A 57671-nucleotide genomic window follows, 5' to 3' on the forward strand; every position below is an offset into this window, starting at 1 on the left:
AAGTGTATGATACAACGTTTGGAAACTTTTCTGTTATAGCTAAAGAATGCCTTTTGGGTATTGGTATACACCCAACCAATCTTTTAACACCTCATTCCATTTTCTATAAGGATAATCCATGGGGATTTCATCCTGAATGGAAGAAGAAAATCGATTTTGATGATTGTAAACCCATTATTATAGGGAATGACGTATGGATTGGATCTAGGGTAATTGTTTTTGAGGGTGTTACAATTGGAGATGGAGCAATCGTCGCTTCAGGAGCTGTTGTAACAAAAGATGTACCTCCATTTGCAGTTGTTGGTGGAGTTCCTGCAAAAATAATCAAGTATCGTTTTTCGCAAGAGATAGTTGATAGAGTTAGAAAACTGAAATGGTGGGATTTATCAGATGATGAAATAACAAAAATAAAAGGACTATTCCATATTGAAAATCCGACTGTTTACGACATTGATAAATATGAAAAAATGTTATAATTAGGCTTGGTAAGAAGTTGTAAATCAATGAGCTATGATTATTTTTATTATGCTAACACTTCAAAATATAGGAGGGCAGCATAATGGGAATGATAAAATATTTAATTGGAAGTATAAAAAACTGTTTAATCCTTCAATATCGCTTTTGACACTCATAGATAATGAGTCTTATGTATCAAGAAAGGCAAAAGTGTATAGTCACGTTCAAGTATATAAGTTCTCCATAGGTGATTATTCTTATGTTGCTGGTAACGCTGAGGTTATATGTACAACTATAGGTCGTTTCTGTTCAATTGCTGATGATGTCATTATTGGATCTGGTATACATACGCTAAACAACGTATCAACATCTCCAATATTTACAGAATCACGCAATGCTTTAGGGGAAGAATGTACTTCTTTAACTAACGCCAATCCATTTAAGCACGTTTCCATAGGAAATGACGTGTGGGTTGGAAGTCGTGCTATCATCATGGGAGGTGTGAATGTTGGTAATGGTGCAGTAATAGGTGCAGGTGCTATTGTAACCAAGGATGTCCCTCCATACGCTATAGTTGGTGGTGTACCTGCAAAGATAATCCGTTATCGCTTCTCTGATGATGTTATCGCTAAGCTTGAAGAAATCAAGTGGTGGAATTTGTCGGAGGACGTACATTAAGGAGAATATTGCATTGTTCCAGAAAAAAGGTTTGACATTGAAGGAACTTGAAGTACTTAAGAGGTGAGTGTATTGAGTAAGAAACACATATTTTTATTTGTTTTCGCTTCAGGTATTATTATAAACTACAAATACCAGGTTCTCGCTGTAAACTTCAATTCTATTGATGAGCAGGCAAATCTTCGTGTCATGACCTTTAATGTCGATTTCTTGAAGGAAGTAGATAAATCTAATGAAAAAAAATCATCTTTTACTGAAGGAAATAAGAGATATTAATCCAGATGTACTTTGCCTGCAGGAATTTTCAAGAGAAAGCTTTAATCTCTTTGCAGATTGTTTAGACTCAATATTTGGATATAACGATATTGGGGGTAATGAAAAGACGTGGAATAGATATGTTTTGTATTCAAAGAAACCACTAAGAAGCTTTAAACATTACTATTGTGTAGGCGATATTGATACCATTGGTTTTGATAGAATAAACAGCAAAGAAGTATGTGATATCACTCGTCAGATGCCTTTGTTTTCTGCCGAGATAGAAGTAGAACCAGAACTATGGGTAACAGTATTCTCATGTCATCTTCGATCAAGCGCCTATAGTACCGCTCGCAGGGAGATGGACGAGGATGCTAGCTGGTATGAGGGTATTCCACAATACTATCGCAACTATAAGATTGGCAAGCGCATTCGAGACTATGAGGCTGATAATGTAAGGAGGTATGTGGAAGCAGTCCAAGTAGAAGGCAAGCCGGTCATAGTAGCTGGAGACTTCAATGATTGGTGTGGCAGCTATTGTATGAATACCATTGAGGGCGAGACTCTCAAAGATACATGGTGGGAGGGTGGCAATTGTTTCGGCTTTACCTACAAGGGTTGGAATCTGCGATTACGATTGGACCACATGCTTTATAGTAACGAGTTTGAGCTTTGCAGTGTGCATGTACGTGATAGTGAGGTTTCCGACCATCGGGCTAGCTAATTTTAGGTTGAAGTGAAGGGGGATGCGCATTGCCAATATTTCGTGGTATAGAGCATTATCATCGCATGTTACATGATAAGTATGAATATGAATACTGAATTGCAAATTTTACAGCGAGGCATTGAAATGCTTTCTTCTCCAATTCGCAAACTCGCACCTTTGGCGTATGAGGCTGAGGATCATGGAGTGAAGATATATAGGCTGAATATTGGTCAGCCGGATATTAAGACACCACAGAAGGCTTTGGACGCATGGGAGAATGTGGACAGGAGCACTCTGGAATATAGCCCATCACAGGGTTATAAGTCATTGAGACAGGCACTTGTCAATTACTATGATAGATACCAAATAAAGCTTACGGCTGACGATATTATCATCACTTCGGGGGGCGGAGGCTGTACTGTTTGCCTTCATGAGTTGCCTGAATTCTGGTGACGAAATTATCGTGCCAGAGCCTGCGTATGCTAACTATATGTCGTTTGCTATATCGGCAGGTACGGTTATCCGTACCGTGACTACAACGATCGAGGAGGGCTTCTGTCTGCTAAAGGTGGAGAAATTTGAGGAGCTGATCAACGAACGCACGAAGGCCATCCTTATCTGTAATCCAAACAACCCGACTGGCTACCTCTACACGCAGAAGGAGATGAACCAGATTCGCGACCTCGTGAAGAAGTACAACCTGTACCTCTTCTCGGACGAGGTGTATCGTGAGTTCATCTACACCGGTTCGCCTTACATCTCGGCTATGCACCTGGAGGGCATTGAGCAGAATGTGGTGCTGATTGATAGTGTCAGCAAGAGGTATTTAGAGTGCGGCATCCGCATAGGTGTGCTCATCATGAAGAGCGAGACTGTTCGCAAGACGGTGATGAAGTTCTGTCAAGTTCGTCTGTCCCCCCCATTGATAGGTCAGATTGTGGCAGAGGCATCGATTGAGAGAACAGAGGCATATAGCCGTGAGGTGTATGAGGAATATACCGAACGCAGAAAGTGTCTGATTGATGGTGTGAACCGCATTGATGGCTGCTACACACCGATTCCGACGGGGCGTTCTATACGGTGGCAAAACTGCCGGTAGATGACACGGAGAAGTTCTGTGCATGGTGCCTGAGCGAGTTCGTGTATAAGGATGACCTGACACCTGCTAAGACCAAGTTTAGTGGTAAAGAGCTCGAGTGTATAGGAGAAACTATTATGATGGCTCCTGTAGTTGGTTTCTATACCAATCCGGAGTTGGGCAAAAATCAAGCTCGCCTTGCGTATGTGCTTTGCAAGAAGGATCTGCAGAGAGCATTGACTATTCTCGAAGCTGCTATTAAGGAATACAATTCATTGAATAAATAAGACTAAAACAATATGTACGTACATTTCTTTAAAAGAGTCATTGACTTTATGGTAGCACTTTGCTTGCTGCCTTTCTTCTGTGTTATTTATATCGTATTGGCTCCATTTTATTTCTTTATGGATAGAGGTCCGATGTTCTATAGTGGTAAGCGACTGGGCAGGTATGGAAATCCATTTCCTATGCATAAGTTCCGCTCAATGAAGGTGAATGCGCCAGATATCCGACTGAAGGATGGTTCGACATACAATGGTGATGACGATCCTCGTGTAACTTCACTCGGTAGGTTTATTCGTAAGATCAGCTTGGATGAGATTCCTCAGATTCTGAATGTACTGAAGGGAGACATGTCGTTGATTGGTCCTCGCCCTGACCCACTGGATTGGTTGGATAAGTACAAGGAGGAGGAGAAGGTGTTCCTGAATGTGCGCCCAGGTATTACGGGTTACAATCAGGCTTATTTCCGCAATAGTGCCGATGCACAGGAGAAGATTGACAACGACGTTTATTATGCAAAGAATATCTCGTTTGCATTGGACGTGAAGATCATCTTGAAGACTGTTAAGACAGTTCTCTTTAGAGAAAATGTTAATGTAACAAGGGAATAATGAGAGAATACGGTAGCGAACATCCTGCGATTATTTTGCCGGATGGATACTTTGAAGATTTGAGCGAATTGGGACGTGAGGTGTTGTACTTGCGTTCCGGTCGTGAGGCTCTTTTGTTGACCGCAATAGCCGCTTGTGATGCAAAGGATAAGACTATTCTCTTTCCTGTATACTGCTGTTGGTCGATGAGTGCACCATTTGAGAAGGCTGGTTGGAAGGTGGTATATTACCGTCTGAACGAAGACCTGACAGTAGATACCGACTATCTTAAATATCTATTACTAACATATAAACCACAGGCAGTACTGACCATGAACTTCTATGGAAGTGCATCGACAGAAGCAGCAGTAAAGGTGGTGAAGGAGTTTGACAAGAAGATAAAGGTGATTGAGGATTTCAGTCATTGCACGTTCTCTATTCGTCAGATCATGAATCCAGAGGTGGACATGTATGTGTCGAGTATCCGTAAGTCGGTGGGCGTATGTGATGGTTCGGTGATACTGAGTAAGGAGCCTATGCCAAAGCAGTATATCCAAGAAGAACAGAAGGACTTTGCCGACAAGCGTTTTGTGGCTCAGACTGAGAAAAAGCGCTACACATGGAGCAAGGATCAGGAAAAGAAGCTGGAATTTTTGAGTACCATTCGCGAGTGCGAGGGTATCATAGATGGGTTTACGGCTGTTCGTCCTATCTCGGAGCGTGCCAAGAAGATGCTGGCTATGGTGAATGGCGAGGAGATTGCGTTTGCACGAAGAGAAAATATGCGCCATCTTTGGACGAGACTGAATGAGTTCCAAGAGGCTTCAGGAGGTTCAAATGATTTCAAGTTGGTTCCTGGATTGGAGCGCTCGTTCGAGAAAGAAGGCAGTTCGCCTTTCTCGTTGCCTATCCTGGTTGAAAATCGAGATGAGATACAAGGAGCCTTAGCCAAGAGGGGCGTATATACCCAGTGGCTATGGCCATTGTGTGATGAGGCAGTGGCGATATGTCCTGTTTCGAAAGAAATGAACGAGAAGATGCTTTCGGTGCCTATCGACCAGCGTTTTTCCTGGGATGACATCGAAGAGATTGCGAATATTATTATTGACGTTGTAAAAAATAAAAATATGCAACAGAAAAGACTATTAGTTCTGGCAGCAGGTATTCTTCAGATTACTGTCATTAAGAAAGCGAAGGCCATGGGCTATTATGTGATTGCTGCTGATGGTGATCCGAATGCTTGTGGTTTCAACTATGCTGATAAGGCAATATGTGCGAACATCACAGATGAGGAAGTGATGCTTAAGATAGCTCGCGAGGAGCGGGTAGATGGCGTGATACATCCTTGCTCGGAAGTGAGTATGAACGTGATGGGCAGAATCAATGAAGTGTTGGGGCTGGCTGGTATCACAAAGGAACAAGCGATTCGTGCAACGAACAAGCACTTGATGCGTGAGGCTTTTGAGAAAGGTAATGCGCCTTCACCAAAGAGCATTCTAACAGAGAGTTCTGAGGATGCATGGAATCACCTGCAGAATGACTTTGAGGGTACTGATGCTATTCTGAAACCAAGCAGAAATAGCGGTAGCCGTGGTATTGCTAAAGTGACAAAAAACATTGATAAGTCGGAGTTTATTAAGGCATACGAGATTGCTTTGGAGGAAAGTCGCGATAAGTCGGTACTGATAGAGCAGTTTATAGAAGGTCCAGAGTTCTCCATCGAGATTATCGTGTGGAATGGTAAGGTGAATGTGCTGACCGTAACCGATAAAAAGACGACTGAGGCACCACATTTCGTGGAATTGGGTCACAACCAACCATCATGCCATTCGGCTGAGGAAGTTGAGACCTTGAAGGCTGCTGCTGTGGCTGGCGTGAAGGCATTGGGCGTAAACAACTGTGCATGTCATGCAGAGGCAAAACTGATGGATGGCAAGGCTTATCTGATGGAGATTGGTGCTCGTCTTGGTGGTGACTTCATTTCAACAGAGTTGACCCACTTGAGCACAGGTATTGATATGGTTGCTGCTGCCGTGAATGTGGCACTTGGCGTAGAACCTGATCTGAGTGTGAAGGAAGAGCCAAAGGGTGCTTGCATCCGATACATGACTCCTAAACCTGGAAAGTTGGTAAGCATCTCGAATACAGAGGTGCTGGATGATCCTCGTGTATATAAGAAGAAGATATATGTACAGATAGGTGACGAAATTCCTGAGGTGACGTCTTCGCTTTGTAGAAGCGGTCATGTGATTGTGACTGAAAAGACCTCACAGGCAGCTATTGAGTTGGCTGAAAGACTGATAAGTGAAGTTAAACTGGAAACTGAATAAATGAAACAGAAGAAAGCGATATTTCCATGCTCGTACTACTTGCCTGAGACAGCGGCAAGTCTGTACATCACAGACAACATAGTGCATGCGTGCGCTGAGAATGGGCTGGAGGTGGATCTGTACACCCCAACACCAACCCGCAGTGTGCCTGAGGGTGCAACGTGGGTGAGAGAGGAAGAGCAGGTAGATGGCAAGTTGCGCATCCACCGCTTCCATCTATATGGTGAGGGTAAGAACCCTGTGCTAAGAGCCCTTCGCTATCTGTTTGGCGAACTGGCATTGCTGCATAAGTGCATGTGGACAAGTTACGATGTGGCGTTTATCGACTCGACTCCTCCTATCCAGGGACTGAAAAATCCGCTGATAAAGTGGATAAAAAGGAAGCCTGTAGTGTATAATGCACAGGACATCTTTCCTGACTCGCTGGTGGGAACAGGATTGACCAAGGAAGGTTCGCTGATATGGAAGATTGGCAGAATTGTGGAGAAGATAACCTACAAGTATGCCGACAAGATCATCGTTATTAGCGAGGACTTCAAGAAGAACCTGCTGGCCAAGGGTGTGCCTGAGAAGAAGATTGAGGTTGTATATAACTGGGTTGATCAGAATGCCGTGGTGAATGTGGACCGTGCGGAGAACAAGCTGTTTGACAAGTATGGTCTTGATCGCTCGAAGTTCTATTTGGAATACTCGGGTAACATCGGACTGACACAGAACATGGACATGCTGCTGGAGTGTATGAAGGAGTTTCAGGAGGATTGTCCTGACCTGCATCTGGTGCTAGTGGGTGAAGGTGCTTACAAGAAGAACGTGGAGGAGATAGTGGAGCGTGATGGACTGAAGAACGTACACATGTTGCCGTTCCAGCCATACGAGGATATCTCGTACGTGTTCTCGCTGGGTGATGCCGGACTGGTGATCTCGAAGCCTGGAGTGGGTGCGAACTCAGTGCCTTCGAAGACATGGAGTATCATGTCGGCTTCACGACCTGTGCTGGCTAACTTCGATGAGAACGAATTGAAGACCATTGTTGCCGACAATGACTGCGGACTATTTACGGCTGCAGGCGATAAGGAGGTGTTCAAGACGGCTGTGCTGAAGCTGTTTAATGATCGTGAGGCTTGCAAGCGCATGGGTGTGAACGGCCGAAAGTTCGTAATGGATAATCTGACCAGAGAACATGGCACTTCGAGATATGTAGAGGTGCTGAAGAGTGTGATTAAGGAGAAATAAGTGAAGGAAAACGAAAAGATATTGTTGGAGTTGGTGAGGATGGGATGGCATAATGATGCGGTCTCGTCCTTGCCCTCTTCCATTTCTTGGCAGGATGTGATGGCGACGGCAGAACCTCAAGGAATGTTGGCTATTGCATTCGACGGCATTCAGAAGATACCAAGGGAGCAGATGCCTCCGATGGAGTTGCTGATGGATTGGCTGGGGCAGACTTCATACTATGAGCAGATATATGAGAATCACAGGCAGACCATTGCTAGTTTGGCAAAATTTTACAACGACAATGGATTGTGTATGATTCTGCTGAAGGGATATGGACTGAGTTTGAACTATCCTGTGCCTAATCATCGTCCAGTTGGAGACATAGACATCTTGATGTCAAACATTAAGCCTAACCATAACCACTCAGAACGATCTAAACGCTCGGAAATGCTGTACCAGTATGCTGATCAGATGATTCATGACAAACTGGGTATTGAGGTGGATAATGGTCATCATCATTCGGTGTTCCATTATCAGGGAGTGATGGTGGAGAATTATTACGACTTCATCAATGTGCATTCGCACAGGTCGAACGTTGAGAATGAGTTGTTGTTCAAGAAACTGGCTGAGGAAGGTGCTCGTGAGCATGAGGTGGATGGCGTGAAGATTCTGTTACCATCGGATATACTGAATATACTGTTCGTGTGTAGGCATAATGCTTGCCACTTTGCGAGTGAGAAAATCACTCTACGTATGCTCTTAGATTTTGCACTACTCGCAAAATCAGTTTCTAAAGCGGTTGGAGAGTTTACAAAACCATTCGACTGGAATCGCTTCTGGCAGTTGGTGGAATGGATGGGCATGAGGGATTTCGTTTTGGTTCAGAATGCTATCTGTGTGGAGTATTTCGGTTTCGACAAGGAGATTTTCCATACGCCATCTCGCTACTGCTTGTGGGCATCGGACAACAAGACTTTGGTGGAACGCATGATGCGCGACATCTTCGAACCGGAAGATACTGGCGAGGAGAAGAAGGGTATCAACTATTTGTACCATCGTCTTGCCTGTGGTGGACTAACCGTTGGAAACACAAGATGATGTATTCTGATAGTCTCTTTTCCACATTGGTTGATCAGGTAAAGAGCCATTTGATGAAACCATCGACAATTTTTTTGGTATAAATTTTGATGGAGGCAGCGGATCTTGCGGAAGAAAAGTTGCATTGCCAAAAGGCAAATAGAAAAGTTGCCAACAAGTGATGTTGTCTTCATCTTTTCTAAGAATATAAGTATAACATAAAAATATTACACATTATGTCAATGAAATTGCGTAACGTGCCTTTCAGTCCTCCTGATATGACTGAGGCAGAAGCAGAAGAGGTAAAACAGGCTATCTTGAGTGGTTGGATTACGACTGGCCCTCGTACTAAGAAGCTTGAGAAGCTTGTTGCCCATTATGTGGGCGTGAATGATAGTTTGGAAGTGCAGAATCCGAATTGTGTGTGCTTGAACTCACAGACGGCTTGTGCGGAGATGGCGCTTCGTCTTCTGGGCATCGGTAAGGGCGACGAGGTGATAGTGCCGGCATATACTTATACGGCAAGTGCATCGATTGTGGATCATGTGGGTGCGAAGATCGTGTTTGTGGATGTGCAGAAAGATTGCCTTGAGATGAACTATGAGGCGGTGGAGGCTGTAGTCACGGAGCGCACGAAGGCGATTATCCCTGTGGATTTAGGCGGTATCCCTTGCGACTATGACCGTCTGATGGCGATTGTGGAGCGCAAGAAGGGGTTGTTCGTGCCAAAGACTGACCTGCAGAGGATGATCGGTCGTGTGGCTATCTGTTCGGATTGTGCGCACTCGTTCGGTGGCTATAGGATGAAGGATGGTAAGAAGGTGATGTGTGGCGTGATGGCAGACTTCTCGTCTTTCAGCTTCCATGCCGTTAAGAACTTCACTACTGCTGAAGGTGGGGCTTTGACTTGGAACTTGCCTTTTGGCGAGGAACTGGTTCAGGTGGAACTCGATAGAAATCCAGAGAATACATTCAGCGCGTTGCCTGAGAAGGAGGGCGAAACATGGAATGCGAACCTCTACCGTAAGACGCAGTTACTTTCGCTTCATGGTCAGAACAAGGACGCGTTGGCGAAAACGAAGCTAGGTGCTTGGGAGTACGACATCGTGGGGCCATGGTTTAAGTGCAACATGACTGATGTGGTGGCTGCATTGGGTTTGATCCAGTTCGAGCGTTATCCTGAAATGCTTGCTAAGCGCAAGGAAATGATTGAGAAGATGAATACTGCATTTGCCGATCTCAATGTTGCAGTTCTGAACCACTATAGCGAGAACAACTGTTCGAGCGGTCACCTCTACATTGTTCGTCTTCTTGGTAAGACTCGTGAGCAGACAAACGAGGTGATCGAGAAGATGGCAAAGCGTGGCATTGCAACCAATGTTCACTATAAGCCTCTCCCAATGATGACTGCTTATAAGAAGATGGGCTTCGACATCAAGGATTTTCCGAATGCCTACCACATGTTCGAGAACGAAATCACCCTTCCTCTGAACACCAAGATGTCAACGGAGGATGTTGACTATGTCATTGAGAACTTTGTGGAGATTGTAGGATTATTGTAGGGATATTTCGGTGTTATGCCAATAATCAAGAAACTTGTAAGAGGTGTGTGCAAATTCTGTGTATACTCCTCTGACCACAAAAGATAGACTGCAGTTGCTTTAGTACAAAATAATTATGATTTGTAATAAATGTTTGCATATCTTTCTTTGCGAGTTCTGCAATAATCTTCATCAATGAGCGAATAGCATCCTAGATGCGGATTACCTTTAGGTTCATCGAGAATAAATGCAGGGGCTAAAGAGAATCCACGTTTACGTCAGAACTTCGATTTGCGTACCTCACCTGCTGATACCAGCCAGCGAATGCTTAACGCGTTACTTCCGGGTACAGTTGTGTCCATTCATCGGCATGAAGATACTGCCGAAACTGTAATCTGCCTGTGTGGCAGTTTGGACGAAGTAATTTATGAGGAAGTAGTTTCATATGAGAATGATATGGATGATTTTCAGAAAAGGATGAATGTGCAAGATGTAGTTCGTAAGGTGGAGTATCGAGAAGTACAACGCATTCACCTCAATTCCGTAGAAGCCAAATATGGTTGCCAAATCCCCAAAGGCGCATGGCATGCAGTAGAGGTGATTGAGCCTTCTGTGATATTTGAAGCTAAAGATGGAGCATATAAATCAGAGTAAGAAGGAGAGATAACTAGATGAGTGAAAATAACGATTGGGTATTGCTGGAAAATGGCTATAAAAAGGCGTGAGATCGAGTGGTATCACGCCTTATTTTTAATTTTATAGTGTCTTTGAAAACCGCTTTTGGAGCTACTTCTGATAAGAAATTATTTGGGAATACTCTTTCACCGCATCAAAACACGGACATCCTTTCATTGGATTCAAGTCCCGGTGTCCCACGACCAATGCTTTCGGAAACTGCCTTTTCAACTCCCTCAACAAAGCAAGCAAAGCTCCTTTTTGCTCCAATGTACGCGTATCTTTCGGTTTCCCGTTCGCATCCAGTCCTCCCTCATAACAAACACCTATCGAATGGGTGTTATGATTACGGCAGTGTGCTCCGACCTTTTCTAACGCACGTCCCCGGTGAATCTCCCCATCACGAGTGATGTAAAAATGATAGCCAATATCACGGAAACCACGGTGCAAGATATGATCCTGTCGGCAAGCCTCCGCCGAAAGGGACTTTCCTTCCGGCGTGGCACTGCAATGAATGATAATTAATGTAATAGTCCGCATGGGGTTATATGCAACTTTGTATTCCGAACACACCTCCGATGGCGGTGGCTACAGTGATAACGATTTTGAGGACTAAGCTCCATACAGAGCGGGAAGATGATGATTTACTCATACAATAACAGGTTTTAAATAAATTAATAATAGTTTTCTTTTACCACAGATTTACTGTAGGTTTGCCATAGGTTTACCACAGATCTACACAGACTCACACAGATAAATAATCGACTACTTTAGCAACTACCAATTCAATATAATCTGTGGAAATCTGTGTAGTCTGTGGTGAATCTTTTAGGCAGCCGGGTCAGGCGCCTCGCCACCTCCATCCGGTTTCGGATCAGGGTTGTCACCCGAATCAGAACCTCCTCCGGCAGTTGTCGGTTTCTGATATTCCGCCTGCTGCTTCAACTGACTGTCGAGTTTCAGATTATTGGTCGACAGATTACCGGTGGCACGGGCTTTCAGACGCATGCCGCTAATATTCTTTTCCAACGAGAACTCTTCCAGCGTATTGGCTGCCTTACTGCGAATACCCACACCAAAAATGGCAAGATCATCAATTTTCACACACTTGCCGTCTAGCAACAATTCCTTGATGCAATCTACCATATCCGAAAGCACACCTTTGATGACACCACCGGAATACGGTGAATTGTGCTTCGACATGTGTTCGGCAAGCTTTGCCAAATCAAACGTCTCGTCGCTTACTGCACGGGCGAACCACTTACCCGCATTCAAGCCTTTCTTCTGCTGGTTCTGATAAATTTTGTAACGAATCATAAAACAATAAATTAAAGGGTTAAACATATTGTCCGGGGATTCTTTTCCCTTTCGACGATACAAAAATACTACTCCGGATCTCCCGGAAATCAGCTGTGCACGGTTGTGTCTGGTAGCGGTCGGTTATTTGTCATTATAGTCGGTTATTCAATGGAAAAACGTTGGTTATATAGTCGTTTTTTGTTATTTTTGTAACAGTAAATCAGAAATATATCCATCATGAGTGAATTTAAAATACGTGCTTACGGGCGCATGGAACTGGCGCAACTCTATTCTCCACAACTAACTGACATCGCTGCCTATCGAAAAATGAAGAAATGGATCTCTTTGTGTCCCGGACTTCTACAACGCCTGTACGACTTAGGCTACGAATCAAAGCGACGCTCATTCACACCGTTGGAGGTGAGAGTCATTGTGGATGCTTTAGGAGAGCCTTAAATAAAGCGTCGCTTTATGGTGTATAAAGCACCGCTTTACGATGTCTAAAGCTTAGCTTTACACCTCCTAAAGCGATGCTTTATGCAGGACAAACGATTGTTTCAGTCAAAACGGATGTGGTAATTGAAATGACTACTGCATCCGTAAATAAAACGGGTACAGTAGGTACACTTTTTCCGGTTCACTCATACACACACGCACGCGCATACAACCCTTTACCGTCCATACTGATTAATTTTCCGTGTTTGGTGAGACGCTTCAGCCAAGTGAGGGCTGTGTTTTCCTTAATTCCCATGGCAACTGCTTCTTCCAGTAACTGTGTACGAGTAAATTCATCACCCAGTTTCTGGAAGAGATAATCACGATCGGCATTAGGACGGTGGCTGATTTCTGTATTGGGGAGGAACGATAGAATATGCGTGGCATGACAGTAGAGAGGTTCCGCAAGACTAAGCACAGCATGAAAGTCTTCCTGTGAAATGGATACATCCCAACGAGTGATGATGTCATCTTTGCGGTTGTCCGCAGGAATCTCCTTGTCCGGTGTGAAAGGAGAGGTGGGGGAGGTCTTGAAGTCGTAGGGCTGCGGGCTTTCGAGGGCACGCAATACGGCTACTTCCGACATGATTCTGCATAGATTGACGGCCAGACGTGCCACAAAACTATACATTTCCCTTCCATTAGCTACACTGGAGCGTTCAAACAAGTTGGAAAAGACGGTGTCGATTTCTTCTTTTTGTTCATCCGTGAGTTGCAGGGTATGAATGCCGTGCGCTTTTATCACGCTCAACTTTTCTTTCCATTCCAGTCCCATAGCGGTGAATATCTCCTCCCAATCTATCTCGTTGTCCATAAATTGGCTGATCCATTTACTGATTCCGCACATGTAATAATATAATTGGCGGGAGTATGATCCGTCTTCTGCCGTCGGAATGAAAGTTTGCACCTGCGACGGCGTACCCGAAATCAGGACGGAAAGATAGCTTTTCTTCACTTCCCGGTATTCCTGGTCGGTGCGGCGGTTGTAGGACAAGCGGTCGTGGTCGAACGCTTTGCGCAGGGTATCGCTCCAATGACCGTGATCCGATCCGATGGCGGTGGAAAGGGTGTCCGCTTCCGCTTCGCAGATAAGTCCGGTTCCGTCGGAGTCCATGATGTTTTGTAGGATACCCGTACCGGTGTTGTTGCCCGAAATGAGGAACATCCTGTTAGGGGGCATTTGTGGAGCCTCCTTTTTGGTTCGTTCTTTTCCCATTGCATCGTACTCGGCTTTCTCTTTTTTGTATGCTTTCATCTGTATGGTCACTTCTTTGCGGATCTCGTCGTGGATAGGTTCCACGAGTAAGCGGATGTAGGAAAGGATACCTTTGCCGGAAGCCGAAGGAGCCACTACGAAACATTGGAGGCTGGGGTGATGGTATTTGCCGCCATATAGGCATCGCACGTGGCGCGACATACAAGCACCCAGGGCAGTGAGCGCTCCCAATAACATGATGTCGTGTTGTATTGGGCTGCTCCCGGCTTTTATGATACGTTGCAAGAATTCCGGCCAGTTGTTTTTCGGAAAAGTGGGCAATTGATGTTGCGGTTCACTGCCCGGTAATAGTTCTTCTTCCCCTTCTCTTTCTTCGGAGATATTGTCATTCCCTACCTTATTACACGCGCCCGTGTGTGGGGGAAATTTGCGTGCTGTACCTGCTGTACCTTTTGTACCTGTGGGATGTTTGGGCATTTCTTCTATGCAGATGCTTACTCCCGTCGCTTCGGCCAGGTGGAAAGCGGTGCCCAAGTGCACTTCTCCACGTTGGGTGTGGAGTGCGTTGGAGAATACCCGTTCGGCATGTTCGCGCTGATACTTGGGAGACACCCGGCACAGGCGATGAAAAAAGTCACGTCCTGCTTCACCGCAATCCGTTGCGATGGCGAATGACAATTGTACGTATTCAAGATAGGTGGGAGCAATGTCCGCTCCTGCCGCTTCGACTGCTTCGGTGAGACGGCATAAAGATTCAATATCGGTCATGTTTTGATTTTTATAAAATAATGTTTAATTATTCTCGTTTACTTGGTTCTGAACAATGCTTCCGGGTCGTAACTAAGGAAACAGGATCTCACGAGGTCTTTGCCGGAGAAATCTACTTTGGATTTCGTTTCGGAAGAAACCGCTGTTACCGTATTGTATGCCGTCTCTACGTACCGCATCGCCCAACTCATGTTTTCTGTGATATTTTTTGTATCATTTGTCGTGGAGGAATAATGGCAAGGAACAAATGCCTTTACACCCAGTCCGCTGGGGCTGATAAAGGTGAGTACAGGTTGTAGGAGAGGATCGTCATAGAGCATACGTCGCATTTCTACTGCTTCCTGATAAGAGTGGAGACCGTCCACATCTACTATCACCAGATGAGACGGGGAGACGAAATCCTTACAGCTACGGCGGGTGAATGTGCCGCAAGGGGTCACATACGGAAGCAATGATGCTTTGGCGGCTCGTATATCTGTGGCATTCCGTACTTGTGCGGTCAGGGTTTTGAGATTCTCATTGCAAGTAATCATTTGGAAAACTTGTTCGATGGAGACTTCGCAGAAGGGGATAAGCGTGGGAGGAGTCATCAGTCGGCCTTGTTTGTCTTTGATGGGAGCGATAGGTGGCATAAAATAGGACATTCTGTAGTTGTTTGACATCATTTTCTTTTTGTTATAAGTTAAAATGTTTATTTTTGCAAAAAATATGAGTGTGTTTCAAAAACACGGCATGAAGGTAGTAATAACAAAATAGACTCTACCCTGATATGTGAGGATAAAAGTTAAAATATTTAATTATTAAAGTGTGTATTTAACAACAAAAAACAAAGATGAAAAAGAAAACGGTTTGTTGCAGTGATTTGGGAGCTTATATTAATGAGTTGCTTAAACGTGCGAAATTGAAAAATGGGTATGTATGCGAGACCCTGGGTATGGGACATGATGTTTTGAATGGCATAAAAAAGGGCTAAATCTCCCATTGAACGATTATATAAAAGTAATGAATCTCTGTTTGAATGCCTACAACGAAGAGGAGATTGAACTGATTTTGAATACGTTGGTGAGAATGTATCTGCGCTACTACAAGAAGAGGATAGTGGAGTAATCCGTGAAATAATTGATAGAAAATCCCGGCTGAATAAATAAAAACGGCCGGGATTTTTTTGTTTAGGATGTCTATTTGTCATTCTTGGGAAATATCAAATGGTAGCCATACCTTTTCCGTGTGCGATAACGAAAACACAAAAAATAACATTTTATTAGGTAGAAAAAGTTTGAGGAATGCTTCGTAGTTCACAAATAATGATTAAATTTGCCGCGATTTGTAATGCGGAGTTTGCAAAATGACGAATAATACTATAAAGCATCTAGGTATTGTGGAAAACATACAGGGTTCTCATCTGTCGGTGAGGATTGTCCAGACATCGGCTTGTGCGGCATGTAGCGCAAAGGGGCATTGTTCCTCGGCGGATAGTAAGGACAAAATCATAGATATCATAGATACCGCAGCTTCTTCCTATCAGGTGGGAGAGAAGGTGATGGTGGTCGGCGAAACGTCGATGGGCATGATGGCGGTATTGTTGGCTTTCGTATTTCCTTTCGTACTTCTTATATTTTCGTTGTTTCTTTTGATGGCATTGATAGAGAATGAACTGTATGCAGCTCTTCTTTCTCTGGCTGTACTTATACCTTATTATTTCGTTTTATGGCTTAACAAAACGCGACTCAAACAACAATTTTCATTTACTATAAAACCAATAAATAACTAAAAACATTATGAATTTGATTCTGATTGCAGTGATTTCATTGGGAGCTATAGCGCTCGTGTTGGCCGCTATTCTTTATGTGGCTTCCAAGAAATTTGCCGTGTATGAAGACCCGCGGATTGCCCAGGTGGGAGAAGTGCTTCCCCAGGCTAATTGTGGTGGATGTGGCTATCCCGGTTGTAGCGGCTTTGCCGACGCTTGCGTCAAAGCCGGTTCGCTGGATGGTAAATTCTGCCCCGTAGGCGGACAGCCTGTCATGGCACAAATTGCTGATATCCTAGGGCTTGCAGCCGGAGAAGCTGAACCGATGGTAGCAGTGGTAAGATGTAACGGAACGTGTATGAATCGTCCGCGTATTAATCAGTACGACGGTGCGAAGAGTTGCGCTATTGCCGCTTCGCTCTATGGTGGGGAAACGGGTTGTAGTTACGGATGTCTGGGGTGTGGTGACTGTGTGGCTGCCTGCCAGTTCGATGCCATCCACATGAATCCTGAAACAGGACTTCCGGAAGTGGATGAAGCGAAATGTACCGCTTGCGGTGCCTGTGTGAAGGCTTGTCCGAAGGCGATCATCGAAATCCGTCCGCAAGGAAAGAAATCACGCCGTGTGTATATCTCTTGTGTGAATAAAGACAAGGGAGCTGTGGCACGCAAGGCTTGTACAGTGAGTTGTATCGGCTGTGGCAAATGCGTGAAGACTTGTCCGTTCGAAGCTATCACGTTGGAGAACAACTTGGCTTACATCGATCCGCACAAGTGTAAATCTTGCCGGAAATGTGTGGAAGTCTGTCCGCAGAATACCATTATCGAATTGAATTTCCCGCCGAGGAAACCGAAAGAAGAAGCTCCGGCTGCTCCAAAACCGGCTGCTGTTTCTAAAGAAGCGGTGGAAACTCCTGCACCGGCGGCAAAAGTGGAAACTCCTGCTGAAAAGGCTACAGAAGCTCCGAAAGTAACAGAATAATAACAGAATAAAATACAGAACTGTATGTTAAAGACATTTTCAATTGGTGGAGTTCATCCACACGAAAATAAATTGTCGGCACATCAACCTATTATCACAGCGGAAGTTCCTGCAAAGGCTGTTATTTTGCTGGGGCAGCACATTGGTGCGCCTGCAAAACCGGTTGTAGCGAAAGGGGATGTAGTAAAGGTAGGCACTAAGATTGCTGAACCTGCCGGCTTTGTTTCGGCAGCAATTCACTCTTCAGTCAGCGGTAAAGTGGCGAAGATTGATACCATAGTAGATGCCAGCGGTTATGCGAAACCTGCTATCTTTATTGATGTGGAAGGCGACGAATGGGAAGAAACAATCGACCGTAGCGCCACACTGGTGAAGGAATGTGAACTTCCGGCGGAAGAGATCGTGAAGAAAATTGCCGATGCCGGAATCGTTGGTCTGGGCGGTGCTTGTTTCCCTACACAGGTGAAACTTTGTCCTCCTCCTTCTTTTAAAGCTGAATGTGTGATTATCAATGCCGTAGAGTGTGAACCTTACCTGACTGCCGACCATCAGCTGATGCTGGAACACGCGGAAGAAATCATGGTAGGTGTTTCTATCCTGATGAAAGCGGTGAAAGTGAACAAGGCATTTATCGGAATCGAAAATAATAAGCCGGATGCCATCGAACTGATGACGAAAGTGGCTTCCAGCTACGCAGGCATCGAAGTAGTGCCCTTGAAGGTGAAATATCCGCAAGGAGGTGAAAAGCAGCTGATTGATGCAATCACCAAGCGTCAGGTGGCCAGCGGTGCATTGCCTATCTCTACGGGAGCAGTAGTGCAGAACGTGGGAACAGCATTTGCCGTTTATGAAGCTGTGCAGAAGAATAAACCATTGTTCGAACGGGTGATTACCGTGACGGGAAAGTCGGTTGCGAAGCCGTCTAATTTCCTGGCTCGTATCGGTACACCGATGAAACAGTTGATTGACGCTTGCGGCGGTTTGCCCGAAGATACGGGTAAGGTGATCGGTGGCGGTCCGATGATGGGTAAGGCGTTGGTAAATATCGAGGTTCCTACTGCGAAGGGCAGTTCCGGTATCCTGATTATGAATCAAAAGGAAGCCAAACGTGGTGAAGCTCAAACCTGCATCCGTTGTGCGAAGTGCGTGAGTGCCTGTCCGATGGGACTGGAACCGTACTTGCTCGGAGCCTTGTCTGAAAACGGAGATTTTGAAACAATGGAAAAAGAAAGAATCATGGATTGTATCGAGTGCGGCTCTTGCCAGTTCACTTGTCCTGCCAACCGTCCGCTGCTCGACTACTGTCGTCTGGGCAAAGGCAAAGTAGGAGCTATGATTCGTGCACGTCAAGCTAAAAAATAACGAATATGGAAAATAAATTAATCGTATCACTATCGCCCCACGTTCATGGCGGAGACAGCGTACAGAAAAATATGTATGGCGTGCTGATTGCACTGATTCCGGCTTTTCTGGTGTCTCTCTATTTCTTCGGACTGGGTGCCCTGATTGTCACGGCTACTTCCGTTGCGGCTTGTTTGTTCTTCGAATGGGCGATCGGAAAATATTTAATGAAGAAACCGACCACCACCATCTGCGACGGCTCTGCCATCATCACAGGTGTGTTGCTGGCATTTAATTTACCGTCTAACCTGCCTATCTGGATTATCATCCTCGGTGCACTGTTTGCTATCGGTGTAGGCAAAATGTCTTTCGGTGGATTAGGCTGCAATCCTTTTAATCCGGCACTGGCAGGACGTGTGTTCCTGTTGCTTTCTTTCCCGGTGCAGATGACCAGCTGGCCGGTAGTCGGACAGTTGACCGCTTATACGGATGCTACCACCGGTGCCACTCCGCTGGCCTTGATGAAGCAAGCCATTTACGGTGACACTGCCGCTTTAAGCCAGATTCCGGACGCATTGACCTTGTTGATCGGACAGAATGGCGGATGCTTGGGTGAAGTGAGTGCACTGGCTCTGCTGATCGGACTCGTTTATATGCTCTGGAAGAAAATCATCACCTGGCATATTCCTGTGTCTATCCTGGCTACTGTGTTTGTCTTTGCAGGCATCATGCACCTGGCAGATCCGGAAAAATACGTTTCTCCGGTATTGCAGTTGCTTTCCGGTGGTCTGATGCTGGGTGCTGTCTTTATGGCAACCGACTATGTGACTTCTCCGATGAGTAAGAAAGGGATGCTGATCTATGGTGTATGTATCGGTCTGCTGACGGTAGTTATCCGTCTGTTCGGCGCCTATCCCGAAGGTATGTCGTTCGCCATCCTGATTATGAATGCGTTCACTCCGCTGATTAACACCTATTGTAAACCAAAACGCTTTGGGGAGGTAGCGAAGAAGAAATGAAAAAGTTAGAATCATCTTTAAAGAATATGTTGCTGGTACTTACGGGAGTGACTGCTATTTCCGTTGCGTTGCTGGCTTATGTAAATGAACTGACAAAAGGCCCCATTGCCGAAGCGAACGCGAAGACACTGAACGAGGCCTTGAAAAAGGTTCTTCCCGAATTTACCAATAATCCGGTAGCGGAAAGCGATACGATCTTCAGTGAGAAAGACGGAAAGAAGAATGTTGACTTTATCGTTTATCCGGCTAAGAACGGTGAAGAACTTGTAGGAACCGCTGTCGAAGCTAAATCAATGGGATTTGGCGGTGAACTGAAAGTGCTGGTAGGCTTTAATGCCGAAGGAAAAATCTATAACTACTCTCTGTTGGCTCACACGGAAACTCCGGGATTGGGCTCTAAAGCCGACAAATGGTTCGGAGCGTATGATCCTGCGAAAGGAGAAAAGGCAGTATCTCACGAAGAGAGTACGAAATCTATTTTGGGTATGAATCCGGGTGAAGCTCCGTTGACCGTCAGCAAAGATGGGGGAGCGGTGGATGCCATCACGGCTTCTACCATTACTTCACGTGCTTTCTTGAATGCCGTGAATGCTGCTTATCAAGCCTATAAGGCCGAAGGCGGGGAAGTGAACGGGGTAACTGGTGCTTCTCAAAAAGCGAAAGGCGCGGACGCAGATGCTGCTGACGCTGCTACGGGAGCTACGATCAAAGTTGAACTAACTGATTCAGTCAGTGCTAAATAAGAAAGGAGACAGATATGAATAACTTTAAAGTAATGATGAACGGGATTATTAAAGAGAATCCTACGTTTGTACTCCTGCTCGGTATGTGTCCTACATTGGGTACTACGTCGTCGGCTATCAATGGTATGGGTATGGGACTGGCTACCATGTTCGTATTGATCTGCTCGAATGTGGTGATTTCTTTAATAAAGAACCTGATTCCGGACATGGTGCGTATCCCATCGTTTATTGTGGTGATTGCGTCTTTCGTGACCTTGCTTCAAATGGTGATGCAGGCTTACGTGCCGGGACTGTATGCTACACTCGGTCTTTTCATTCCGTTGATTGTAGTGAACTGTATTGTACTGGGACGTGCCGAAGCCTTCGCTGCCAAGAATAACGCAGTTGCTTCTATGTTCGACGGTATCGGTATGGGGCTTGGCTTCACCATTGCCCTGACTTTGCTGGGCGCTGTCCGCGAGTTTCTGGGAACCGGTAAAATCTTCGATCTGACCATCATGCCGGAAGAATATGGAATGTTGGTATTCGTATTGGCTCCGGGCGCTTTCATCGCTTTGGGATACCTCATTGCGTTGATTAACAGTTTCAAGAAAGCCTAATTCAATTAAATAAGAAAAGAATATGGAATATATATTGATATTTATTTCGGCAATCTTTGTAAACAACATCGTGTTGTCGCAGTTCCTGGGTATCTGTCCGTTCTTGGGCGTATCCAAGAAGGTGGAAACTGCGATGGGTATGAGCGCTGCGGTTGCTTTCGTGTTGACCATCGCTACCATCGTCACCTTCCTGATTCAGAAGTTTGTATTGGATGTTTTCGGACTGGGATACTTACAGACGATTACATTCATCCTGGTGATTGCCGGATTGGTGCAGATGGTGGAAATCATCCTGAAAAAGGTATCTCCGGCCCTGTATCAGGCTTTGGGTGTGTTCTTGCCGCTGATTACAACGAACTGTTGTATTCTTGGTGTCGCTATCCTGGTGATTCAGAAAGACTATGACCTGCTGACAGGTGTTGTATACGCATTCTCTACGGCTATCGGCTTCGGTCTGGCACTGGTGCTTTTTGCCGGATTGCGTGAACAGATGAGCCTTGTGAAAATTCCGAAAGGAATGCAAGGAACTCCGATTGCTTTGATTACCGCCGGTTTGCTTGCTATGGCATTCATGGGATTCTCCGGCGTGGTGTAAGGATTTACAGTTGATAATTAAATAGGGGATTGGAAGCTCTGCTGTGTGGCGACATACAGGTTAGAGTTTCCAATTCTTTTTTATACCTAAATGCTACCAAATCGTACCTTAATTACTTTTCAGCAAATAAATTTGTGGCAGATTATTGCAATTCCATTTTATTTCCATACATTTGTAACTCAAACAATAATAAGCCGAGAAACTAACCATTTTTTATAAAGTATATGAAAGAAAGAATTTTAGTAACAGGCGGGACAGGATACATTGGGTCTCATACTGTTGTAGAACTACAAAACAGTGGATATGAAGTAATCATCATCGATAATTTATCAAATTCAAGTGCCGACGTTGTTGACAATATAGAGAAAGTTTCCGGTATTCGCCCAGTTTTTGAAAAGCTGGACTGTTTGGACTTTGCCGGTCTGGATGCAGTATTTGCAAAATATAAAGGAATTAAGGCAATCATTCACTTTGCAGCTAGCAAAGCAGTAGGAGAGTCGGTACAAAAACCGTTGCTTTACTACCGTAATAACCTGGTTTCTTTGATTAACCTTCTCGAACTGATGCCAAAACATGGAGTAGAAGGTATTGTGTTCTCTTCTTCTTGTACAGTATACGGTCAGCCGGACGAGCTGCCGGTAACGGAAAAGGCTCCGATCAAGAAAGCGGAATCACCTTATGGAAATACCAAACAGATCAATGAAGAGATTATTCGTGATACGGTAGCTTCAGGTGCTCCGATCAATGCGATCATGTTGCGCTATTTCAACCCGATTGGCGCGCATCCTACTGCATTGCTGGGTGAACTGCCTAACGGGGTTCCTCAAAACCTGATTCCATATCTGACCCAGACAGCCATCGGTATCCGTGAGAAACTTAGCGTGTTTGGTGACGATTATGATACACCGGACGGTTCTTGTATCCGTGACTTTATCAATGTCGTTGACTTGGCTAAAGCACACGTGATTGCTATCCGTCGTATCTTGGAAAAGACACAAAAAGAAAAAGTAGAAGTATTTAATATTGGTACAGGACGTGGTGTTTCTGTATTGGAATTAATAAATGGCTTTGAAAAAGCTACTGGCGTAAAATTGAATTATCAGATTGTCGGACGTCGTGCAGGTGACATTGAAAAAGTTTGGGCTAATCCGGATTTTGCTAATAAAGAGCTGGGTTGGAAAGCCGTAGAAACTTTAGAAGATACTTTACGCTCTGCATGGAACTGGCAGCTGAAACTCCGTGAAAGAGGGATTCAATAAAAGAGAAACTTGTTTTAAATAACATAAAAGTTTAAACAAATCGTGCATGCGATTTGTTTAATTAATGCTAATCGACCTGAAGCTGTTTATGAGTATGCGAATATACGTAGATAGTACTTATGCCTCCCCGGCATAGACAGGAAAGATTGCATAGTAGTTTTGTCGTGTTTTATTTTGTGTTTGTGTTGTGACGGTACTACGACGTGAGTCGTGGTACCGTTTTTTGGTACGCCCAGCATGGATGTTCTGTTTTATAAAATATTTAGCACTAATTCTTTTGTTATCCAAAATTATTTTGTAATTTTGTATCAAATGAATAAGATATGAGAGTAGTATCACATAAGAAATTGAAAGATTTCTACGAGACGAAAGGGTGTGAAGATTCACGTGTTGCTTTAGAACGTTGGTATGATATAGCGGAAAAAGCAGAATGGCGGAATTTGTCTGATATAAAAGCGGATTTTCTATCGACTGATTATGTGGGCAATCAACACTATGTTTTTAATATCAGAGGGAACAACTATCGGCTGGTAGTGGTTGTTAAATTTACGGTGGGATACATTTTTGTCCGTTGGGTGGGAACTCATAAAGAGTATGATAAAATAGATTGTTCAACTATATAATATAATAGATATGACTAAAATAACGAAAGAACAATACGAATTTGCATTGGCAAGAGTCGAAGAACTTCTGCCTTTGGTGGACGACAGCACTCCTGCAAATGACAAGAGCATGGTGGAGCTTTCTGTTATGTCTGATATAGTGATTGCGTATGAGAAGGAACATTTTCCTATAGAAAAACCAACCGTAGCAGAATTGATAGAATTGTCCCTTGAAGAAAAGGGGATGACACAAAAACAGCTTGCCAGTGAAATAGGGGTTAGCCCTTCACGCGTGAATGATTATATTTCGGGTCGCTCGGAACCTACTTTAAAAATAGCTCGCTTGCTTTGCCGGGTACTCAATATACACCCCGCTGCCATGTTGGGATTTTGAAAAAATAGTCAAAACATAATTGTTAGTGAGATTTATTTGTTTAATGTACCTTTGAAGCAGAATACGTCAGTTCCCCAATCAATTTCCGGTAAGACGAATCCGGGAGCAAACAGCCCGAATACGGATGAGCCGGAGCCGCTCATGGATGCGTAGATTGCTCCTTGATGATAGAGTTCTTCTTTGATTTCTCCAATGACGGGATGTTGCGGGAATACACTTGCTTCGAAATCATTGATTAACGTATCCTTCCATTCTTGTACAGGACGCTGGATTGCCTCCCTAACCGGATATTTCGGACGATGGGGATGAATGCTTGAAAAGGCTTCCCGGGTGGAAACAAAAACATTCGGTTTTATAATCATGATTTGGTAGCCGTTTAATGAAAGTTCGACCGGGGAAAAGATGTTTCCAATTCCCTCGGCAAATATCGGTCTGTTTTTGATAAAGAAAGCGCAGTCTGCTCCCAAAGTGGCAGCGTATACTTCCAATTGTTCTTCGGATACTCCCAGCTGATAATGATCGTTGAGCAACTTTAGCATGAAAGCGGCATCCGATGATCCTCCTCCCAGTCCGGCTCCTGAAGGGATGTGCTTGTATAAGTGGATTTCGACAGGAGGGAGATGAAATTCCTTATCCATCAATAAATAGGCTTTTACTACCAGATTGTCTTCAGGGTTACCGGCTATTTCCATTCCATGTTGGTGGAGAGTGAATTTTCGGTCAGCGTTAGGGAAGGTACGGATTTCCAGTGCGTCTTCCAGAGCCACCGGATAGAAAACTGTTTCCAGATTGTGGTATCCGTCCGGGCGTTTTTCCGTGATGGAAAGTCCCAGGTTTATTTTGATATTGGGAAAAGCAATCATATTTCTATTTACTATTTTACTATTTACTATTTACAGTGCTTCACATTACAATTAATCATAGCTGGATAATGTGAATCGGGAGCAAAGTTACTAAAATCTTCATTTTTCCTTATTCATTCTTCGTGATTATATTCTATCTTTGTCGTCTCGACTGGAAGAATTCCGTGATAAATGTGATAATAGAGTCTGTCCAGTCGTAAAATAATAAATAGTAAATCGTAAAATAGTAAATATCTCGATGGCCGAACAGAAAAGAAATACCCGCAATTCAAAGTCTACTAAAATACAACCGGTAAATGATTATGGTCGTATTCAGCCGCAGGCGCCTGAACTGGAAGAAGCAGTTTTGGGAGCTTTAATGATTGAAAAGGACGCTTATTCATTGGTGAGTGAAATTCTTCGTCCCGAATCATTTTACGAACGCCGGCATCAGTTGATTTATTCTGCTATCGTCGATCTTGCGGTGAACCAGAAACCGGTGGATATTCTGACTGTAAAGGAACAACTTAGTAAACGCGGAGACTTGGAAGAGGTGGGAGGTCCCTTCTATATTACTCAATTGAGTAGTAAGGTGGCTTCATCCGCACATATTGAATACCATGCCCGTATTATTGCACAGAAATCGCTGGCGCGTGAGTTGATAACGTTCACGAGCAATATTCAGAGTAAAGCGTTTGACGAGACGCTGGATGTGGACGACTTGATGCAGGAAGCGGAAGGCAAGCTTTTCGAGATCTCACAGCAGAATATGAAAAAAGATTATACGCAGATCAATCCGGTGATTGACGAAGCCTATAAGCTGATTCAGAAAGCTGCGGCTCGAACCGATGGTTTGAGTGGTCTGGAGAGTGGTTTCACGAAACTTGATAAGATGACTTCGGGTTGGCAGAATTCCGACCTTATTATTATAGCTGCCCGTCCTGCCATGGGTAAGACTGCTTTCGTTCTTTCAATGGCTAAGAATATTGCGGTGGATTACCGGAACCCGGTGGCGTTGTTCTCGCTTGAAATGAGTAACGTTCAGCTGGTGAACCGTTTGATTTCCAATGTCTGCGAAATTGAAAGTGGAAAGATTAAGAGCGGACAGTTGGCGGGTTATGAGTGGCAACAGTTGGACTATAAACTGAAGAATCTGATGGATGCGCCGCTTTACGTGGATGATACACCGTCTTTGTCTGTGTTCGAACTGCGAACCAAAGCGCGTCGTCTGGTGCGTGAACATGGGGTGAGAATCATTATTATTGACTACCTTCAGTTGATGAATGCGAGCGGTATGGCGTTTGGTAGCCGTCAGGAAGAAGTGAGTACCATTTCCCGTTCGTTGAAAGGACTGGCGAAAGAGTTGAATATTCCGATCATCGCACTGTCACAGTTGAATCGTGGTGTGGAAAGTCGTGAAGGTATTGACGGTAAACGACCGCAGTTGAGTGACCTTCGTGAATCGGGAGCCATTGAGCAGGATGCCGATATGGTGTGCTTTATCCACCGTCCGGAATACTATAAGATTTATCAGGATGATCGTGGTAATGACTTGCGCGGTATGGCGGAAATTGTAATCGCCAAGCATCGTAACGGTGCGGTAGGAGAGGTGCTGCTCCGCTTTAAGGGTGAGTTTACCCGTTTTTCTAATCCGGAGGACGATATGGTGATCCCGATGCCGGGCGAGTCTGCAGGAGCTATGTTAGGATCGAAAATGAATACAGGTAATGCTGGTTCTGTACCTCCTCCCGTACCTGATTTTGCACCGCAGACGGAGAATCCATTCGGAGCACCGGGAGATGGCCCTTTGCCATTCTGACGCTCCTTTTGCATTTTTCTTTTAAATCCTTCTCGGTCAACCGAAAAATCTTATTAACTTTGCAAATCTTTTTGAGAAACAATAAAAAATTAAATATATGAATATCTCTTATAACTGGCTGAAAGAGTATGTCAACTTCGACCTGACGCCCGATGAAACGGCTGCTGCGTTGACGTCTATTGGCTTGGAAACAGGTGGTGTAGAAGAAGTGCAAACCATTAAAGGTGGTTTGGAAGGACTGGTGATCGGTGAAGTGCTGACCTGTACGGAACATCCTAATTCTGACCATTTGCATATTACTACTGTCAATCTGGGAGACGGTGAACCGGTACAGATTGTTTGTGGTGCCCCGAATGTGGCTGCCGGACAGAAAGTGGTGGTAGCTACGTTAGGTACGAAACTTTATGACGGTGACGAATGTTTTACCATCAAGAAATCAAAAATCCGTGGGGTGGAATCTACTGGTATGATTTGTGCCGAAGACGAAATCGGTATCGGTACGGATCATGCAGGTATTATCGTATTGCCGGAAAATGCTGTTCCGGGTACGCTTGCCAAGGATTATTATAATATCAAGAGCGACTATGTGCTTGAAGTGGACATCACGCCTAACCGTGCGGATGCTTGCTCTCACTATGGGGTGGCTCGTGACTTGTATGCTTATCTGATTCAGAACGGCAAACAGGCTACTTTGCAACGTCCGTCGGTAGACGGCTTTAAAGTGGAAAACCATGACTTGAATATTGAAGTGAAGGTGGAAAACAGCGAAGCTTGTCCGCATTATGCCGGTGTTACGGTGAAAGGTGTCACTGTGAAGGAAAGTCCGGAATGGCTGCAAAATAAATTGCGTCTGATCGGGGTGCGTCCTATTAATAATGTAGTGGATATTACTAATTATATCGTTCATGCTTTCGGTCAGCCGTTGCATTGCTTCGATGCCGGAAAGATAAAAGGCAATGAAGTAATTGTAAAGACAATGCCGGAAGGAACCCCGTTCGTTACGCTGGATGAGGTGGAACGTAAATTGAACGAACGCGACCTGATGATTTGTAACAAGGAAGAGGCCATGTGTATTGCCGGTGTATTCGGCGGACTGGACTCCGGTTCTACGGAAGCTACGACAGATGTATTCATTGAAAGTGCTTATTTCCATCCTACATGGGTGCGTAAGACAGCCCGCCGTCATGGCTTGAATACGGATGCTTCTTTCCGTTTCGAACGCGGTATCGATCCGAACAGTGTGATATATTGCTTGAAACTGGCTGCTTTGATGGTTAAAGAACTGGCTGGCGGTACGATTTCTTCTGAAATAAAAGACGTGTTCACTACTCCTGCACCCGATTTTATAGTTGATCTGGCTTATGAGAAAGTACATTCTTTGGTAGGAAAAGTAATTCCGGTAGAGACAATCAAGAGCATTGTGACCAGCCTGGAAATGAAGATCACTAATGAAACGGCGGAAGGGCTGACATTAGCTGTTCCTCCTTATCGTGTAGACGTGCAGCGTGATTGTGACGTGATTGAAGATATTCTTCGTATCTACGGATATAACAATGTTGAAATCCCGACTACATTGAACTCCAGCCTGACTACCAAAGGTGAACATGATAAATCGAATAAATTGCAGAACCTGATTGCAGAGCAATTGGTGGGCTGCGGATTTAATGAGATCTTGAACAACTCATTGACGCGTGCTGCTTATTATGATGGTATGGAGACTTATCCGTCCAACCATCTAGTGATGTTATTGAATCCGTTGAGTGCGGATTTGAACGCTATGCGTCAGACTTTGCTGTTCGGTGGACTGGAAAGTATTGCTCATAATGCAAATCGTAAGAATGCTGATTTGAAGTTCTTCGAATTCGGTAATTGCTATCATTTCGATGCTGACAAGAAGAATGAAGAGAAGGTATTGGCTCCTTACTCGGAAGATTATCACTTGGGCTTGTGGGTAACCGGTAAGAAGGTTTCCAATTCATGGGCACATGCAGATGAGAACAGTTCGGTATATGAATTGAAGGCTTATGTAGAAAATATATTGAAGCGTCTGGGACTGGATTTGCACAATCTGGTTGTCGGTAATCTGACGGACGATATTTTTGCTGCCGCACTTTCTATCAATACGAAGGGTGGTAAGCGTCTTGCTTCCTTCGGTATCGTGACTAAGAAGCTGTTGAAAGCATTTGATATCGACAATGAAGTGTATTTTGCCGACTTGAACTGGAAGGAACTGATGAAAGCTATCCGTTCTGTGAAGATCAGCTACAAGGAAATCTCCAAGTTCCCTGCTGTGAAACGTGACCTGGCATTGTTGCTTGACAAGAATGTGCAGTTTGCCGAAATCGAAAAGATTGCTTACGAAACAGAGAAGAAGCTGTTGAAAGAAGTGGAACTCTTCGACGTGTACGAAGGTAAGAATCTGGAAGCAGGCAAGAAGTCGTATGCGGTGAGCTTCCTGCTTCAGGATGAGAGCCAGACTTTGAATGATAAGATGATTGATAAGATCATGTCGAAACTGGTGAAGAACTTGGAAGATAAGCTGGGTGCCAAACTTAGATAAACTTAAAATTTCAATCTAAAAATATAAACCAATGGGAAGAGCATTTGAATATAGAAAGGCCGCTAAACTGAAAAGATGGGGCCACATGGCTAAAACATTTACAAGACTGGGTAAACAAATCGCGATAGCTGTAAAGGCAGGCGGTCCGGAACCTGAAAATAACCCGACTTTGCGTTCGGTGATCGCTACTTGTAAGCGTGAAAATATGCCGAAGGATAATATTGAACGTGCTATCAAAAACGCAATGGGTAAAGACCAGAGCGACTACAAGAGCATGACTTACGAAGGATACGGTCCTCACGGTATTGCTGTATTTGTGGATACGCTGACAGATAACACAACCCGTACGGTGGCTGACGTTCGTTCGGTATTTAATAAGTTTGGCGGTAATCTCGGTACAATGGGATCTCTCGCGTTCCTGTTCGACCACAAATGTGTATTCACTTTCAAGAAGAAAGACGGATTGGATATGGAAGAACTGATTCTGGATCTGATCGATTATGATGTGGAAGATGAATACGAAGAGGATGATGAAGAAGGAACAATCACTATCTATGGTAATCCCAAGAGCTATGCCGCTATTCAGAAACACCTGGAGGAGTGTGGCTTTGAAGATGTCGGTGGAGACTTCACTTATATCCCGAACGACATGAAAGAGGTGACTCCGGAACAGCGCGAAACATTGGATAAGATGATCGAACGTTTGGAAGAATTTGACGACGTGCAGACTGTTTATACCAATATGCAGCCGGAAGAGGGAGAATAAGACAAGGTTATGGAATATGTGTATAGAACCCAGGGAACTTGTAGCACCAACATCGAACTGAATGTGGAAGATGGAGTGGTGAAAGAAGTTGCTTTTTGGGGAGGATGTAATGGTAACCTTCAAGGTATTTCCCGCCTTGTGAGAGGAATGAAGGTAGCGGATGTTATCGCAAAACTTGAAGGAGTGCATTGTGGTGGCAGACCGACTTCATGTCCTGACCAATTGTGTCGTGCATTACATGAGATGGGATATTAATCGACTTCTTTTATTTTTGTAAAATTTGATATTTTTCAAGACCTTCGGCAATTTATTTTGTCGAGGGTCTTTTTTTGCGGGAATCCATAGAGGGGGAGTATCCGGGTGTTGTTTACTTACTTGTCGGTATTTTGAACTAAAATTGACCTTCACTCGTTATTTATAAGTATATTTGTAAGGTTAAAACTATTATGCAAAAATGAAGAATATTTTTCAAGACTTAAAACGCAAAGATCATAAACGCTATCTGGGTGGACTGGATGTTTTTAAATATATTGGTCCGGGGCTTCTGGTTACGGTAGGATTTATTGATCCGGGAAACTGGGCTTCTAACTTCGCCGCCGGTTCCGAATTTGGCTATTCCTTACTTTGGGTGGTTACATTGTCTACTATTATGCTGATTGTACTTCAGCACAACGTTGCCCACCTGGGGATTGTTACCGGACTTTGCCTTTCGGAGGCGGCCACTAAATACACTCCCAAATGGGTGTCGCGACCTATTCTTGGTACGGCGGTACTGGCGTCGATTTCTACTTCTTTAGCGGAAATTCTGGGAGGTGCCATTGCGTTGGAAATGCTCTTTGATATTCCTATTATATGGGGAGCTGTGTTGACTACGCTTTTTGTCTCTATCATGCTTTTCACTAATTCGTATAAAAAGATAGAGCGTTCCATCATTGCATTTGTCTCCGTTATCGGGCTTTCGTTTATCTACGAACTGTTTCTGGTGGAAATAGACTGGCCGGCTGCGACAGCAGGGTGGGTAACTCCTTCTTTTCCGAAAGGAAGTATGCTGATTATCATGAGTGTGTTGGGAGCGGTAGTGATGCCTCATAATCTGTTTCTTCATTCGGAGGTGATTCAGAGTCACGAATATAATAAGAAAGATGATGCTTCTATTAAGAAGGTCTTGAAATATGAGTTGTTTGATACTCTTTTCTCAATGATTGTCGGCTGGGCGATTAACAGTGCCATGATTCTTCTGGCTGCCGCTACTTTCTTTAAAAGCGGTATTCAGGTAGAGGAACTGCAACAGGCTAAGTCATTGCTCGAACCTTTGTTGGGAAGTAATGCTGCCATCGTATTTGCACTGGCATTGCTGATGGCGGGTATTTCATCCACCATTACGAGCGGAATGGCGGCAGGTTCCATCTTTGCGGGTATTTTCGGTGAATCGTATCATATCAAAGACAGCCACTCGCAGGTAGGAGTCCTTTTATCTCTGGGAATTGCCTTATTGCTGATTTTCTTTATTGGAGATCCTTTCAAAGGATTGATTATTTCGCAGATGATACTTAGTATTCAATTACCTTTCACGGTATTTTTGCAGGTGGGACTGACGTCTTCCCGAAAGGTGATGGGAGATTATGTCAATAGTCGTTGGAGCACGTTTGTGTTGTATTCGATTGCCATTATTGTTTCGGTACTGAATATCATGCTTTTGTTTTCATAAAATGAATATAAATCAATACATATAGATCGATGAAGATTATTACTTATAATGTGAACGGACTACGTGCCGCCGTATCTAAAGGTTTGCCGGAATGGCTGGCGCAGGAGAATCCTGATATTCTTTGTCTGCAAGAGACGAAACTGCAACCGGACCAGTATCCGGGAGAGGTGTTTGAAGCGTTGGGTTACAAGTCTTATTTGTATTCGGCGCAGAAGAAAGGATACAGTGGAGTGGCCATACTTACCAAGCAGGAACCGGACCATGTGGAATATGGGATGGGAATGGAGGCTTATGATAATGAAGGACGTTTTATCCGGGCGGATTTCGGAGACTTATCGGTAGTCAGTGTTTATCACCCTTCGGGAACGAGCGGGGACGAACGCCAGGCTTTTAAAATGGTGTGGCTGGAAGATTTTCAAAAGTATGTGATGGAGTTGCAGAAGTCCCGTCCCAATTTGATTCTTTGTGGTGATTATAATATCTGCCATGAGCCGATCGACATTCATGATCCTGTCCGGAATGCAACAAACAGTGGTTTCCTTCCTGAAGAACGGGAGTGGATGACACGTTTCCTGTCTGCGGGGTATGTGGATTCTTTCCGTACGCTTTGTCCCGAAAAACAGGAATATACCTGGTGGAGCTATCGTTTTAATTCGCGTGCCAAAAATAAGGGTTGGAGAATTGACTATTGCATGGTTAGTGAGCCGGTACGCCCGCTGTTGAAACGTGCGTATATCCTGAATGAGGCCGTACATTCCGATCATTGTCCGATGGCGTTGGAAATATTATAGGATAGTAATACTCAATTTACGGGTGTCTCCTCCGTCGCGAAATTCGCAGAGGTAGACACCTTGCCATGTTCCCAGGTTCAGGCGGTGATTCTTGATGGGGATAGTGACCGAGCTTCCTATCAGGGAGGCTTTTATATGGGCGCTCATATCGTCGGGGCCTTCGAGGGTATGGATGAAATAGGGGGCACCGTCGGGAACCAGTTTATTAAAGAATGTCTGGAAGTCATGCCGTACGTCCGGGTCTGCATTTTCGTTGATAGTTAGTCCGGCAGAGGTGTGTTTGATAAAGACTACCAGCAGGCCACTTTCGGGAAGTGCTGGTAGTTGTGAAATGATATCACGCGTGATTAAATGAAATCCACGCGAGTAATGAGGGAGTTGAATATCGAATGTTGTAGCCATTGTTTTATCTCTTAGAATTTGGAGGGTGGATTCAGGTCCACATAGGGGTCGTTGATAGCTGACGCCATCATTGCATTGACGGCAATTCCTGCATCCTCTTTATAATTTCTTCTCTTGTTCCATTCACGTACATCTTTGAGAGTGACATCACGTTTCTTTCTGTTTTGGGGAAAACCACTTTTTCTTTTCCTGTCAGCATATTCATCCTTTCTGGCTGCGCTTATCATAGCTTGGATGGCAATGGCTGTCGATTCTTTATATGAAATAGTTTTGTTCATATTTTCTTTTTTTTGATTTTAATCTTTACGCCCTATCTGATGCAAAGATACTTTTTTATATTTTTGTGCGAAATAAAAATGCAAAATAGTTTATGGAAGATAGAATACAGAAAGCAGTGGAGCTTTTTAAGAGCGGATACAACTGCTCACAGTCGGTAGTAGCGGCCTTTGCGGATATGTATGGATTTACACAGGAACAGGCGTTGCGTATGGGTGCTTCCTTTGGCGGGGGGATAGGACGAATGCGTGAAACGTGTGGAGCTGCCTGCGGCATGTTTTTGGTGGCGGGCTTGGAAACCGGCGCTACGGAAGCGACAGACCGGGAAGGAAAAGCTGCCAATTATGCGGTGGTGCAAGAACTGGCGGCTGAATTTAAGAAGCGTAACGGCTCGCTGATTTGTGGCGAATTGTTGGGATTAAAGAAAAAAGATCCCGTTTCAACGATTCCGGAAGAGCGTACTGCTCAATATTATAGCAAGCGTCCTTGCGCTAAAATGGTGGAAGAAGCGGCAAGAATTTGGTCTGAATATCTCGAAAAGCATCCTAAATGAAAGAAAAAATGCTTTTTTATTACAAAAACGATAAAAAAGTGCTCAATAAAGTGTTATATAACATAAAAATAACTATCTTTGTCCCCGAAATAAAATCTGAAAGTCTTTTTGACCGGATGATTTTAAGCATGTCTAACTAAAATTGCAAAGCAAATGTTGAAAGAAAAAGCTGGTGTAATTGCAGGTACTATCTGGAATGCACTGAACGAAACAGAAGGAATGACTGCCAAGCAGCTTAAAAAAGCAACTAAATTGGTTGACAAAGATCTGTTTCTCGGCCTTGGCTGGTTATTGAGAGAAGACAAAGTCTCTGTGGAAGAAGTTGAAGGTGAACTCTTCATCAAATTGATCTAAGCGAGTAACTCACTTAAGCAATAAAAAAATGCGTTGGTACATAATCATAATGTTATCAACGCATTTTTTTTTATTCCGCCATTTACGTATCTTTGCACACCAAAAAGATAAAATAATAAGAATTCAGAATGAAGAATATACGCAACTTTTGCATTATTGCTCATATTGACCACGGTAAGTCGACTTTGGCTGACCGTTTGTTGGAGTTTACACATACCATTCAGGTGACTTCCGGGCAGATGCTTGATAATATGGATCTGGAGAAGGAAAGAGGGATCACTATCAAGAGCCATGCTATCCAGATGGAATATACTTATCAGGGTGAAAAGTATATCCTTAACTTGATTGACACCCCGGGACATGTGGACTTTTCGTATGAGGTATCGCGTTCTATTGCTGCGTGTGAAGGTGCGTTGCTGATTGTCGATGCCTCCCAGGGAGTGCAGGCGCAGACGATTTCAAATCTGTATATGGCCATTGAGCATGACCTTGAGATTATTCCGGTGATTAATAAATGTGACATGGCGAGCGCCAATCCCGAAGAAGTGGAAGATGAGATCGTTGAATTGTTGGGCTGCAAACGGGAGGAAGTAATCCGTGCGTCCGGTAAAACGGGGATGGGAGTGGAAGAGATACTGGCGGCTGTGATTGAGCGGATTCCTCATCCGGAAGGAGATGAAGAGGCTCCGTTGCAGGCTTTGATTTTCGACTCTGTATTTAATTCTTTCCGCGGAATTATTGCTTATTTCAAGATCGAAAACGGTATGATTCGCAAGGGAGACAAGGTGAAGTTCTTCAATACGGGAAAAGAGTATGACGCCGATGAAGTAGGGGTGTTGAAAATGGATATGGTGCCTCGTAACGAACTTCGTACGGGAGATGTAGGATATATTATTTCCGGTATCAAGACTTCCAAAGAGGTGAAAGTGGGAGATACCATTACGCATATTGCCCGTCCGTGTGAAAAGGCTATTGCCGGTTTTGAGGAAGTGAAGCCGATGGTATTTGCCGGAGTTTATCCGATTGAAGCGGAGGATTTTGAAGATCTCCGTGCGTCTTTGGAGAAGTTGCAGTTGAATGACGCGTCTTTGACTTTCCAGCCGGAATCTTCGTTGGCTTTGGGTTTTGGCTTCCGTTGTGGTTTCCTCGGATTGCTCCACATGGAGATTGTGCAGGAGCGCTTGGACCGTGAGTTTGATATGAATGTGATTACTACGGTGCCGAACGTTTCTTACCATATATATGATAAGCAAGGTAATATGAAGGAAGTGCATAACCCTGGTGGTATGCCTGACCCGACTATGATTGACCATATCGAAGAGCCGTATATCAAAGCATCTATTATTACTACTACCGATTATATCGGTCCTATCATGACGCTTTGTCTGGGTAAACGTGGTGAATTGATTAAACAGGAATATATCTCCGGTAACCGGGTGGAAATCTATTATAATATGCCTTTGGGAGAAATTGTGATTGACTTTTATGATAAGTTGAAGAGTATTTCCAAAGGGTATGCTTCGTTTGATTATCATCCGAATGGTTTCCGTACTTCTAAACTGGTGAAGTTGGATATTCTGTTGAACGGTGAGCCTGTGGATGCGCTTTCCACTCTGACGCATATTGACAATGCTTACGATATGGGACGCCGGATGTGTGAGAAGTTGAAGGAACTTATTCCGCGCCAACAGTTTGATATTGCCATTCAGGCAGCTATCGGAGCGAAGATTATTTCTCGTGAAACCATTAAGGCAGTTCGTAAGGATGTGACCGCGAAGTGTTATGGTGGCGACGTGAGCCGTAAACGTAAACTGCTTGAAAAACAGAAAAGAGGTAAAAAACGAATGAAACAAATCGGTAACGTGGAAGTGCCGCAGAAAGCCTTCCTCGCCGTACTGAAGCTGGATTAAAAAAAACTGCCGCAAGCAATTTTTCAGAGATATGTTCTGAACAAATTGACTTGCGGTTAGTTTTTAATACACCAGGTGATTGCCTTCTGTCTGCAGAGCTTTCCTTGGCAATCACTTTTTAGGAACAAACAACTATAAATATGAGAAAAGTTCTGTCTTTTTCGGGCTTCCTGATGTTGGGGCTCGTCGTTTCGCAATTCCTGCCGATGATGGCAGGGGATGGCTATGGAGCTGTTAAATCCATATCGAATGTATTGCTCTATGTATGCCTTAGTTTTATAATGATTAATGTAGGCCGTGAATTCGTTCTTGATAAGACACGATGGAAAAGTTACGCCCAGGATTATTTTATTGCCATGGCTACGGCTGCTTTGCCGTGGTTTATGATTGCCATTTATTATGTGTTTGTATTGCTTCCACCCGATTTTTGGAATAGTTGGGAAGCCTGGAAGGAGAATTTGCTGTTGAGCCGTTTTGCCGCACCGACATCAGCCGGTATTTTGTTTACAATGTTGGCGGCTATCGGGTTAAAGTCCAGTTGGATTTATAAGAAGATACAGGTGTTGGCTATTTTCGATGATTTGGATACGATTCTTTTGATGATTCCTCTTCAGATTATGATGATCGGGCTGCGCTGGCAGTTGATTATTGTGGTAGTGATTGTGTTCCTGTTATTATCGATCGGCTGGCAAAGGCTGAATAAATACGATTGGCGTCAGGATTGGAAGGCTATCCTCTTTTATTCAATAATCATATTTTTGGCTACTCAAATTCTTTATCTCGGTAGTAAGGAATTGTATGGGGAGGAGGGAAGTATTCATATTGAAGTCCTGCTGCCTGCATTTGTGCTGGGTATGATTATGAAACATAAGGAACATGATACGCCCGTGGAACGAAAGGTTTCTACCGGAATTTCATTTTTCTTCATGTTCCTGGTGGGGATGAGTATGCCGCATTTTATTGGTGTGAACTTTGCGGAGACTCATGCAGGTGCTTATTCCGTCACCGGTTCGCAGGAGATGATGTCGTGGGGGATGATTATGTTTCATGTGGTGATTGTCTCTTTATTGTCGAATATAGGAAAGCTTTGCCCGATGTTCTTTTACCGTGACCGGAAATTAAGCGAGCGACTGGCTCTCTCTATCGGTATGTTTACCCGTGGTGAGGTAGGAGCCGGAATTATTTTCATAGCGTTAGGGTATAACTTGGGTGGGCCGGCATTGGTAATTTCTGTTCTTACCTTGGTGCTGAATCTGATTTTGACAGGTATCTTTGTATTGTGGGTGAAGAATCTGGCTTTGCGGAGTTATACTGACTGAAAAAATCACCACAGATTAATACAAAACGGAGTTCATTCACCACAGATTACACAGATTAACACAGATTTTCTTCATAAAGTAAGAGGGGGTATCAAAAGTAAATTGACCTGTCAATCTGTTATTTTTTAGACGCATCTAAAAAATAGGCTTTTAAGGGTTTTGACGCATTTTCTTGGTTAATAACTCATTTATATTAAAATCTGTGTTAATCTGTGTAATCTGTGGTGAAAATTATGGTTCATCTACAAATTCGTCTTCCATTCCGTCGATCGGTAGAATCTTTTGACTTTCTTCGTGTGGCAACTGTTCCACTTGCCGCAGTTTGCGTTCGATGGCACGTGTTCGTTTTCCCATCACTTCTTCGAGTTGGTCGCCGGCGCTTTGCAGGTTCTTTTGTACTTTCTCAAGTAATCCTCCGAATTTGCTGAATTCCGTTTTGACAGCTCCCAATACAGTCCAGACTTCTCCGGTGCGTTTTTGGATAGCCAATGTACGGAATCCCATTTGAAGACTATTGAGGATGGCCCCTAATGTTGTCGGTCCCGTAACTACAATCTTATATTCTTTCTGCAGCGTTTCAACAAGACTTGTACGACGGATTACTTCCGCATAAATGCTTTCAAACGGTAAGAACATAATGGCAAAATCTGTGGTAAAAGGCGGATCTACATATTTTTCATGGATATCTTTTGCCATCTTCTTGATTGTGTTCTCCAATTGTTTACCGGACGATTCCATCAATGCTGTGTCTCCTGCTTCGAATGCATCGTAGTATTGCTCGTATACGTCTTTGGGAAATTTGGCGTCGATAGGGAGGTAGACGGTGCTGTTGGCATCGTCCTTTCCCGGAAGTTTAATGGCAAATTCTACAAACTCGGTTCCGCTTTTTTTCGTTTTTACGTTGGCGTCATACTGTTCAGGGCTCATCATCTGTTCTAAGAGTGCACCCAGTTGAACTTCACCGAACGTTCCCCTCATTTTCACATTGCTCAATACTTTTTTGAGTCCGCCGACATCTTGGGCCAGGGATTTCATTTCTCCCAGTCCTTTCTGTACGTTTTCAAGTTGCGAACGAACAATTTCGAATGATTGGCCGATGCGTTCATTCAACGTCTTTTGCAGCTTTTCTTCCACCATCAGGCGCATGTCATCCAGGCGTTTCTCGGTGGATTTCAGTAATGTTTCCTGTTGGCGGGCCATCGTGTCGAATTTTTGCCGTTGCAATTCGCCGGTGGTCATCATATTCTTGTGCAGAACGTCTTGGAGCTGCTGCATATTCTGGTTCAGCGTTTGCGTCATTTCCATGCGAAGTTCCCGGATGCTGCGGTTCAGTTCTTCCCGGTTTTCCTGCATCTGTTGACGCAAGGCTATTTGTAGTTGTTCTGCTTGAGTTTGATTGTTGCCTTTGGTTAGTGATAATACAAGTAGTACTATCACTAATATGGCAATGACAATAAGTAGAATCAGTTCCATCAATACGTCAGAATTTCGTTTCCGGTTTCAGTAATCAGAATCATGTTTTCCCATTGGGCGGAAGGTAGTCCGTCGTCGGTGCAGACAGTCCATCCGTCGGCATCATCTATGAAGACTTCGTAGGTTCCCATGTTAATCATGGGTTCGATGGTAAAGGTCATTCCCGGTACGATCATCATGCCCGTACCCCGTCGGCCGAAATGTTCTACGTCCGGTTCTTCATGGAATTGCATACCTACGCCATGTCCGCAGAGATCACGAACTACGCTGAAACCATTCTTTTCTGCATGTTCCTGGATGGCTGCGCCTACATCACCCAGTTGTTTCCAGGGTTGTGCGGCGGCAATACCTATTTCCATACACTCTTTGGTGACTTGTACTAATCTTTGCATGTCAGGATTGACATCGCCAATCATAAACATACGGGATGCATCGGAGAAATATCCTTTGTAAATGGTAGAAACGTCCACATTGATAATGTCTCCGCTTTTCAGAATCTCATTTTTATTAGGTATTCCGTGGCACACAACTTCGTTAATGCTTGTGCATACACTTTTAGGAAATCCTTCGTAGTTGAGTGGGGCAGGGATAGCACCGTGGCTGGTGGTGAAATCATATACTAATACATCAATCTCTTCAGTAGACATTCCTTCGCGAATATTTTCTGAAATATAGTCTAACAGTGCAGTATTGATTTTGGCACTTTCCCGGATACCTTCCAGTTGTTCGGGGGTACGGAGTACTTTACGCGGTGGAAGTTTGTAACCTTGTTTTCTGTATTTCTGTATTTTTGCTTCTACTTCTGCCGGATAATTAGAGGGGGTAAACCGGAATCCCTTGATAAAGTTCTTCATTATGATAGCATATTTAATCGTATGACAAAGGTACGAGAATAAATGGAAAATATGCTTTCTTGCTTTCTAAAACTTTTCGATCCTCAATTATCAATAGGATTTACCATTCGTATGAAACGCTAACTTGAGGTATCCATTCCCATCTTTTTCGTATAGCATTATATTGGTATTGCATCCCTGTTTTGATTTTCCAGTTTTTATTTATTTTGAAAACGACATTACTTCCTAATTTGGTTGGTTCCACTTCGGAGGGGAGCCCTCGGTATCTTCGGGTATCGAGGTTTTGTGAACCATATATGTCGAGAGACCATCTGGAGGATAATTTATATTCCATTTGGCTTTGGATATGGAAATGATTGGAATTTTCTGCAAAGTCGCTTTTACTATGCAGGATAAGGTTCTTGTTTATTCTTAACCAGGAATAAGTGGGTAAAAAGGTGGAACCTGGCTTTTGGAACATCTTGTATGTGTGAATAGAAGGTCTCGAAAAGATTGTGGAAGATTTTAAAGTGGGTAGTGTGGGATCAAAATCTACAAATGGTTTTCGAGAGTACATTTTTTGCTCTATTTTTTCGATAAGCTTTCTGTTTTTCTTGATTTCCTGATCGGATTCCAACATTTGCTGAAGTCTCAATGAGTCCTGTTTGCTCCATTCTTGCCCTGTTGCGGATAAGGGGAACAATAATAAACAAAGAATATTCAATTGATATTTCCGAATGTCCATACACTGTGCTAGTAAAGTTTATTGTATGGACGGTGAAAAACAGGATATGCTGCTTTGAACGATTAGTGAATAGTAATTATTTCACATAATATGGGAATACTTTTCTTTTGTTTATGATAATTTTCTAGCTTTGAAAACCGGTTGTATCTTCTGAATTTCCGATTCAAAGCCAAACCAGTAGCCATGTCCTTCTTCATCGACAGGGAGGAAACATAGTCGTAGATTTTCACGGTATGCACCGTATACTACTTCCCAACTTTCAGGAGGTAACTGTCTTTTGGTTCTTACTTTTTCTGCCGGAGCTTTTTTTAATGACATACCTGCTTCTATCCATGCAATACTGACTTGTGTCAGGTAGTCGGGATAATGATTCTTGCAGAAATCATAAAGGATTAATCCTCTTCTTTCCAAGCTAAGAGGAGTGTCGATGACATCTGTCCGGACCAGATGGTCGAGTAGGTCATGTATGAAATGGGGGTTCTCCAAAATTAGTATACGGGTGATATTTCGCCAGCTAGGAGTGTTATAGAAACCGTCTAACAGGCGTGACAGATAATGGGCTGTTTGTAACTCATCTACCGTGATTTCACGGGTTTGAAGTACTTCGTATGGAGGAAGTGGAGAATACTGTATACCTAATTCATCCGCTCTTCTTCGCATTTCGGTGCCCGGAAGTAATTTCAGAGATTCCAGTTGGATTTCTCCTGCGCCATACTCGGTTAAGGTACGGACGTCGTCGAAAATCTCTGATAGATGGTAGAGTGGGAGCCCGGCTATCAAGTCGGCATGAGTTTCCATGTTTTCAAGTGAACATAGATAGTGGAGTCCGGCCAAAGCATCGGAGAGTTTTCCTATTCTTCGACTTTGTTCAAGCACGTTTTCCCGAAGGCTTTGGATACCGGCTTCCAGGTGCAGCAGACCTTTAGGCAGAGTGGCTAATTCCTGTTTGAGTTCATCGGAAAGTAGTGCCGGATGAATTTCCAGATGGAAACAGATGTCCGGGTATTCGCGGAATAAGTTTAATAGCTCTTTTGCCCGTTTATTATTGTAATTGAAAGTACGATCCAGTACTCGCACGTTTTTGATTCCGTGTTCGTGTATCACGTCGAGACGTTCTTTGATTGCTTCGAGAGATAAGGTACGAACCGGCTTTTCACCTCCACTGACACAAAAAGCACAGGTGTTAAAACATCCCCGGGTAGTTTCTAACTGTACAAATGGTTTGCTCCAATTGAAGAAACAGCTTTTTTCGGGAGGAACCAATTCAGAAAAGTTCATGACACGGGCAAGTCCGTTGTCCTGATATTCTCCTGATTCATTCAGGTAACAAAGTCCTGTGATTGATTTCCATTCCTTTCTTGGCTGATTCCACACTTTTAACCATAATGGAAATACTTCTTCGCCTTCTCCGCGAAACACTCCGCTTACAAATTTGTTCTTATATAAGAAAGCTTCATTATCTCCTAAAAACTCGGGACCTCCGAGTATAACACAGCAGTGAGGTAGTAATGCTTTTGCGCGTGAAACGATGTGCAGGAGTTGCTCATGATTGAATAGCCAATTGGTAGCTGCAATGATATCCGGTTGATGGCGGTAGATTTGGTTGACGACACTGCCGGTGTTTTCATTGATCGTGGCGGAAACCGTACACCATTCAATGTCTGTATTATTTGCTATTTGGGCATGTAAGGCAGGTAATGCCAACGAAGAATGAGCGTACGAACTATTTAAATCAAGCCAAAGAAGTTTCATGCGGAAATTTTAATATTATCTTCGCAAAGGTACAAAAAACTTGTGGCTTGTGATGTATAGTAAATAAAAAACGCTAATTTTGTATTAATAAACGCAATAAACTAGAGAATTATGAAAATGATAAAGAGATATGCGGGTATCTTGATGATGCTGACTTTATTGGTTGGCTTTACTTCGTGTGAAGACGATGAAGATATTTATGACGATTTGATGGGGCGTACTTGGGTTGGTGATTTATGGTTTGGTTCTGACAATAATCCGATAGAAAGTGGTATTCGTTTGGATAACAATGGTTTGGGAATAGATTACCAAGTCTTTGACTACGATGGTAGGCCCGCCGGTGATTTGCCATTCCGTTGGTGGGTGGATTATGGAACATTGTATCTTGATTATGGTTATGATTTTGCTTTACGTGAGATTAGAGGTGTTCGTGTTAGAGGTCGTTATTTGCAAGGTGATTTGTATCTTGATGGAGAATATATTGATTATATTGAGTTGCAGATGCAATAGAATAAATTATAATTTAAATAAAAAAGGAGTTATATCAATCGATATAACTCCTTTTTTTGAGCATATTTGCTTTATTTTTTCAAAAACAACTTCTTAAATTCCGCCGGATAAGGCGTCTCGAACTCCATTAAATCTCCCGTTACCGGATGATAAAAACAAAGTTTGAAGGCATGGAGTGCCAATCGTCCGATAGGGTTGGGAGAATCTTCTCTTCCATATCTTCCGTCGCCGATAATAGGATGCCCTAAATCCTGCATGTGTACACGAATCTGATTCTTTCGGCCAGTTTCCAAATCGAGTTCCAACAGAGAATATCCGTTAGCGCGTTTGATTGTCTTATAGTGGGTAATAGATTTTGATCCACCGTCATCGTATTCACTGGAACTTACGTAAAGTGTTTTATCAGTCAGCCAGGAAACGACTGTATCATAATCTTTTTCCATACTACCTTCCACTACGGCTACATATCGACGGTCGGTCACTATCTCATGCCAGTTGTCGCGTAGCGTCCGCTGTGTTTTTTCATCTTTGGCAAACATCATCAGACCGGAAGTATCTCTATCTAAGCGGTGAACGATAAACACACGGAATTGACGTCCGGAGCGTTGCACATATTCATTCAGTATCGTGTAGGCAGTGCGCTCTTTCTGACGCTCCGTATTGACGGATAGAAGTCCTTGCATCTTTTCGACGACAATGATATAGGCGTCTTCATATACAATCTTCAGTAATCTGTTATTGAATTCTTTCTTTCCCTTTTGCTTGCTGATTTGCACTTTCATGCCCGCTTCAAGGGGGAAGTTGAATTGCGTGGTTATCACATTATCAACAAACACGACCCGCTTGCTTAACAACGATTTTAATTTCGTGCGACTTGCATCCGGCATCTTGGCAGCCAGGAACTCCATTAATTCCATGGGTTCTTTGACTGCATAATTGGTATATTGAGCACGTGCTTTTTCGGCAGGAGTTCTTCTAGGTCTTTTTTCCATTTCTTTTTTCTTTTGAGAATTTATTTTTCACCACAGATTACACAGATTAACACAGATTTTTATTACTGATTATTATAATCTGTGCTAATCTGCGTAATCTGTGGTGAACTCTTTATCGAAGTTCCAGCAACACCACATTTTCTACGTGATGAGTGTGAGGGAACATATCTACGGGTTGAACGGCCTTCACCTTATACTTTTCATCCAGTAATTGCAGATCCCGCGCTTGAGTAGCAGGATTACAACTAACATATACAATTCGTTTCGGTTCCGCAAACAAAATGACATCAATCACATCCTGGTGCATACCGGCACGGGGAGGGTCTGTAATGATTACGTCGGGGCGCCCATGCTGATTGATGAAATCCTGCGTCAGCATATCTTTCATGTCGCCGGCATAAAAAATTGCGTTCTTGATATCATTGATTTCTGCATTCACCTTTGCGTCTTCAATAGCTTCCGGCACGTATTCGATACCGATCACCTGGCGGGCTTGACGTGAAACGAAATTGGCAATTGTTCCTGTTCCTGTATAAAGGTCATATACCAGTTCGTTTCCTGTTAATCCGGCAAAGTTACGGGCTATCTTATATAAATTATAAGCCTGTTCCGAGTTAGTCTGATAGAATGATTTCGGGCCGACCTTGAAACGCAGGCCTTCCATTTCTTCAAAGATATGGTCTTTCCCTTTAAATACGTGAACGTCCAAATCGTTGATGGTATCGTTGCACTTATTATTAATAATGTATAGAAGAGAAGTGATTTCGGGGAAAGAGTCCGCTATGAATTGGAGTAATTGCTTGAACAGTTCCATTTCGTGATCTTCCGTAATCTTGCAAATGACGATTACCATCAGTTCCCCTGTGGAAGATGTGCGTATAATCATATTCCGCAGCATACCTTCCTGTGTGCGCAGATTGATGAAAGAGTAATCGTGTTCGTAAGCGTAGTCACGTACTGCGTTCCGGATGCGGTTGGATATATCATCCTGCAACCAGCATTTCTCAATAGCCAGTACTTTGTCGAATGCTCCCGGAATGTGGAAACCTACCGCATTCATCTGATCGTATTTCACGTCCTGACGAACTTCCTCGTTTGTCAACCAGCGCTTATTTGAAAAGGTGAATTCCAGTTTGTTCCTGTAAAACTCCGTTTTGTCAGAACCGAGAATCGGAGAAATCTCGGGAAGTTCGATCTTCCCGATACGTCTCAAATTATCTTCCACTTGCTTTTGCTTATATCTGATCTGCTCTGAATAGGGGAGCACTTGCCACTTGCAGCCACCGCATACGCCATAATGTTGGCAGAAAGGAACAGCGCGATTGGGTGACAGCTCGTGAAACTTCACCGCTTCAGCTTCGGCATATTTATTCTTTTTACGCTTGATTTGCAGGTCTACAACATCACCCGGCACTACATAGGGAACAAAAATCACCAGGTCGTCTACTCTTGCTATGGCTTTTCCTTCGGCAGCCACATCCATGATTGTTACCTTCTCCAATAAGGGAAGCTCTTTTTTCTTTCTTGCCACTTTTACACCAGTCTAATAATTACTTTGCAAAAGTAGGTATTTTTTTTGGAAAAAATTCGGGTATACAGAAATATTCCGGATTGTAATGTCGAAATTGCATTTTGATAGAAAGTTTTTTCGCAAAAAGTTTTCAAGTTTGCGAAATATCCTTAGATTTGCGAACAGAAAAAAGTCATAATGTAACTTTAAACACAATATTATGGATAAAAAAAGAGTTTATACCTTTGGTAATGGTCAGGCAGAAGGAAAGGCTGACATGAAAAATTTGCTCGGTGGTAAGGGAGCCAACCTTGCTGAAATGAATTTAATCGGAATTCCTGTCCCTCCCGGATTCACAATAACTACAGATGTTTGTACGGAATACAATACGTTAGGACGTGATAAAGTGGTTGAGTTGCTGAAAGATGAAGTTGTAAAAGCAATCGCTCATGTGGAAGCGTTGATGAAATCTAAATTCGGTGATGTTGAAAATCCTTTGTTGGTATCTGTACGTTCCGGTGCACGCGCATCTATGCCGGGTATGATGGATACGATCCTGAACCTCGGATTGAATGATGAAGTGGTGGAAGGTATTATCCGTAAGACGGGTAATGCACGTTTTGCATGGGACTCTTACCGTCGTTTCGTACAGATGTACGGTGACGTTGTGTTGGGCATGAAGCCTACCAATAAAGAAGATATCGACCCGTTCGAAGCTATCATCGAAGAGGTGAAAAAAGCGAAAGGGGTAGAACTGGATAACGAGTTGAAAGTGGAAGACTTGCAGGAACTCGTAAAGAAATTCAAGGCCGCTGTAAAAGAACAGACCGGAAAAGATTTCCCGACTTGTGCATACGAACAACTTTGGGGAGCTATCTGTGCTGTATTTGATTCATGGATGAATGAACGCGCTATTCTTTATCGTAAGATGGAAGGTATACCTGATGAATGGGGTACAGCTGTCAATGTACAGGCTATGGTGTTCGGTAATATGGGTGATACATCGGCTACAGGTGTTTGTTTCTCACGAGATGCCGGTACAGGCGAAGACCTTTTCAATGGTGAATACCTGATTAACGCACAAGGTGAAGATGTAGTGGCAGGTATCCGTACTCCACAGCAGATCACTAAGATTGGTTCTCAACGTTGGGCTGTATTGGCTGGCGTTACCGAAGATGTTCGTGCTGCGAAATTCCCTTCAATGGAAGAAGCAATGCCGGAAATCTATAAAGAATTGGATGCTCTCCAGACTAAACTGGAAAATCATTATAAAGATATGCAGGACATGGAGTTCACCGTACAGGAAGGTAAACTCTGGTTCCTCCAGACACGTAATGGTAAGCGTACAGGTGCTGCCATGGTAAAGATTGCTATGGACTTGCTCCGTCAGGGTATGATTGACGAAAAGACTGCTTTGATGCGCGTGGAACCGAATAAACTTGATGAATTGCTCCACCCTGTATTCGATAAGGATGCTTTGAAGAAAGCCAAAGTGTTGACCCGTGGTCTTCCGGCTTCTCCGGGTGCTGCAACCGGTCAGATCGTATTCTTTGCTGATGATGCTGCCGAATGGCATGCTGCCGGTAAACGTGTGGTGATGGTGCGTATCGAAACTTCTCCGGAAGACTTGGCCGGTATGGCAGTGGCCGAAGGTATTCTTACGGCTCGTGGCGGTATGACTTCTCACGCGGCTGTTGTGGCTCGTGGTATGGGTAAATGCTGCGTATCGGGTGCAGGTGCATTGAACATTGATTATAAAAACCGTACGGTAGAGATTGACGGTGTATTGCTGAAAGAAGGTGACTATATCTCTTTGAACGGAAGTACAGGTGTAGTATATAATGGCAAGGTAGAAACGAAAGCTGCAGAGCTTTCCGGCGACTTTGCCGAATTGATGACACTGGCTGATAAATATACTCGTTTGCAGGTACGTACCAATGCGGATACTCCTCATGATGCGGAAGTTGCACGTAACTTCGGTGCAGTAGGTATCGGCCTTTGCCGTACAGAACACATGTTCTTCGAAGGCGAAAAGATCAAAGCAATGCGTGAAATGATCCTGGCGGAAAATGCAGAAGGACGTCGGAAAGCATTGGCTAAGATTCTTCCATATCAACAAGAAGACTTCAAAGGTATCTTTAAAGCAATGGCTGGTTGCCCGGTAACCGTTCGTTTGCTCGATCCTCCTTTGCATGAGTTTGTTCCTCACGATTTGAAGGGACAGCAAGAAATGGCGGATACGATGGGTGTAAGCCTGCAATATATCCAGCAACGTGTAGAATCACTCTGTGAACATAACCCGATGTTAGGTCACCGTGGTTGCCGTTTAGGAAATACTTATCCTGAAATTACTCAAATGCAGACACGTGCAATTTTGGGTGCTGCATTGGAACTGAAGAAAGAAGGAGTGGAAACTCATCCGGAAATCATGGTTCCGTTAACCGGTATCTTGTATGAATTCAAGGAGCAGGAAAATGTGATTCGCTCGGAAGCTAAGAAATTGTTTGAGGAAGTAGGAGATAGTATTGACTTCAAAGTAGGTACAATGATCGAGATCCCGCGTGCTGCTTTGACTGCCGACCGTATTGCTTCTTCTGCCGAGTTCTTCTCATTCGGTACAAATGACTTGACGCAGATGACCTTCGGTTATTCTCGTGATGATATAGCTTCTTTCCTTCCTGTTTATCTGGAAAAGAAGATTTTGAAAGTAGACCCGTTCCAGGTTCTCGACCAGAATGGTGTGGGACAGCTGGTACGTATGGCGACAGAAAAAGGCCGTGCTATCCGTCCGGATTTGAAATGTGGTATCTGTGGTGAACATGGTGGTGAACCTTCTTCTGTGAAGTTCTGTCACCGGGTAGGTTTGAATTACGTTAGTTGTTCTCCATTTAGAGTGCCGATTGCCAGACTGGCGGCGGCGCAGGCAGCGATAGAAGGATAGTCAAATACGCTGGTTAGGTACTTAACTATCTGATAAATAGGCTGTAAATACTTGTGAAAGTATTTGCAGCCTATTTTATTTTAGATTATCATTGATTTTTAGTTGGGATGAATAGTATTTCTCTATTCCGCCAAATCCTCTGATTTTTTTATTTTCTTTCGTTTTATTGATAAAGTTGTTTAATCGCTTTTCAAATTCTTCAGGTCGTTTTCTGGCTGCTTCAATGTATGCAATTCGGATACGTTTATATGCGTCGGAAAAATGGAGATAATTTTCCCATATTGTCTTATCTTCCTTCAATCTTTCAATTATATCATTGGGGAAAATGAAAGGATCAGATAATACATTTCGTATTTTATCCTCAAATTTGGGGTGTATCATTTTATTTTCCAATAGCCACTTAAGTCTTTCTTTGTTAGCTTGCGAATAGGTACTTTTAGGGTTTCTGGGTGTGAAATGCTGAATTTTATGTTCTTTGTCGAGCGATTTTATTGTACTGTCAATCCACTCGAAACAAAGAGCTTCTTCAACAGCGTCGTTGTATGTGATACTTTTTTCGCCTGAAGACTTGCTGGGAAATACAAACCAAACTTCATTGGCAATCTCAAAGTTGTCATTCAACCACTTTCGCCAATCTTTTCTGTTCTCGAAATACTTTATTTCTATTGACATACCCAATCGTTTAAACTAACTGTTTTATTGCCTTTACTTTCATAATAACGAAGCATTTTACACTATACAATGTCAGTCAAACGCGTCTGTGTCTGATGGCTGAAAGGCTTACCACCCGTCAAAGATACTAAATCTTAAAGAAACAGTCCTCATTACTTCTTAAATCCTTTGGCTTATTATGGTATGACAACACTCACTACATGCAATATATTTGAATAAGAATCGATAGCAAGAATTTTGTGTTGCTATATAATATGATGTACAGAGTCTCCGTTAAACATTTATTTGGTGTTTATTATAAAAAACTAACTAAATGTTTGTTTGTTCATAAAAACTGCTTTACATTTGCACCCAGAAATCAATCGACCGAATTGGGGTCTAACGTTTAATTTAAAAAACAAAGAAAATGAAAAAGGGTTTATTATTGGTAGTTGTGATGTTAGCAACTATCGCTGTAAAAGCACAAGACATTTACGTAGGCGGATCTTTGAACGTTTGGCGTAACAGCACAGGCAACACTACTTCTTTTAAAATTGCTCCGGAAATCGGATACAACTTTAATGAAACATGGGCGCTGGGTGCTGAATTAGCGTATGGACATGAGTATGCAAACAAAGTTTCTATGAATTCATTTGACTTTGCTCCGTATATCCGTTTCTCTTATTATGAAAGTGGTATTGTGCGTTTATTCTTAGATGGAACCGCTTCAATCGGTTTTGATAAAGTGAAAGATGGAGATACTTTTAAAAGAGGTCAAGTCGGTTTGAGACCGGGAATCGCAGTTAAGTTGAATGACAATTTCTCTTTTATAGCTAAGTATGGTTTCTTGGGTTATCGGAGAAATATGGATTATGATGAGGATTATGCTCCTATTAAGCATTCATTCGGACTTAATCTTACTAGCGAAGACCTTTCAATTGGTTTCCACTACGCATTCTGATAAGAAGAAAAGTAATTCAACAAAATAGGAAAGGGAGTTCTCAAAAATAGGGAATTCCCTTTTTTTATGTATAATCTCTATAAATTACGCACTTGTTAACGAAAAAGTTGTTTAATACAAATTACAATTATACATTTGCATTGTTAAACAATAAGGTCAATAAAAACCTTTAGTATTAATTTAAAACTTTAAAATTATGAAGAAGAGTGTTTTGTTTGTTTTATTTGCGCTGATTTCAGTAGCAGGTTTTTCTCAAATTACAGGTTGGAATGCCAAGGTAGGGATGAACTTTAGTAATTATACAGGTGATCTTGATCTGAATGCAAAAGTTGGCTTTAAGCTTGGAGGAGGTTTTGAATATGCTTTTAATGATACATGGTCATTGCAGCCTTCATTATTCTTGACTAGTAAAGGTGCAAAGAAAGATGGAAATAGCATTAATGCAATGTATTTGGAATTACCGGTAATGGCTGCTGCACGTTTTAATGTTGCAGATAATACGAATCTTGTAGTTAATGCAGGTCCTTATTTTGCTTGTGGTATTGCTGGTAAAACAAAATTTGATTTAGGAAACGATACAGAACGTAAAGTTGATACTTTTGGTGATGATGCTTTGAAGCGTTTTGATGCAGGTCTTGGCGTAGGAGTTGCATTGGAATTTGGTAGAATCATTGCAGGATTAGATGGTCAATTTGGTTTAGTTGATGTGGAAAAAGTTGGTAATCCTAAAAACATGAACTTTTCTATTGTTGTAGGATATAAGTTCTGATAAGAAAACACTGAAAATATAGAAAGCCGTTGCAGAAGGTAATTCGCAACGGCTTTTTTAATATTTCATGATTGGGAAAAACACTTCTCTTATTGGATAAAATGAGGAAGCATAACCAGTTAGTTTTATGATCGGCTATATTTATTAATCTGATAGTTTCTTCAGCTTTTTGAAATGCTCGATTACGGCTAAATAATTTTGGTCCTGACAAGCGTCGAATCTATTCCAGAGATCTCCTAAGACGACAGCTCCTCCAAAACCGAAATCCTTAATCTCCAATAAATTGTCTTCATTGATACCTCCCAATGCCATCACTTTCGAGTCGATAATCTTGGCTCTTTGTGCTTCGCGTAACTCTTCGGCAGTGTATGTTGAATAGTAATTCACTTTAGAGATACTGTCATAGATAGGGCTCATAAAAACATAGTCGTAAAAGTGCTTTCTGTTTTTTACCTCTTCCACAGAATGGCAGGAACAACTGATATGACCATAATAATCATGCGGTTCTTTGGGGTTACGTGCATTCAGGTGGATTCCCATCAGGTTGAATTCTTCTTTCAGATAAAAATGCTCATGTGTAACGATGCGACGGTGATATTTATCCGGAATAAGTGTCAATAGTCGTTCCGAATACATAGCCGGAGTCTCCGGCTTCCTAAGATGTAGGACATCCAGCCCCTCTTCGAAAAGAGCGGTAATAATCTTATCTTCTTCGACGAAGAAAGTAGGGGTGGTAACTACAATTAGTTTCATTTCTTTTGTTAAAATTGGATTGTTTAGCAAAGTTACTAATTAACTATGTCAGAAACCAACCTTTATAGTGAAAATTTGTTAGATTGCAGTGTCCGCAGGTCAATTGTCCATAGTTCGCCGGCTAAAACATCACCAAAGCCACAGATTATTTTCAATACTTCCGTAGCTTCAATGCTCCCTACAATGGCAGGAGTAACCCCCATCACTCCTTTGGGCGGAGGAGGCATCCGTTGCATTTCTTCTTCATCGGGATAAAGATCCCGGTAGTTTTTCTTTTGATTTCCGTAGTTGAATACAGAAACCTGTCCTTCAAAACCGCAGATAGCACCATATACGTAGGGCTTTTTCTGTTCAATGCAAATGTCGTTAATCAGGTAGCGGGTGGCAAAGTTGTCGCAGCCATCCACCACTATATCATATTCCTGAATGATATCATACGCATTGTCTTTCGTCAGCCGGACAGCGTAGGGGTGTATTTCGATCTCACTGTTAAGAGCGGAGAGCCGTTCCGCAGCACAGATAGCTTTGGGGTTACCTAACTCCTTTTCGGAATAGAGCACTTGTCGTTGTAGGTTGGTGATGCTTACCAAGTCATCATCTACCAGCCCCAGGCATCCCACACCAGCACCTGCTAGGTAGAGGGCGATGGGAGAGCCCAGCCCTCCCACGCCTACAATAAGCACTTTGGCTTCCTGCAGTTTCTTCTGACCTTCTTCTCCGACTTCGGGAAGTATAATTTGTCTGTCGTATCGCATCTGTTTATCTTTTAAAATCAAAAGACTGATCCCAATCTTTCCAGACGGGTTCACGACCCAGTTTTTTCAAATCACGTTCCACTTCAACCGCCTTTCGCTCATCACTTACGTGAAATTGTTCCAGGGTTTGAGGATAACTGAAATATCCTCCCGGTTCAGTTTTACTTTCCGCACTCATTGTGGTTACGCCAAGTGTTGCCATGTGGTTTCGGATTTCTGCGCTCTCACGGGTAGAATAAGAGATATCTACATCATGGTCGAAGATTCGCATGGCGAATGTAAGTTGGGCGAGTTCCCGGTCATTCATGACTACATTCGGCTGGAATCCGCCGTTTTCAGACGGGCGCATACGCGGGAAGTTTACGCTGTATTTCGTTTTCCAGTAATGCTTCTGCAAATAACGCAGATGATAAGCCATCATCGTTACGTCGGTTCGCCATTCCTCCAGGCCGATCAGGACACCCATACCAATCTTGTGTACACCTGCCTGTCCCATGCGGTCGAAGCCGTTTACACGCCATTCGAATTTTGACTTCATGCCTCTTGGATGATACGTTTTGTAATTTGCTTTATGGTAAGTCTCTTGAAAACAGATCACTCCGTTCAGGCCATGATTGGTTAGCTCCTTGTATTCTTCCGCTTTAAGAGGCATTACTTCAATTTGCAGGTTGCTGAAATAAGGCTTTGCCAAATCCAACGCCCGGGCAATGTATGGGACACCTGCTGCGGCCGGGTTTTCACCGGTTACAAGCAGTAGATTCTCAAAAGGAGCCAACCGTTTGATGGCTTTGTATTCATTGACAATCTCTTCCTCTGTCAATATCGTTCTCTTCATCGGATTGCTGATGTGAAAACCGCAATAGACACAGGAATTGGTACATGAATTAGTCAGGTAGAGCGGTACAAACATAGAGATTGTCTTACCGAACCGTTCCATTGTATATTTCTGACTAAGGCGTGCCATCACTTCCAGATAAGGAGTGGCGGCAGGTGAAATCAGCGCCATAAAGTCGTTGACATCCAGATGCTCTTTTTTACCCAACGCACGGCGTACGTCAGCATCTGTTTTGGAATAGATGGCTTTTGTCGTCTCTTCCCAGGATATTTTTTCTAATTCGTCTGAGAACATTTTATTCAATTATAAATTAAAAATTGAAAATTAAAATGAGGGGAGAGGGTAGGTCAGTGGCCTGACGTTTTGTTTCTCCCCACTCATTATTTGTTGCTTTTAGTGCTTTTCTTTAAATCGCGTGACAATCTCATTGCACAGAAATTAGGTCCGCACATCGTACAATATTCTCCGTCGATATGGTGTCCTGCGCGGAAATAGGTCTGCGCCCGTTCCGGATCGAGAGATAGGTCGAACTGGTCTTTCCAGCGGAACTCATAGCGAGCTTTACTCAATGCGTTGTCGCGTACCTGTGCACCCGGGTGTCCTTTTGCCAGGTCAGCGGCATGAGCGGCTATCTTGTAAGTGATTACTCCTACGCGTACGTCTTCTTTATCAGGTAAGGCAAGGTGTTCTTTCGGGGTGACATAACAAAGCATAGCCGTCCCCAACCATCCGATTTGTGCGGCACCGATAGCAGAAGTGATATGGTCGTATCCGGGAGCAATATCCGTCACCAACGGGCCGAGCGTGTAGAAAGGGGCGTCATGGCATTTTTCAATCTGACGTTCCATGTTCTCTTTAATTTTATGCATCGGAACGTGTCCGGGGCCTTCAATAAATGCCTGAACATTTTTATCCCAGGCACGGAGCACCAGCTCTCCCATGGTATCGAGTTCGGCAAACTGCGCTTCATCGTTTGCGTCGTAGATAGAACCCGGACGAAGTCCGTCACCTAATGACACGGCTACGTCATATTGTGCCAGAATATCACAGATATCGTCAAAATGATCGTATAAGAAACTTTCCTGATCGTGTACGAGGCACCATTTACTCATAATACTTCCTCCACGGCTGACAATGCCGCACAAGCGATTATCGGCAAGATGAACATTATGACGGCGAATCCCTGCATGGATGGTAAAGTAATCTACCCCTTGTTCACATTGTTCAATCAATGTGTCCCGGTAGATTTCCCAGGTGAGGTCTTCCACTATGCCATTCACTTTTTCAAGTGCCTGATAAATAGGAACAGTGCCTACCGGTACGGGACAATTGCGGATAATCCATTCACGTGTTTCATGGATGTTTTCTCCTGTGGAAAGATCCATCAACGTGTCTCCACCCCATTTACAGCTCCACAGTGCTTTCTCCACTTCTTCATCAATGCTGGAGGTAGTAGCCGAATTTCCGATGTTCGTATTGATTTTTACAAGGAAGTTACGTCCGATAATCATCGGTTCAGCTTCCGGGTGGTTGATGTTGGCCGGTAGTACAGCACGTCCCTCCGCAATCTCCTGACGAACAAATTCGGGGGTAATGTGAGTTTTAATTCCCAGTTCCTCACAATTCATATTTTCGCGGATCGCTACGTATTCCATTTCAGGAGTGATAATTCCTCTTTTGGCATACGCCATTTGGGTGATTGCTTCCCCTTTTTTAGCGCGATAGGGCAGAGCGATGTGTTCGAAACGTAAGTGATCGAGACTTTTATCATCTCTTCTCATTTGTCCGTATTCCGAAGTAATTTCAGGCAACTGTTCCACGTCACCACGACTCACGATCCATTCTTCACGCATGCGGGGCAGTCCTTTTTTGAGGTCAATGTTCATTTCCGCATCACTGAACGGTCCGCTGGTATCATATACATATATTTCCGGATTTGGTGTTGCTATCTTTTCTTCGCCTTCAAAGCTGACACTGGGCACTTGCTCCACTTTCCGCATGGCAACGCGGATATTCGGATAAAGTTTACCGGGTAAATAGACTTTCTGCGAACGGGGGAATTTTATTTTTTGTTCCATAGTTTATTTGTTTTAATCAAGAAAAGCCGTTAGAGGTGAACTTGCTTCTGCTACGAAGTCGACGGCTTGTAATCCTAATCCTGCTTTGTAAGCCTGTCTTCCGGCTTCTGTAGCTGCTTTGAATGCTTTAGCCATTTCTACCGGATTTCCGGCAACGGCTATTGCAGTATTCACTAATACAGCGGAAGCTCCCAGTTCCATTGCTTCGGCAGCATGGCTTGGCGCGCCGATACCGGCATCCACTACCACCGGGATACCTGCCTGTTCGATAATGATTTGCAGGAATTCTTTTGTCTGCAATCCTTTGTTCGTACCGATGGGGGCACCGAGCGGCATAACGGTAGCTGCGCCTGCTTCTTCCAGCCGTTTGCAGAGTACAGGGTCAGCCTGGCAATAAGGTAACACGATAAAGCCCAGTTTCACCAGTTCTTCCGTAGCTTTCAGTGTTTCGATAGAGTCGGGGAGCAGATAGCGCGGGTCTGGATGAATTTCCAGTTTCAGCCAGTTTGTTCCAAAGGCTTCGCGAGCCAGTTGCGCGGCGAAAACAGCCTCTTCCGCGTTACGTACACCGGAGGTGTTGGGCAATAACTGAATATTCGGATGAATGATATGTTTCATCATGTCGTCCTCTTTGTTATCCATGTCGATTCGTTTCATGGCAACAGTTACCATTTCCGTACCCGAAGCCAGAATAGCTTGTTCCATTACTTCATTGGAATTGAATTTTCCTGTTCCTAGAAAAAGACGGGAGTTAAATTCGCGTCCCGCAATTACTAACTTTTCCATTCTATATATTTTAGTTGATTATTTAAATGCTAATTTAGGGGCGTAGCGCCCCGGCAAGGTTTCCCTGCGGGATATTGTCATTTTAGGCACGGATTACACGGATTTCACGGTTTTAGAAATATGATTGCATAAAGCAACAGCGTAATCCGTGCCTAAAAAATCCCATTTATCATTTGACAAATTATAAATCACTTTCAATGATTCTACGTGTTTCTTCTACCGGATTATCTGCTCCGAGAATAGTTCCTGACAGGGCTATTCCATTTACTCCTGTATGAAGTATGGCAGGAATATCTTCAAAAGTGATTCCTCCGATAGCTACAACGGGGATTTCGATATTCGCTTCCTTCATCTGTGAAAGAATAGAAGAATAGCCCTCTAAACCCAGTACAGGGCTTAGATTCTTTTTAGTGGTAGTAAACCGGAAAGGACCGATGCCGAGATAATCGGCTCCGGCACGATAGTGCTGTACGACATCTTCGAAAGTGTTTGCAGTGCCGCCGATAATAAAGGCTTCACCAAGTATTTGGCGGGCCTGGTCGATAGGCATATCCTTTTTGCCTAGATGCACACCGTCCACTTCCAGCTTTTTGGCCAGTTCGACGTGGTCATCCAGAATCAGGATTGCTTCGTGCTCTTTGCAAAGCGGCTTCAGTTGCAGGGCTACTGCTTCCACTTCTTCGAGAGGAGCGTCTTTCATACGTAGCTGGATCCATTTGCATCCGCCTTCGAGTGCCATACGTGCCGATTCGAGGTACGAATACCGTTCGGTCTGATGCGTGATAAATTGTAGACTAATCATCTCCTTATCCTCCGCAAGCCGCTTTGATAATCACCAGGTTATCGTTCTCGTGTAGAATGAAACACTCCCATTCGATACGGGGAATCATTTTGTTGTTTACGGCGATAGCAATGCCTTGAACCGGAAGTTCGAGCTGTGCTGTCAGTTGCGTAAGGGTAGAAGCAGGAGTCATTTCCACCTCTTTGTTGTTCACTTGTACTTTCATTGTCCTATCAGAATAAATAAGTTGAAAGTAAATACAAAGAGCGTGCTTAAATGGAAAGGCGATAAGAAGAAACACAATCCCTACGTCAGTATTAACTGCCTCAGGTTCCTAGGGTATAATCTCAGCCCCTCATGGGGCACCCCTTTGTCTTTACGGGAGCAAAGTAAGCGAAAAAGAAACAGAAAAACACTAAATCAGTCGATTTTTTTTCATTTTTCTGTTGATTCCTGTTTTTTGATGGGATGAGAAAAGATAAATCGGGCGCCATTTTTGTAGCTCTTGTCAATCCATATATCACCTCCCATATATTGGATGGTCAGTTTACAGATAGCCAGTCCCAACCCTGTACCTTGCACGAATTCATTCAGCTTTTCGAAACGTTGGAATACGAGTTCCTGTTTATCTTCGGGGATTCCCGTGCCGGTATCTGTCACCGAGAACAGCATACATTGCTTTTCTTCGTCCACTTCATAATCCAGCGTGATACTTCCTCCGGCAGGAGTGAATTTCAAGGCATTATTCAGCAGGTTGATAATAATCTGTTGCAGACGCAACGGGTCCGTGTAGAGCATGTAAGGCTCCTTAGGCATTTGGAGTTTGATGTCTACATCCACTGTCTTGTTCCGGTTGGTGAGAGTAATCATATTCTGGCAATGGTTCACCAGCTCGCACCATTCATAGTTGAATTGCAGCTTTCCTGATTCCAGGCGTGATATATCCAGTACATCGCTAATCAGTTGGAGCAATAAATTGGAATTAGTCTGGACGATATCCGCATATTCTTTCAGTTCATCATTCTGCTCTACCGAACCGATAATCAGGCTGGAGAAACCGACAATTGCGTTTAAAGGTGTCCGTATCTCATGGCTCATATTCGAGACAAAAGCACTTTTTAATTGATTAGCTTCTTCGGCGCGCTCTTTGGCGTCGCGTAATTCGATTTCAGACTCTTCCAGTTTCTTTTTATCTTCCCGCAATTGTTGCGTGGTTCTTTCAAGGTGATTTTTCAGGATTTTCGTCCGGTAATAGTAATACAGGGAAATCATCAGACTTCCTACTAATACGAGGAAGATAA

General features: G+C 43.5%; 57 protein-coding genes, 2 pseudogenes and 1 riboswitch (1 of these 60 running past the window's edge). Of the genes and pseudogenes, 36 read left to right on the forward strand and 23 right to left on the reverse strand.

The features are described 5' to 3' along the window. From KFO40_RS13310 to KFO40_RS13355, 10 genes and pseudogenes are all read left to right on the forward strand, one after another. Positions 1 to 476: CatB-related O-acetyltransferase (locus tag KFO40_RS13310; RefSeq protein ID WP_211146452.1), on the forward strand; the 476-nt coding region annotated here is incomplete at its 5' end. Between the two features lie 430 nt (positions 477 to 906). Next, positions 907 to 1110: pseudogene (locus KFO40_RS25950) on the forward strand (CatB-related O-acetyltransferase); the annotation flags it as partial. Between the two features lie 256 nt (positions 1111 to 1366). Then, entirely contained in the window at positions 1367 to 2113 is a 747-nt protein-coding gene (locus KFO40_RS13320; protein ID WP_211146454.1) for an endonuclease/exonuclease/phosphatase family protein, read from the forward strand. Positions 2114 to 2200: 87 nt separating this feature from the next. After that, positions 2201 to 3460: pseudogene (locus KFO40_RS13325) on the forward strand (pyridoxal phosphate-dependent aminotransferase). A gap of 12 nt (positions 3461 to 3472) precedes the next feature. Next, positions 3473 to 4066 (forward strand): sugar transferase, encoded by a 594-nt coding sequence (locus KFO40_RS13330; RefSeq protein WP_211146455.1) that lies wholly within the window; start codon positions 3473 to 3475, stop codon positions 4064 to 4066. Continuing rightward, positions 4066 to 6375: an ATP-grasp domain-containing protein gene (locus tag KFO40_RS13335; protein WP_211146456.1), complete on the forward strand. Its 2310-nt coding sequence runs from the start codon at positions 4066 to 4068 to the stop codon at positions 6373 to 6375. The genes KFO40_RS13330 and KFO40_RS13335 overlap by 1 nt, the downstream gene beginning before the upstream one ends. Beyond that, positions 6376 to 7608 carry a glycosyltransferase family 4 protein gene (locus tag KFO40_RS13340; RefSeq protein ID WP_211146457.1) on the forward strand — a complete coding sequence of 411 codons (1233 nt, stop codon included), beginning with the start codon at positions 6376 to 6378 and terminating at the stop codon, positions 7606 to 7608. Further along, complete coding sequence (locus KFO40_RS13345) at positions 7609 to 8688, forward strand: nucleotidyltransferase family protein (protein WP_211146458.1); 1080 nt, start codon at positions 7609 to 7611, stop codon at positions 8686 to 8688. It begins immediately after the preceding gene. Between the two features lie 215 nt (positions 8689 to 8903). Then, positions 8904 to 10229, forward strand: a complete 1326-nt coding sequence (locus KFO40_RS13350) for a DegT/DnrJ/EryC1/StrS family aminotransferase (RefSeq protein WP_211146459.1) — start codon at positions 8904 to 8906, stop codon at positions 10227 to 10229. Between the two features lie 222 nt (positions 10230 to 10451). After that, positions 10452 to 10862: a WbuC family cupin fold metalloprotein gene (locus KFO40_RS13355; RefSeq protein WP_211146472.1), complete on the forward strand. Its 411-nt coding sequence runs from the start codon at positions 10452 to 10454 to the stop codon at positions 10860 to 10862. Positions 10863 to 10994: 132 nt separating this feature from the next. On the opposite strand, the gene KFO40_RS13360 is transcribed toward KFO40_RS13355, so the two are convergent. From KFO40_RS13360 to KFO40_RS13370, 3 genes are all read right to left on the reverse strand, one after another. Then, a complete protein-coding gene (locus KFO40_RS13360; protein ID WP_004303579.1) occupies positions 10995 to 11423 on the reverse strand; it encodes an N-acetylmuramoyl-L-alanine amidase in 429 nt (142 codons plus the stop codon). Positions 11424 to 11427: 4 nt separating this feature from the next. Further along, entirely contained in the window at positions 11428 to 11535 is a 108-nt protein-coding gene (locus KFO40_RS13365) for a smalltalk protein (RefSeq protein WP_211146460.1), read from the reverse strand. Positions 11536 to 11711: 176 nt separating this feature from the next. Then, positions 11712 to 12200 (reverse strand): DNA-binding protein, encoded by a 489-nt coding sequence (locus KFO40_RS13370; RefSeq protein WP_128857795.1) that lies wholly within the window; start codon positions 12198 to 12200, stop codon positions 11712 to 11714. 219 nt (positions 12201 to 12419) lie between these two features. On the opposite strand from KFO40_RS13370, the gene KFO40_RS13375 reads away from it, so the two are divergent. Then, the gene (locus KFO40_RS13375; protein ID WP_004295574.1) at positions 12420 to 12638 is read left to right on the forward strand and encodes a DUF4248 domain-containing protein; all 219 of its coding nucleotides are present in this window, start codon (positions 12420 to 12422) and stop codon (positions 12636 to 12638) included. A 181-nt stretch (positions 12639 to 12819) separates the two neighbouring features. Here the strand turns inward: KFO40_RS13375 and KFO40_RS13380 are convergent, their stop codons facing one another. Both KFO40_RS13380 and KFO40_RS13385 read right to left on the reverse strand, forming a co-directional pair. Further along, positions 12820 to 14661: a DUF3987 domain-containing protein gene (locus KFO40_RS13380; protein WP_211146461.1), complete on the reverse strand. Its 1842-nt coding sequence runs from the start codon at positions 14659 to 14661 to the stop codon at positions 12820 to 12822. Positions 14662 to 14699: 38 nt separating this feature from the next. After that, a complete protein-coding gene (locus tag KFO40_RS13385; RefSeq protein WP_004303574.1) occupies positions 14700 to 15323 on the reverse strand; it encodes a BT4734/BF3469 family protein in 624 nt (207 codons plus the stop codon). A 170-nt stretch (positions 15324 to 15493) separates the two neighbouring features. On the opposite strand from KFO40_RS13385, the gene KFO40_RS13390 reads away from it, so the two are divergent. The 11 genes from KFO40_RS13390 (at position 15494) to KFO40_RS13440 (ending at position 23945) form a co-directional block, all read left to right on the forward strand. Further along, complete coding sequence (locus KFO40_RS13390) at positions 15494 to 15634, forward strand: hypothetical protein (RefSeq protein ID WP_211146462.1); 141 nt, start codon at positions 15494 to 15496, stop codon at positions 15632 to 15634. A gap of 372 nt (positions 15635 to 16006) precedes the next feature. Beyond that, a complete protein-coding gene (locus tag KFO40_RS13395; protein ID WP_117513073.1) occupies positions 16007 to 16432 on the forward strand; it encodes a SoxR reducing system RseC family protein in 426 nt (141 codons plus the stop codon). Positions 16433 to 16439: 7 nt separating this feature from the next. After that, on the forward strand, positions 16440 to 17393 hold the full coding sequence (locus KFO40_RS13400) for a Fe-S cluster domain-containing protein (protein ID WP_004295582.1): 954 nt from the start codon (positions 16440 to 16442) through the stop codon (positions 17391 to 17393). Positions 17394 to 17417: 24 nt separating this feature from the next. Then, a complete protein-coding gene (gene rsxC, locus KFO40_RS13405) occupies positions 17418 to 18755 on the forward strand; it encodes an electron transport complex subunit RsxC (RefSeq protein WP_211146463.1) in 1338 nt (445 codons plus the stop codon). A gap of 5 nt (positions 18756 to 18760) precedes the next feature. Continuing rightward, the gene (locus KFO40_RS13410; protein ID WP_004303572.1) at positions 18761 to 19753 is read left to right on the forward strand and encodes an RnfABCDGE type electron transport complex subunit D; all 993 of its coding nucleotides are present in this window, start codon (positions 18761 to 18763) and stop codon (positions 19751 to 19753) included. Then, positions 19750 to 20496, forward strand: a complete 747-nt coding sequence (locus KFO40_RS13415) for an RnfABCDGE type electron transport complex subunit G (protein WP_004309218.1) — start codon at positions 19750 to 19752, stop codon at positions 20494 to 20496. Before KFO40_RS13410 ends, KFO40_RS13415 begins: the two co-directional genes overlap by 4 nt. 14 nt (positions 20497 to 20510) lie before the next feature. Further along, on the forward strand, positions 20511 to 21095 hold the full coding sequence (rsxE, locus tag KFO40_RS13420) for an electron transport complex subunit RsxE (protein WP_004295586.1): 585 nt from the start codon (positions 20511 to 20513) through the stop codon (positions 21093 to 21095). 22 nt (positions 21096 to 21117) lie between these two features. Further along, the gene (rsxA, locus tag KFO40_RS13425) at positions 21118 to 21690 is read left to right on the forward strand and encodes an electron transport complex subunit RsxA (protein WP_004295587.1); all 573 of its coding nucleotides are present in this window, start codon (positions 21118 to 21120) and stop codon (positions 21688 to 21690) included. 224 nt (positions 21691 to 21914) lie between these two features. Continuing rightward, positions 21915 to 22949: a UDP-glucose 4-epimerase GalE gene (galE, locus tag KFO40_RS13430; RefSeq protein ID WP_004325755.1), complete on the forward strand. Its 1035-nt coding sequence runs from the start codon at positions 21915 to 21917 to the stop codon at positions 22947 to 22949. A 323-nt stretch (positions 22950 to 23272) separates the two neighbouring features. Then, the gene (locus KFO40_RS13435) at positions 23273 to 23572 is read left to right on the forward strand and encodes a type II toxin-antitoxin system HigB family toxin (protein ID WP_004295589.1); all 300 of its coding nucleotides are present in this window, start codon (positions 23273 to 23275) and stop codon (positions 23570 to 23572) included. A gap of 10 nt (positions 23573 to 23582) precedes the next feature. After that, complete coding sequence (locus KFO40_RS13440) at positions 23583 to 23945, forward strand: type II toxin-antitoxin system HigA family antitoxin (RefSeq protein ID WP_004295590.1); 363 nt, start codon at positions 23583 to 23585, stop codon at positions 23943 to 23945. A gap of 32 nt (positions 23946 to 23977) precedes the next feature. Here KFO40_RS13440 and ispE read toward each other — a convergent pair whose 3' ends face one another. Beyond that, on the reverse strand, positions 23978 to 24808 hold the full coding sequence (gene ispE, locus KFO40_RS13445; RefSeq protein ID WP_211146464.1) for a 4-(cytidine 5'-diphospho)-2-C-methyl-D-erythritol kinase: 831 nt from the start codon (positions 24806 to 24808) through the stop codon (positions 23978 to 23980). A gap of 238 nt (positions 24809 to 25046) precedes the next feature. Between ispE and dnaB the strand changes: the two genes are divergently transcribed. The 6 genes from dnaB to KFO40_RS13475 all read left to right on the forward strand — a co-directional run bounded on the left by dnaB (position 25047) and on the right by KFO40_RS13475 (position 32431). Beyond that, entirely contained in the window at positions 25047 to 26606 is a 1560-nt protein-coding gene (dnaB, locus tag KFO40_RS13450; protein ID WP_008648165.1) for a replicative DNA helicase, read from the forward strand. 97 nt (positions 26607 to 26703) lie between these two features. Beyond that, a complete protein-coding gene (gene pheT / locus KFO40_RS13455) occupies positions 26704 to 29166 on the forward strand; it encodes a phenylalanine--tRNA ligase subunit beta (protein ID WP_004295594.1) in 2463 nt (820 codons plus the stop codon). Positions 29167 to 29197: 31 nt separating this feature from the next. Then, a complete protein-coding gene (locus tag KFO40_RS13460; protein WP_004295595.1) occupies positions 29198 to 29932 on the forward strand; it encodes a YebC/PmpR family DNA-binding transcriptional regulator in 735 nt (244 codons plus the stop codon). A 9-nt stretch (positions 29933 to 29941) separates the two neighbouring features. Next, on the forward strand, positions 29942 to 30187 hold the full coding sequence (locus KFO40_RS13465; RefSeq protein ID WP_004295596.1) for a TIGR03905 family TSCPD domain-containing protein: 246 nt from the start codon (positions 29942 to 29944) through the stop codon (positions 30185 to 30187). 199 nt (positions 30188 to 30386) lie between these two features. Then, positions 30387 to 31640: an Nramp family divalent metal transporter gene (locus KFO40_RS13470; RefSeq protein WP_004295597.1), complete on the forward strand. Its 1254-nt coding sequence runs from the start codon at positions 30387 to 30389 to the stop codon at positions 31638 to 31640. A 29-nt stretch (positions 31641 to 31669) separates the two neighbouring features. Then, the gene (locus tag KFO40_RS13475) at positions 31670 to 32431 is read left to right on the forward strand and encodes an exodeoxyribonuclease III (protein WP_004303567.1); all 762 of its coding nucleotides are present in this window, start codon (positions 31670 to 31672) and stop codon (positions 32429 to 32431) included. Here KFO40_RS13475 and KFO40_RS13480 read toward each other — a convergent pair. Further along, positions 32426 to 32833, reverse strand: a complete 408-nt coding sequence (locus KFO40_RS13480; protein WP_004309216.1) for a secondary thiamine-phosphate synthase enzyme YjbQ — start codon at positions 32831 to 32833, stop codon at positions 32426 to 32428. The two genes, KFO40_RS13475 and KFO40_RS13480, sit on opposite strands and share 6 nt — an antisense overlap. Before the next feature lie 11 nt (positions 32834 to 32844). Continuing rightward, positions 32845 to 33111: a hypothetical protein gene (locus KFO40_RS13485; protein WP_004295600.1), complete on the reverse strand. Its 267-nt coding sequence runs from the start codon at positions 33109 to 33111 to the stop codon at positions 32845 to 32847. Positions 33112 to 33203: 92 nt separating this feature from the next. On the opposite strand from KFO40_RS13485, the gene KFO40_RS13490 reads away from it, so the two are divergent. From KFO40_RS13490 to KFO40_RS13505, 4 genes are all read left to right on the forward strand, one after another. Further along, on the forward strand, positions 33204 to 33662 hold the full coding sequence (locus tag KFO40_RS13490) for a C-GCAxxG-C-C family protein (protein ID WP_004295601.1): 459 nt from the start codon (positions 33204 to 33206) through the stop codon (positions 33660 to 33662). Positions 33663 to 33815: 153 nt separating this feature from the next. Next, positions 33816 to 34016, forward strand: coding sequence for a winged helix-turn-helix domain-containing protein (locus KFO40_RS13495; protein ID WP_004295603.1), 201 nt, complete (start codon positions 33816 to 33818; stop codon positions 34014 to 34016). Positions 34017 to 34144: 128 nt separating this feature from the next. Then, a complete protein-coding gene (gene lepA / locus KFO40_RS13500) occupies positions 34145 to 35926 on the forward strand; it encodes a translation elongation factor 4 (protein ID WP_004312779.1) in 1782 nt (593 codons plus the stop codon). Between the two features lie 140 nt (positions 35927 to 36066). Further along, complete coding sequence (locus tag KFO40_RS13505) at positions 36067 to 37245, forward strand: sodium:proton antiporter (protein WP_211146465.1); 1179 nt, start codon at positions 36067 to 36069, stop codon at positions 37243 to 37245. A 231-nt stretch (positions 37246 to 37476) separates the two neighbouring features. Here the strand turns inward: KFO40_RS13505 and KFO40_RS13510 are convergent, their stop codons facing one another. The 4 genes from KFO40_RS13510 to KFO40_RS13525 all read right to left on the reverse strand — a co-directional run bounded on the left by KFO40_RS13510 (position 37477) and on the right by KFO40_RS13525 (position 42048). Then, a complete protein-coding gene (locus KFO40_RS13510) occupies positions 37477 to 38718 on the reverse strand; it encodes a DNA recombination protein RmuC (protein WP_195564631.1) in 1242 nt (413 codons plus the stop codon). After that, on the reverse strand, positions 38718 to 39572 hold the full coding sequence (map, locus tag KFO40_RS13515) for a type I methionyl aminopeptidase (protein ID WP_211146466.1): 855 nt from the start codon (positions 39570 to 39572) through the stop codon (positions 38718 to 38720). Before map ends, KFO40_RS13510 begins: the two co-directional genes overlap by 1 nt. Before the next feature lie 100 nt (positions 39573 to 39672). Continuing rightward, positions 39673 to 40296, reverse strand: a complete 624-nt coding sequence (locus KFO40_RS13520) for a DUF4858 domain-containing protein (RefSeq protein ID WP_118408867.1) — start codon at positions 40294 to 40296, stop codon at positions 39673 to 39675. A gap of 111 nt (positions 40297 to 40407) precedes the next feature. Further along, the gene (locus KFO40_RS13525; RefSeq protein WP_211146467.1) at positions 40408 to 42048 is read right to left on the reverse strand and encodes a B12-binding domain-containing radical SAM protein; all 1641 of its coding nucleotides are present in this window, start codon (positions 42046 to 42048) and stop codon (positions 40408 to 40410) included. A gap of 111 nt (positions 42049 to 42159) precedes the next feature. Between KFO40_RS13525 and KFO40_RS13530 the strand changes: the two genes are divergently transcribed. Beyond that, positions 42160 to 42558: a hypothetical protein gene (locus KFO40_RS13530; protein ID WP_211146468.1), complete on the forward strand. Its 399-nt coding sequence runs from the start codon at positions 42160 to 42162 to the stop codon at positions 42556 to 42558. A 71-nt stretch (positions 42559 to 42629) separates the two neighbouring features. On the opposite strand, the gene KFO40_RS13535 is transcribed toward KFO40_RS13530, so the two are convergent. Further along, complete coding sequence (locus tag KFO40_RS13535) at positions 42630 to 43550, reverse strand: RluA family pseudouridine synthase (protein ID WP_117683500.1); 921 nt, start codon at positions 43548 to 43550, stop codon at positions 42630 to 42632. A gap of 112 nt (positions 43551 to 43662) precedes the next feature. Further along, positions 43663 to 45033 (reverse strand): 23S rRNA (uracil(1939)-C(5))-methyltransferase RlmD, encoded by a 1371-nt coding sequence (gene rlmD, locus KFO40_RS13540; protein ID WP_248005584.1) that lies wholly within the window; start codon positions 45031 to 45033, stop codon positions 43663 to 43665. 247 nt (positions 45034 to 45280) lie between these two features. Between rlmD and ppdK the strand changes: the two genes are divergently transcribed. Then, positions 45281 to 48001, forward strand: a complete 2721-nt coding sequence (gene ppdK / locus KFO40_RS13545; protein ID WP_008022674.1) for a pyruvate, phosphate dikinase — start codon at positions 45281 to 45283, stop codon at positions 47999 to 48001. A 75-nt stretch (positions 48002 to 48076) separates the two neighbouring features. Here the strand turns inward: ppdK and KFO40_RS13550 are convergent, their stop codons facing one another. Further along, the gene (locus KFO40_RS13550; RefSeq protein WP_004313172.1) at positions 48077 to 48673 is read right to left on the reverse strand and encodes a YdeI/OmpD-associated family protein; all 597 of its coding nucleotides are present in this window, start codon (positions 48671 to 48673) and stop codon (positions 48077 to 48079) included. A 406-nt stretch (positions 48674 to 49079) separates the two neighbouring features. Here KFO40_RS13550 and KFO40_RS13555 point away from each other — a divergent pair, with 406 nt between their 5' ends. Both KFO40_RS13555 and KFO40_RS13560 read left to right on the forward strand, forming a co-directional pair. Further along, positions 49080 to 49613 carry an outer membrane beta-barrel protein gene (locus KFO40_RS13555; protein WP_009039498.1) on the forward strand — a complete coding sequence of 178 codons (534 nt, stop codon included), beginning with the start codon at positions 49080 to 49082 and terminating at the stop codon, positions 49611 to 49613. A gap of 196 nt (positions 49614 to 49809) precedes the next feature. Then, a complete protein-coding gene (locus KFO40_RS13560) occupies positions 49810 to 50382 on the forward strand; it encodes a porin family protein (protein WP_049702636.1) in 573 nt (190 codons plus the stop codon). Between the two features lie 144 nt (positions 50383 to 50526). On the opposite strand, the gene KFO40_RS13565 is transcribed toward KFO40_RS13560, so the two are convergent. The 8 genes from KFO40_RS13565 to KFO40_RS13600 all read right to left on the reverse strand — a co-directional run. After that, positions 50527 to 51135, reverse strand: a complete 609-nt coding sequence (locus tag KFO40_RS13565; protein WP_004313169.1) for a thiamine phosphate synthase — start codon at positions 51133 to 51135, stop codon at positions 50527 to 50529. A 62-nt stretch (positions 51136 to 51197) separates the two neighbouring features. Then, positions 51198 to 51890, reverse strand: a complete 693-nt coding sequence (locus KFO40_RS13570) for a HesA/MoeB/ThiF family protein (RefSeq protein ID WP_211146469.1) — start codon at positions 51888 to 51890, stop codon at positions 51198 to 51200. A 4-nt stretch (positions 51891 to 51894) separates the two neighbouring features. Further along, on the reverse strand, positions 51895 to 53019 hold the full coding sequence (thiH, locus tag KFO40_RS13575; protein ID WP_004313167.1) for a 2-iminoacetate synthase ThiH: 1125 nt from the start codon (positions 53017 to 53019) through the stop codon (positions 51895 to 51897). 86 nt (positions 53020 to 53105) lie between these two features. After that, the gene (gene thiC / locus KFO40_RS13580; RefSeq protein ID WP_008017054.1) at positions 53106 to 54803 is read right to left on the reverse strand and encodes a phosphomethylpyrimidine synthase ThiC; all 1698 of its coding nucleotides are present in this window, start codon (positions 54801 to 54803) and stop codon (positions 53106 to 53108) included. 12 nt (positions 54804 to 54815) lie between these two features. Further along, entirely contained in the window at positions 54816 to 55589 is a 774-nt protein-coding gene (locus KFO40_RS13585) for a thiazole synthase (protein WP_004313165.1), read from the reverse strand. Between the two features lie 181 nt (positions 55590 to 55770). Further along, on the reverse strand, positions 55771 to 56391 hold the full coding sequence (locus KFO40_RS13590; RefSeq protein WP_008022656.1) for a thiamine phosphate synthase: 621 nt from the start codon (positions 56389 to 56391) through the stop codon (positions 55771 to 55773). A gap of 4 nt (positions 56392 to 56395) precedes the next feature. Then, entirely contained in the window at positions 56396 to 56596 is a 201-nt protein-coding gene (thiS, locus tag KFO40_RS13595; RefSeq protein ID WP_008017057.1) for a sulfur carrier protein ThiS, read from the reverse strand. A 60-nt stretch (positions 56597 to 56656) separates the two neighbouring features. Next, positions 56657 to 56750: riboswitch (TPP riboswitch) on the reverse strand. 55 nt (positions 56751 to 56805) lie between these two features. Then, on the reverse strand, positions 56806 to 57671 hold the final stretch of the coding sequence (locus KFO40_RS13600; RefSeq protein ID WP_211146470.1) for a sensor histidine kinase. Its footprint extends 1117 nt past the window's final position; 866 of the gene's 1983 nt are visible here — the last part of the coding sequence; the start codon falls outside the window, past its right edge; its stop codon occupies positions 56806 to 56808.

Source organism: Bacteroides sp. 1001302B_160321_D4, assembly GCF_015667765.1.
In the GTDB taxonomy this organism is placed as follows: Bacteria; Bacteroidota; Bacteroidia; order Bacteroidales; family Bacteroidaceae; genus Bacteroides; species Bacteroides xylanisolvens.

Coding starts and splice junctions, on each gene's coding strand:
- KFO40_RS13435 (WP_004295589.1), top strand. CDS start 23,273: ATGAGAGTAGTATCACATAAGAAATTGAAAGATTTCTACGAGACGAAA.
- KFO40_RS13380 (WP_211146461.1), bottom strand. CDS start 14,661: ATGACCGATATTGAATCTTTATGCCGTCTCACCGAAGCAGTCGAAGCG.
- KFO40_RS13390 (WP_211146462.1), top strand. CDS start 15,494: ATGAAAAAGAAAACGGTTTGTTGCAGTGATTTGGGAGCTTATATTAAT.
- KFO40_RS13350 (WP_211146459.1), top strand. CDS start 8,904: ATGTCAATGAAATTGCGTAACGTGCCTTTCAGTCCTCCTGATATGACT.
- KFO40_RS13360 (WP_004303579.1), bottom strand. CDS start 11,423: ATGCGGACTATTACATTAATTATCATTCATTGCAGTGCCACGCCGGAA.
- KFO40_RS13550 (WP_004313172.1), bottom strand. CDS start 48,673: ATGTCAATAGAAATAAAGTATTTCGAGAACAGAAAAGATTGGCGAAAG.
- KFO40_RS13370 (WP_128857795.1), bottom strand. CDS start 12,200: ATGATTCGTTACAAAATTTATCAGAACCAGCAGAAGAAAGGCTTGAAT.
- KFO40_RS13585 (WP_004313165.1), bottom strand. CDS start 55,589: ATGGAAAAGTTAGTAATTGCGGGACGCGAATTTAACTCCCGTCTTTTT.
- KFO40_RS13335 (WP_211146456.1), top strand. CDS start 4,066: ATGAGAGAATACGGTAGCGAACATCCTGCGATTATTTTGCCGGATGGA.
- thiC (WP_008017054.1), bottom strand. CDS start 54,803: ATGGAACAAAAAATAAAATTCCCCCGTTCGCAGAAAGTCTATTTACCC.
- KFO40_RS13320 (WP_211146454.1), top strand. CDS start 1,367: ATGAAAAAAAATCATCTTTTACTGAAGGAAATAAGAGATATTAATCCA.
- KFO40_RS13490 (WP_004295601.1), top strand. CDS start 33,204: ATGGAAGATAGAATACAGAAAGCAGTGGAGCTTTTTAAGAGCGGATAC.
- thiH (WP_004313167.1), bottom strand. CDS start 53,019: ATGTTCTCAGACGAATTAGAAAAAATATCCTGGGAAGAGACGACAAAA.
- ispE (WP_211146464.1), bottom strand. CDS start 24,808: ATGATTGCTTTTCCCAATATCAAAATAAACCTGGGACTTTCCATCACG.
- KFO40_RS13415 (WP_004309218.1), top strand. CDS start 19,750: ATGAAAAAGTTAGAATCATCTTTAAAGAATATGTTGCTGGTACTTACG.
- rlmD (WP_248005584.1), bottom strand. CDS start 45,033: ATGGATGTGGCTGCCGAAGGAAAAGCCATAGCAAGAGTAGACGACCTG.
- thiS (WP_008017057.1), bottom strand. CDS start 56,596: ATGAAAGTACAAGTGAACAACAAAGAGGTGGAAATGACTCCTGCTTCT.
- map (WP_211146466.1), bottom strand. CDS start 39,572: ATGAAGAACTTTATCAAGGGATTCCGGTTTACCCCCTCTAATTATCCG.
- KFO40_RS13460 (WP_004295595.1), top strand. CDS start 29,198: ATGGGAAGAGCATTTGAATATAGAAAGGCCGCTAAACTGAAAAGATGG.
- KFO40_RS13395 (WP_117513073.1), top strand. CDS start 16,007: ATGACGAATAATACTATAAAGCATCTAGGTATTGTGGAAAACATACAG.
- ppdK (WP_008022674.1), top strand. CDS start 45,281: ATGGATAAAAAAAGAGTTTATACCTTTGGTAATGGTCAGGCAGAAGGA.
- KFO40_RS13520 (WP_118408867.1), bottom strand. CDS start 40,296: ATGGACATTCGGAAATATCAATTGAATATTCTTTGTTTATTATTGTTC.
- KFO40_RS13470 (WP_004295597.1), top strand. CDS start 30,387: ATGAAGAATATTTTTCAAGACTTAAAACGCAAAGATCATAAACGCTAT.
- KFO40_RS13535 (WP_117683500.1), bottom strand. CDS start 43,550: ATGGAAAAAAGACCTAGAAGAACTCCTGCCGAAAAAGCACGTGCTCAA.
- KFO40_RS13505 (WP_211146465.1), top strand. CDS start 36,067: ATGAGAAAAGTTCTGTCTTTTTCGGGCTTCCTGATGTTGGGGCTCGTC.
- galE (WP_004325755.1), top strand. CDS start 21,915: ATGAAAGAAAGAATTTTAGTAACAGGCGGGACAGGATACATTGGGTCT.
- KFO40_RS13385 (WP_004303574.1), bottom strand. CDS start 15,323: ATGTCAAACAACTACAGAATGTCCTATTTTATGCCACCTATCGCTCCC.
- KFO40_RS13330 (WP_211146455.1), top strand. CDS start 3,473: ATGTACGTACATTTCTTTAAAAGAGTCATTGACTTTATGGTAGCACTT.
- lepA (WP_004312779.1), top strand. CDS start 34,145: ATGAAGAATATACGCAACTTTTGCATTATTGCTCATATTGACCACGGT.
- KFO40_RS13480 (WP_004309216.1), bottom strand. CDS start 32,833: ATGGCTACAACATTCGATATTCAACTCCCTCATTACTCGCGTGGATTT.
- KFO40_RS13375 (WP_004295574.1), top strand. CDS start 12,420: ATGAGTGAATTTAAAATACGTGCTTACGGGCGCATGGAACTGGCGCAA.
- KFO40_RS13510 (WP_195564631.1), bottom strand. CDS start 38,718: ATGGAACTGATTCTACTTATTGTCATTGCCATATTAGTGATAGTACTA.
- KFO40_RS13555 (WP_009039498.1), top strand. CDS start 49,080: ATGAAAAAGGGTTTATTATTGGTAGTTGTGATGTTAGCAACTATCGCT.
- KFO40_RS13410 (WP_004303572.1), top strand. CDS start 18,761: ATGGAAAATAAATTAATCGTATCACTATCGCCCCACGTTCATGGCGGA.
- rsxA (WP_004295587.1), top strand. CDS start 21,118: ATGGAATATATATTGATATTTATTTCGGCAATCTTTGTAAACAACATC.
- rsxC (WP_211146463.1), top strand. CDS start 17,418: ATGTTAAAGACATTTTCAATTGGTGGAGTTCATCCACACGAAAATAAA.
- dnaB (WP_008648165.1), top strand. CDS start 25,047: ATGGCCGAACAGAAAAGAAATACCCGCAATTCAAAGTCTACTAAAATA.
- KFO40_RS13525 (WP_211146467.1), bottom strand. CDS start 42,048: ATGAAACTTCTTTGGCTTGATTTAAATAGTTCGTACGCTCATTCTTCG.
- KFO40_RS13400 (WP_004295582.1), top strand. CDS start 16,440: ATGAATTTGATTCTGATTGCAGTGATTTCATTGGGAGCTATAGCGCTC.
- rsxE (WP_004295586.1), top strand. CDS start 20,511: ATGAATAACTTTAAAGTAATGATGAACGGGATTATTAAAGAGAATCCT.
- KFO40_RS13440 (WP_004295590.1), top strand. CDS start 23,583: ATGACTAAAATAACGAAAGAACAATACGAATTTGCATTGGCAAGAGTC.
- KFO40_RS13495 (WP_004295603.1), top strand. CDS start 33,816: ATGTTGAAAGAAAAAGCTGGTGTAATTGCAGGTACTATCTGGAATGCA.
- KFO40_RS13560 (WP_049702636.1), top strand. CDS start 49,810: ATGAAGAAGAGTGTTTTGTTTGTTTTATTTGCGCTGATTTCAGTAGCA.
- KFO40_RS13590 (WP_008022656.1), bottom strand. CDS start 56,391: ATGATTAGTCTACAATTTATCACGCATCAGACCGAACGGTATTCGTAC.
- KFO40_RS13530 (WP_211146468.1), top strand. CDS start 42,160: ATGAAAATGATAAAGAGATATGCGGGTATCTTGATGATGCTGACTTTA.
- KFO40_RS13565 (WP_004313169.1), bottom strand. CDS start 51,135: ATGAAACTAATTGTAGTTACCACCCCTACTTTCTTCGTCGAAGAAGAT.
- pheT (WP_004295594.1), top strand. CDS start 26,704: ATGAATATCTCTTATAACTGGCTGAAAGAGTATGTCAACTTCGACCTG.
- KFO40_RS13475 (WP_004303567.1), top strand. CDS start 31,670: ATGAAGATTATTACTTATAATGTGAACGGACTACGTGCCGCCGTATCT.
- KFO40_RS13340 (WP_211146457.1), top strand. CDS start 6,376: ATGAAACAGAAGAAAGCGATATTTCCATGCTCGTACTACTTGCCTGAG.
- KFO40_RS13365 (WP_211146460.1), bottom strand. CDS start 11,535: ATGAGTAAATCATCATCTTCCCGCTCTGTATGGAGCTTAGTCCTCAAA.
- KFO40_RS13485 (WP_004295600.1), bottom strand. CDS start 33,111: ATGAACAAAACTATTTCATATAAAGAATCGACAGCCATTGCCATCCAA.
- KFO40_RS13570 (WP_211146469.1), bottom strand. CDS start 51,890: ATGCGATACGACAGACAAATTATACTTCCCGAAGTCGGAGAAGAAGGT.
- KFO40_RS13465 (WP_004295596.1), top strand. CDS start 29,942: ATGGAATATGTGTATAGAACCCAGGGAACTTGTAGCACCAACATCGAA.